Origin of the sequence: Niastella populi, from assembly GCF_002078015.1 — a bacterium.
Classification (GTDB): Bacteria; Bacteroidota; Bacteroidia; order Chitinophagales; family Chitinophagaceae; genus Niastella; species Niastella populi.
In genome coordinates this window covers 57,672-115,342 of sequence record NZ_LWBP01000134.1, presented here as the reverse complement: position 1 = coordinate 115,342, position 57,671 = coordinate 57,672, and the positions used below count along the sequence as shown (strand labels likewise).

51 protein-coding genes and 7 tRNA genes (2 of these 58 cut by a window edge) are annotated in these 57,671 nt (G+C 44.2%); 38 read left to right on the top strand and 20 right to left on the bottom strand.

The annotated features are described in order from the left end of the window. Window positions 1-111 carry the 5' end (the start) of a hypothetical protein gene (locus tag A4R26_RS12790; protein WP_081164159.1) on the bottom strand. The gene continues 120 nt to the left of window position 1, outside the view, so only the first 111 of its 231 coding nucleotides appear in the window; its start codon is at window positions 109-111; its stop codon lies off the left edge, out of view. A gap of 228 nt (window positions 112-339) precedes the next feature. Between A4R26_RS12790 and A4R26_RS12785 the strand changes: the two genes are divergently transcribed. The 3 genes from A4R26_RS12785 to A4R26_RS12775 all read left to right on the top strand — a co-directional run bounded on the left by A4R26_RS12785 (window position 340) and on the right by A4R26_RS12775 (window position 2,533). Beyond that, window positions 340-1,068 carry a carbon-nitrogen hydrolase family protein gene (locus A4R26_RS12785; protein ID WP_081164197.1) on the top strand — a complete coding sequence of 243 codons (729 nt, stop codon included), beginning with the start codon at window positions 340-342 and terminating at the stop codon, window positions 1,066-1,068. A 281-nt stretch (window positions 1,069-1,349) separates the two neighbouring features. After that, window positions 1,350-1,919 carry a peroxiredoxin gene (locus A4R26_RS12780; RefSeq protein ID WP_081164158.1) on the top strand — a complete coding sequence of 190 codons (570 nt, stop codon included), beginning with the start codon at window positions 1,350-1,352 and terminating at the stop codon, window positions 1,917-1,919. A 14-nt stretch (window positions 1,920-1,933) separates the two neighbouring features. Next, entirely contained in the window at window positions 1,934-2,533 is a 600-nt protein-coding gene (locus A4R26_RS12775) for a carboxymuconolactone decarboxylase family protein (RefSeq protein WP_081164157.1), read from the top strand. Between the two features lie 93 nt (window positions 2,534-2,626). Here the strand turns inward: A4R26_RS12775 and A4R26_RS12770 are convergent, their stop codons facing one another. Both A4R26_RS12770 and kdsB read right to left on the bottom strand, forming a co-directional pair. After that, a complete protein-coding gene (locus A4R26_RS12770) occupies window positions 2,627-3,538 on the bottom strand; it encodes an ROK family protein (protein WP_081164196.1) in 912 nt (303 codons plus the stop codon). A gap of 103 nt (window positions 3,539-3,641) precedes the next feature. After that, the gene (gene kdsB, locus A4R26_RS12765; protein WP_081164156.1) at window positions 3,642-4,370 is read right to left on the bottom strand and encodes a 3-deoxy-manno-octulosonate cytidylyltransferase; all 729 of its coding nucleotides are present in this window, start codon (window positions 4,368-4,370) and stop codon (window positions 3,642-3,644) included. 128 nt (window positions 4,371-4,498) lie between these two features. Between kdsB and A4R26_RS12760 the strand changes: the two genes are divergently transcribed. The 3 genes from A4R26_RS12760 (at window position 4,499) to A4R26_RS12750 (ending at window position 8,121) form a co-directional block, all read left to right on the top strand. Next, window positions 4,499-5,947, top strand: coding sequence for a circularly permuted type 2 ATP-grasp protein (locus tag A4R26_RS12760; RefSeq protein ID WP_081164155.1), 1,449 nt, complete (start codon window positions 4,499-4,501; stop codon window positions 5,945-5,947). A gap of 242 nt (window positions 5,948-6,189) precedes the next feature. Continuing rightward, complete coding sequence (locus A4R26_RS12755; RefSeq protein ID WP_081164154.1) at window positions 6,190-7,125, top strand: alpha-E domain-containing protein; 936 nt, start codon at window positions 6,190-6,192, stop codon at window positions 7,123-7,125. A 30-nt stretch (window positions 7,126-7,155) separates the two neighbouring features. After that, complete coding sequence (locus A4R26_RS12750; protein ID WP_081164153.1) at window positions 7,156-8,121, top strand: transglutaminase family protein; 966 nt, start codon at window positions 7,156-7,158, stop codon at window positions 8,119-8,121. 105 nt (window positions 8,122-8,226) lie between these two features. Here A4R26_RS12750 and A4R26_RS12745 read toward each other — a convergent pair whose 3' ends face one another. Both A4R26_RS12745 and dnaN read right to left on the bottom strand, forming a co-directional pair. Further along, window positions 8,227-9,045, bottom strand: coding sequence for a sterol desaturase family protein (locus tag A4R26_RS12745; RefSeq protein WP_081164152.1), 819 nt, complete (start codon window positions 9,043-9,045; stop codon window positions 8,227-8,229). 261 nt (window positions 9,046-9,306) lie between these two features. Next, entirely contained in the window at window positions 9,307-10,422 is a 1,116-nt protein-coding gene (gene dnaN / locus A4R26_RS12740) for a DNA polymerase III subunit beta (RefSeq protein ID WP_081164151.1), read from the bottom strand. Between the two features lie 539 nt (window positions 10,423-10,961). Here dnaN and A4R26_RS12735 point away from each other — a divergent pair. The 3 genes from A4R26_RS12735 to A4R26_RS12725 all read left to right on the top strand — a co-directional run bounded on the left by A4R26_RS12735 (window position 10,962) and on the right by A4R26_RS12725 (window position 14,031). Further along, on the top strand, window positions 10,962-12,275 hold the full coding sequence (locus A4R26_RS12735; RefSeq protein WP_081164150.1) for a type III secretion system chaperone family protein: 1,314 nt from the start codon (window positions 10,962-10,964) through the stop codon (window positions 12,273-12,275). A gap of 92 nt (window positions 12,276-12,367) precedes the next feature. Then, window positions 12,368-13,465 (top strand): trypsin-like peptidase domain-containing protein, encoded by a 1,098-nt coding sequence (locus A4R26_RS12730; RefSeq protein ID WP_081164149.1) that lies wholly within the window; start codon window positions 12,368-12,370, stop codon window positions 13,463-13,465. A 74-nt stretch (window positions 13,466-13,539) separates the two neighbouring features. Then, window positions 13,540-14,031, top strand: a complete 492-nt coding sequence (locus A4R26_RS12725) for a regulatory protein RecX (RefSeq protein WP_081164195.1) — start codon at window positions 13,540-13,542, stop codon at window positions 14,029-14,031. Between the two features lie 3 nt (window positions 14,032-14,034). Here the strand turns inward: A4R26_RS12725 and A4R26_RS12720 are convergent, their stop codons facing one another. Next, window positions 14,035-15,549 carry a sensor histidine kinase gene (locus A4R26_RS12720; RefSeq protein WP_081164148.1) on the bottom strand — a complete coding sequence of 505 codons (1,515 nt, stop codon included), beginning with the start codon at window positions 15,547-15,549 and terminating at the stop codon, window positions 14,035-14,037. Between the two features lie 18 nt (window positions 15,550-15,567). Further along, on the bottom strand, window positions 15,568-15,996 hold the full coding sequence (locus A4R26_RS12715; RefSeq protein ID WP_081164147.1) for a response regulator: 429 nt from the start codon (window positions 15,994-15,996) through the stop codon (window positions 15,568-15,570). 959 nt (window positions 15,997-16,955) lie between these two features. Here A4R26_RS12715 and cmoA point away from each other — a divergent pair. The 4 genes from cmoA to A4R26_RS12695 all read left to right on the top strand — a co-directional run bounded on the left by cmoA (window position 16,956) and on the right by A4R26_RS12695 (window position 20,550). Continuing rightward, the gene (cmoA, locus tag A4R26_RS12710) at window positions 16,956-17,684 is read left to right on the top strand and encodes a carboxy-S-adenosyl-L-methionine synthase CmoA (protein WP_081164146.1); all 729 of its coding nucleotides are present in this window, start codon (window positions 16,956-16,958) and stop codon (window positions 17,682-17,684) included. A gap of 15 nt (window positions 17,685-17,699) precedes the next feature. Continuing rightward, window positions 17,700-18,422, top strand: a complete 723-nt coding sequence (locus A4R26_RS12705; protein WP_081164145.1) for a methyltransferase family protein — start codon at window positions 17,700-17,702, stop codon at window positions 18,420-18,422. A gap of 192 nt (window positions 18,423-18,614) precedes the next feature. Beyond that, a complete protein-coding gene (locus A4R26_RS12700; protein ID WP_081164144.1) occupies window positions 18,615-19,670 on the top strand; it encodes a sensor histidine kinase in 1,056 nt (351 codons plus the stop codon). Between the two features lie 100 nt (window positions 19,671-19,770). Further along, window positions 19,771-20,550 carry a LytR/AlgR family response regulator transcription factor gene (locus tag A4R26_RS12695; protein WP_081164143.1) on the top strand — a complete coding sequence of 260 codons (780 nt, stop codon included), beginning with the start codon at window positions 19,771-19,773 and terminating at the stop codon, window positions 20,548-20,550. Window positions 20,551-20,784: 234 nt separating this feature from the next. On the opposite strand, the gene A4R26_RS12690 is transcribed toward A4R26_RS12695, so the two are convergent. After that, entirely contained in the window at window positions 20,785-23,823 is a 3,039-nt protein-coding gene (locus tag A4R26_RS12690; protein WP_133054652.1) for a ligand-binding sensor domain-containing protein, read from the bottom strand. Window positions 23,824-24,263: 440 nt separating this feature from the next. Then, entirely contained in the window at window positions 24,264-26,486 is a 2,223-nt protein-coding gene (locus A4R26_RS12685; RefSeq protein WP_081164141.1) for an FUSC family protein, read from the bottom strand. A 701-nt stretch (window positions 26,487-27,187) separates the two neighbouring features. On the opposite strand from A4R26_RS12685, the gene A4R26_RS12680 reads away from it, so the two are divergent. Further along, complete coding sequence (locus tag A4R26_RS12680; RefSeq protein ID WP_081164140.1) at window positions 27,188-27,439, top strand: hypothetical protein; 252 nt, start codon at window positions 27,188-27,190, stop codon at window positions 27,437-27,439. A 199-nt stretch (window positions 27,440-27,638) separates the two neighbouring features. Next, window positions 27,639-28,436, top strand: a complete 798-nt coding sequence (locus A4R26_RS12675; protein ID WP_165760252.1) for a copper resistance protein NlpE N-terminal domain-containing protein — start codon at window positions 27,639-27,641, stop codon at window positions 28,434-28,436. Window positions 28,437-28,647: 211 nt separating this feature from the next. Here the strand turns inward: A4R26_RS12675 and A4R26_RS12670 are convergent, their stop codons facing one another. From A4R26_RS12670 to A4R26_RS12650, 5 genes are all read right to left on the bottom strand, one after another. Next, window positions 28,648-28,923 carry a hypothetical protein gene (locus tag A4R26_RS12670; protein ID WP_081164138.1) on the bottom strand — a complete coding sequence of 92 codons (276 nt, stop codon included), beginning with the start codon at window positions 28,921-28,923 and terminating at the stop codon, window positions 28,648-28,650. A 44-nt stretch (window positions 28,924-28,967) separates the two neighbouring features. Next, window positions 28,968-30,911 (bottom strand): M1 family metallopeptidase, encoded by a 1,944-nt coding sequence (locus A4R26_RS12665; protein ID WP_081164137.1) that lies wholly within the window; start codon window positions 30,909-30,911, stop codon window positions 28,968-28,970. Between the two features lie 94 nt (window positions 30,912-31,005). Further along, on the bottom strand, window positions 31,006-33,318 hold the full coding sequence (locus A4R26_RS12660) for a penicillin-binding protein 1A (RefSeq protein WP_081164136.1): 2,313 nt from the start codon (window positions 33,316-33,318) through the stop codon (window positions 31,006-31,008). 363 nt (window positions 33,319-33,681) lie between these two features. Next, window positions 33,682-34,689: an EamA family transporter gene (locus A4R26_RS12655; RefSeq protein ID WP_081164135.1), complete on the bottom strand. Its 1,008-nt coding sequence runs from the start codon at window positions 34,687-34,689 to the stop codon at window positions 33,682-33,684. 4 nt (window positions 34,690-34,693) lie between these two features. After that, window positions 34,694-35,164 (bottom strand): Lrp/AsnC family transcriptional regulator, encoded by a 471-nt coding sequence (locus A4R26_RS12650; RefSeq protein WP_081164134.1) that lies wholly within the window; start codon window positions 35,162-35,164, stop codon window positions 34,694-34,696. A 412-nt stretch (window positions 35,165-35,576) separates the two neighbouring features. Here A4R26_RS12650 and A4R26_RS34945 point away from each other — a divergent pair, with 412 nt between their 5' ends. The 4 genes from A4R26_RS34945 to A4R26_RS12635 all read left to right on the top strand — a co-directional run bounded on the left by A4R26_RS34945 (window position 35,577) and on the right by A4R26_RS12635 (window position 37,426). Then, window positions 35,577-35,729: a hypothetical protein gene (locus A4R26_RS34945; protein WP_165760251.1), complete on the top strand. Its 153-nt coding sequence runs from the start codon at window positions 35,577-35,579 to the stop codon at window positions 35,727-35,729. Between the two features lie 185 nt (window positions 35,730-35,914). After that, complete coding sequence (locus A4R26_RS12645) at window positions 35,915-36,190, top strand: hypothetical protein (protein ID WP_081164133.1); 276 nt, start codon at window positions 35,915-35,917, stop codon at window positions 36,188-36,190. 280 nt (window positions 36,191-36,470) lie between these two features. Further along, on the top strand, window positions 36,471-36,980 hold the full coding sequence (locus A4R26_RS12640; RefSeq protein ID WP_081164132.1) for a hypothetical protein: 510 nt from the start codon (window positions 36,471-36,473) through the stop codon (window positions 36,978-36,980). A gap of 86 nt (window positions 36,981-37,066) precedes the next feature. Beyond that, window positions 37,067-37,426, top strand: a complete 360-nt coding sequence (locus tag A4R26_RS12635; protein WP_081164131.1) for a DUF3127 domain-containing protein — start codon at window positions 37,067-37,069, stop codon at window positions 37,424-37,426. 91 nt (window positions 37,427-37,517) lie between these two features. Here A4R26_RS12635 and A4R26_RS12630 read toward each other — a convergent pair whose 3' ends face one another. Then, the gene (locus A4R26_RS12630) at window positions 37,518-38,705 is read right to left on the bottom strand and encodes a vWA domain-containing protein (protein WP_081164130.1); all 1,188 of its coding nucleotides are present in this window, start codon (window positions 38,703-38,705) and stop codon (window positions 37,518-37,520) included. Window positions 38,706-38,830: 125 nt separating this feature from the next. On the opposite strand from A4R26_RS12630, the gene A4R26_RS12625 reads away from it, so the two are divergent. Both A4R26_RS12625 and A4R26_RS12620 read left to right on the top strand, forming a co-directional pair. Then, complete coding sequence (locus tag A4R26_RS12625) at window positions 38,831-39,298, top strand: hypothetical protein (RefSeq protein WP_165760250.1); 468 nt, start codon at window positions 38,831-38,833, stop codon at window positions 39,296-39,298. 73 nt (window positions 39,299-39,371) lie between these two features. Beyond that, window positions 39,372-39,593, top strand: coding sequence for a CDGSH iron-sulfur domain-containing protein (locus A4R26_RS12620; protein ID WP_081164128.1), 222 nt, complete (start codon window positions 39,372-39,374; stop codon window positions 39,591-39,593). A 17-nt stretch (window positions 39,594-39,610) separates the two neighbouring features. On the opposite strand, the gene A4R26_RS12615 is transcribed toward A4R26_RS12620, so the two are convergent. Next, the gene (locus tag A4R26_RS12615; RefSeq protein WP_107685833.1) at window positions 39,611-40,120 is read right to left on the bottom strand and encodes an asparaginase domain-containing protein; all 510 of its coding nucleotides are present in this window, start codon (window positions 40,118-40,120) and stop codon (window positions 39,611-39,613) included. Window positions 40,121-40,446: 326 nt separating this feature from the next. Here A4R26_RS12615 and A4R26_RS12610 point away from each other — a divergent pair, with 326 nt between their 5' ends. From A4R26_RS12610 to A4R26_RS34930, 12 genes are all read left to right on the top strand, one after another. After that, entirely contained in the window at window positions 40,447-41,205 is a 759-nt protein-coding gene (locus tag A4R26_RS12610) for a hypothetical protein (RefSeq protein ID WP_081164126.1), read from the top strand. Between the two features lie 195 nt (window positions 41,206-41,400). Continuing rightward, window positions 41,401-42,090: a response regulator transcription factor gene (locus A4R26_RS12605; protein ID WP_081164125.1), complete on the top strand. Its 690-nt coding sequence runs from the start codon at window positions 41,401-41,403 to the stop codon at window positions 42,088-42,090. Window positions 42,091-42,098: 8 nt separating this feature from the next. Next, entirely contained in the window at window positions 42,099-43,472 is a 1,374-nt protein-coding gene (locus A4R26_RS12600) for a HAMP domain-containing sensor histidine kinase (RefSeq protein WP_081164124.1), read from the top strand. 131 nt (window positions 43,473-43,603) lie between these two features. Then, window positions 43,604-44,113: an adenine nucleotide alpha hydrolase family protein gene (locus A4R26_RS12595; RefSeq protein WP_081164123.1), complete on the top strand. Its 510-nt coding sequence runs from the start codon at window positions 43,604-43,606 to the stop codon at window positions 44,111-44,113. A 65-nt stretch (window positions 44,114-44,178) separates the two neighbouring features. Beyond that, window positions 44,179-45,090, top strand: coding sequence for a bestrophin family protein (locus A4R26_RS12590; RefSeq protein ID WP_081164122.1), 912 nt, complete (start codon window positions 44,179-44,181; stop codon window positions 45,088-45,090). A gap of 530 nt (window positions 45,091-45,620) precedes the next feature. Next, window positions 45,621-47,648 carry an elongation factor G gene (fusA, locus tag A4R26_RS12580; RefSeq protein WP_439330558.1) on the top strand — a complete coding sequence of 676 codons (2,028 nt, stop codon included), beginning with the start codon at window positions 45,621-45,623 and terminating at the stop codon, window positions 47,646-47,648. A gap of 262 nt (window positions 47,649-47,910) precedes the next feature. After that, a tRNA-Leu gene (locus A4R26_RS12575) sits at window positions 47,911-47,983 on the top strand. A gap of 11 nt (window positions 47,984-47,994) precedes the next feature. After that, window positions 47,995-48,069: transfer RNA gene (locus A4R26_RS12570), tRNA-Leu, on the top strand. Between the two features lie 5 nt (window positions 48,070-48,074). Beyond that, window positions 48,075-48,150 (top strand) — tRNA-Cys (locus tag A4R26_RS34940). A 9-nt stretch (window positions 48,151-48,159) separates the two neighbouring features. Beyond that, window positions 48,160-48,246 (top strand) — tRNA-Ser (locus tag A4R26_RS12565). Between the two features lie 81 nt (window positions 48,247-48,327). Then, a tRNA-Ser gene (locus A4R26_RS34935) sits at window positions 48,328-48,422 on the top strand. Window positions 48,423-48,466: 44 nt separating this feature from the next. Next, window positions 48,467-48,555 (top strand) — tRNA-Tyr (locus A4R26_RS34930). 288 nt (window positions 48,556-48,843) lie between these two features. On the opposite strand, the gene A4R26_RS12555 is transcribed toward A4R26_RS34930, so the two are convergent. From A4R26_RS12555 to recQ, 4 genes are all read right to left on the bottom strand, one after another. Further along, window positions 48,844-49,416 (bottom strand): DUF2306 domain-containing protein, encoded by a 573-nt coding sequence (locus A4R26_RS12555; RefSeq protein WP_207625740.1) that lies wholly within the window; start codon window positions 49,414-49,416, stop codon window positions 48,844-48,846. Window positions 49,417-49,690: 274 nt separating this feature from the next. Beyond that, window positions 49,691-49,763 (bottom strand) — tRNA-Phe (locus tag A4R26_RS12550). 206 nt (window positions 49,764-49,969) lie between these two features. After that, window positions 49,970-50,428 (bottom strand): hypothetical protein, encoded by a 459-nt coding sequence (locus A4R26_RS12545; RefSeq protein ID WP_081164117.1) that lies wholly within the window; start codon window positions 50,426-50,428, stop codon window positions 49,970-49,972. A gap of 216 nt (window positions 50,429-50,644) precedes the next feature. Next, window positions 50,645-52,951, bottom strand: a complete 2,307-nt coding sequence (gene recQ / locus A4R26_RS12540; protein WP_207625739.1) for a DNA helicase RecQ — start codon at window positions 52,949-52,951, stop codon at window positions 50,645-50,647. 503 nt (window positions 52,952-53,454) lie between these two features. On the opposite strand from recQ, the gene A4R26_RS12535 reads away from it, so the two are divergent. The 5 genes from A4R26_RS12535 to A4R26_RS12515 all read left to right on the top strand — a co-directional run. Further along, window positions 53,455-54,432 carry a KpsF/GutQ family sugar-phosphate isomerase gene (locus A4R26_RS12535; protein WP_081164116.1) on the top strand — a complete coding sequence of 326 codons (978 nt, stop codon included), beginning with the start codon at window positions 53,455-53,457 and terminating at the stop codon, window positions 54,430-54,432. 140 nt (window positions 54,433-54,572) lie between these two features. Beyond that, on the top strand, window positions 54,573-55,655 hold the full coding sequence (locus tag A4R26_RS12530; protein WP_081164115.1) for a mannose-1-phosphate guanylyltransferase: 1,083 nt from the start codon (window positions 54,573-54,575) through the stop codon (window positions 55,653-55,655). A 2-nt stretch (window positions 55,656-55,657) separates the two neighbouring features. Then, on the top strand, window positions 55,658-56,371 hold the full coding sequence (locus A4R26_RS12525; protein WP_081164114.1) for a 3'-5' exonuclease: 714 nt from the start codon (window positions 55,658-55,660) through the stop codon (window positions 56,369-56,371). Between the two features lie 83 nt (window positions 56,372-56,454). Next, on the top strand, window positions 56,455-56,814 hold the full coding sequence (locus tag A4R26_RS12520; RefSeq protein ID WP_081164113.1) for an MmcQ/YjbR family DNA-binding protein: 360 nt from the start codon (window positions 56,455-56,457) through the stop codon (window positions 56,812-56,814). Between the two features lie 149 nt (window positions 56,815-56,963). Continuing rightward, on the top strand, window positions 56,964-57,671 hold the 5' portion of the coding sequence (locus tag A4R26_RS12515; protein WP_081164112.1) for a methionine aminotransferase. The gene runs 444 nt beyond the window's last position; the window shows 708 of its 1,152 coding nt (coding positions 1-708); it begins with the start codon at window positions 56,964-56,966; the stop codon falls past the right edge of the window.

Below are 57,671 nucleotides of genomic sequence, written 5' to 3'. Positions count from 1 at the left end.
TCCAGTCAAACGCACTGGAAACCGGTCAAACGGCCCGGGTAATCCATAAATTGCCCATTGTTTATGGCCTGCTGCAAATTGTTTTACTCCCACGCCGTTTTCAAAGGCCATACTTTGGCAGTTGGAATACGGGTAGCGCCATTTTCGGTAGTGTTTGGGCTGTTTAAGGGTGTACTAAATCTAATCATTTTAGATGATATGGCAACTGAACAACTGCCCCTTCGCGGGAATTCGTAACTTGAAAACGATTGGCAGGGCCTCCGCTTTAACAGAATGGTGATAAGCCTGATGAGGGAACCGCAACGCAAAAAATGTAACCTGTATAAATATAACCATCCAATGAAAATAGCAGTAGCGCAAACAAAACCGGTAGCCGGTGATATCGACAGCAATATTAAAAACCATCTTTCGCTTACCACACTGGCTGCGGACCATGGCGCCGATATAATTATTTTTCCCGAATTGTCATTGACCGGTTATGTGCCCTCCCTTGCAAAAAAATTAGCAACCGATATCAACGATAGCCGTTTAGCAGTTTTTCAGCAACTCAGTGATGCAAGGCAGATCAGCATTGGAGTGGGGCTGCCTACAATAACGGCAAAGGGTATTCATATAACCATGGTAATACTTCAGCCGGGTAAACCGCGCCAGGCCAACTCAAAAATGTATTTGCATGCCGATGAAGAGCCCTTTTTTGTGAGTGGCGACAACTTACCCGGGTTGATCATTAAAAACACGCCGGTTGCCCTGGCCATTTGTTATGAAATTTCAGTTCGCGAACATTCGGAAAATGCACATCACAGCGGGGCGCAGTTATATGTGGCCAGTGTGGCAAAGACTGTAAAAGGGGTTGAAAAGGCGTGGACGGGCCTGGGCGAGATCGCAGCCAATTTTGGAATGATGGTATTAATGAGCAATAGCGTTGGTCTGTGTGAAGATGGTTTATGCGGAGGCAAGTCTGCCGCATGGGATGAGGGCGGTACATTGCTTGGCCGGCTGGATGATAGCAGCGAAGGCATTTTGATACTTGATACCGTAACCAGGGTGGTAGAAATTAAAATGATTTAACAGGGAGGAGGGGTGCTGTGGCCCAACAGGGCCTTAAATAAAGAAGCGATTACCTTTATAAGTTCAGATAGATAAAATCTATCATTTTATAGAATAATACTATGAAAATCTATTTTATTTTTTGGCATCTTTGCGCCATCTGACCAACGCCCCTGTGCGGGCATCGATTGTTTCCCAGCCATTTTTACGTCGAACGCTAAAAGCTGAACGCTTAAGGCCAATGTCAAATTGGTTTTTGCGGTAAGCAGTGCGGTTAGCATTTAAAAAATTTAAATCAAAATATGAGTAACAAAGTGTTGTCTATCGGAACTCAGTTCCCGGCATTTAAGAAGAAAGCGGTTGTATCTATTGAGAAAGGCAAAGAATTCATGGAATTAACGAATGAGTACGCTACCTCAAAAGGAAAATGGACAGTAATGTTCTGGTGGCCTAAAGATTTCACTTTCGTGTGCCCTACTGAAATTGCCGAGTTTAACAAAAAACACAGTGAATTTACAGACAGAGATGCCATTTTGATCGGTGCTTCAACCGATTCGGAATTTGTGCATGCAGCGTGGAGAAGAGATCATAACGATCTTAAAGACCTGAAATTCCCGATGCTGGCCGATACTTCAAAATCACTGGCTGAAGAACTGGGGATCCTCGATTCAGAAGAAAAGATCGCTTACCGCGCTACTTTCATCATCGACCCTCAGGGAATTGTACGTTGGGTAAGCGTATACGACCTGAATGTAGGCCGTAACGTACAGGAAGTGGTTCGCGTACTGGATGCTTTGCAAACAGACGAACTGTGCCCCTGTAACTGGCAGAAAGGTCAGGAAACACTGACTACCCAATTAAGCATGAACTAATAAAAGAAATTAACATGAGCCAGGGAATAGCTATACAGAACGAGACTTTTTCAAACCTGTTGAACGATCTGCAGATTCCGGAATATGTTCCTTCTGCCGCTGCGCAGCAATTGCTGGCGGCCGAATCGAAGTATATAAAGGACCTGAAGATCAATGTGAGCAATGTGCTGAACAACACGCAATACCTGAATAAAAAGGAAGCGTTGTTACTGGCCTATGGCGTTGCGGTAAATGAAAAGTTCGATCTGCTGAAAGAAAGTTTCCGTGCGCAGGCGCAGGAAGCAGGTGCAACTGAGGCCGAACTGGCAGAAATAGTTTCGTGCACATCGCTGATGAACGCGAACAATATCTTCTACCGGTTCCGTCACTTTATGAATAAGGATTTTTATACCAATACACCGGCCGGTATAAAAATGAGCATAATGATGAACCCTGTTTTAGGCAAGGAGTTCTTTGAACTGGTGAGCCTGGTTATTTCATCGATCAATGGTTGTGAAATGTGTATTACTTCTCACGAACAATCCATTTTACAACATGGCGGTTCTGAAAGCCGGATCTTTGAAGGCGTAAAACTCGGAGCGATCATAAAATCGTTGATAACGGTTCTCGCCTAAAGGCGAAAACAATGTTGAATAATGAATGTCGAATTACGAATAATGAAGTGAAAATAACTTCAACATTTGATATTCGACATTCATTATTTTTTGTTAGGCCACCAGGGCCGCAGCGCCAAAAACGCCGGCACTGTCGCCGAGGCTGGGTTTTAATATCTGAACGTCGACCCGGTTATTGAAAATGAATTTATGCAGCGATTCAACGCCCGCAGTGTATATACTGTCGATATTGCCAACGCCACCACCCACAACAATTACATCAGGATCGAGCATATTGGTGATCACCGAAACCGCTTTACCAAAAAAATGGTTCAATCGCTCGATGGTTTTTACAGCGGCCTGATCATTCCCCTGCACGGCATGGGCCAGAATATCTTTCAATGAAAGCATGGAACCGGTAATGCTTTTATAGTACCGTTGCAAACCGGGGCCCGACAATACCGTTTCTACACAACCTGAACGGCCGCAATAACAGGGACCGCCCGATTCATCGAGAAAGTTATGCCCCCATTCACCGCCGATACCGTGTTTCCCGTTCCACACATGGCCATTTATTACAATACCACCGCCAACGCCGGTACCCATAATAATGCCGAACACCATTTTGGCATCGGGCGCTTTTTGTTTTACCACGCCCCAGTGCGTTTCGGCAAGGGCAAAACAATTGGCATCGTTGGCCAGTACACAGGGAAGTCCGAGTTTTGTTTCGAGGTCTTTTTTTAGCGGCTGTCCATTCAGGGCAGTGCTGTTACAATTTTTCATTGTCTGAAGAATAGGGTCCAGCACGCCGGGCGTTCCTATTCCAATGGCAGATGGCTGCAGACCTGATTGCTGCTTCATCGTTTGTACCAGCCTGTCTATCTGGTTAACAACGTGTTCATATCCCTTTTGTCCTTCCGTATCGATGCGGGTCCTTAAAATGGGCTGCGGGTTGTCTAATGAAGGAACGATTACCCCTTCTATTTTTGTGCCTCCCAGGTCGATACCCCAAAGTGGTTGCGTCATGATGTTGGTTGAATAAGCGATTAAATTAATACATTTAGCACATTCGAAAGGCCAAATTGCCATAGTTCGTATGCGCTGTAAGGGTTAAGTACGGGAAATTTATCTATTGTAATAGTCTGGCTGCTCTTTCCAGGTCTTCGGGCGTATCAATTTCTACACCCATATAATCGGTAACGACCATTTTTAATGGAACGCCATTTTCGAGATAACGGAGACATTCAATTTTTTCAGCCGCTTCCAATGGGGTCATGGGCCAGGTGGTAAAGCTCATCAGGGCCTCTTTGCGAAAGGCATATACACCAATATGTTCATAATAGGTGATCACCGCTTCGTTGTTACGTGGATAGGGTATGATGCTTCTGCTGAAAAAAAGCGAGTTCATATGTTTGTCAACCGCTACTTTCACATAATTGGGGTCGGCAATGAATTGCGGTTCTTTCAGCACCTGCATCAGGGATGCTACCTGTATTTTTTCACCCGCTTCGCCCTCAAATACCTGAAGCAGTTTTTGAAGGGGTTCTTTTTTTACAAACGGTTCATCGCCCTGCACATTCACTACAATATCCGTTTCTATGTCGGCCACTGCTTCGGCAATACGGTCGCTGCCGCTTTCATGCTGCTGCCGGCTCATACAGGCCCTGCCGCCATTTGAAACAATTTCATTATAAATAATTTCACTATCGGTCACTACCCATACTTCATCGAATAAATCCGTGGCTACGGTATTATCATAGGTGTGACGAATAACAGTTTTATTACCCAGCTGCTGCATCAGTTTGGCAGGAAACCGGGTTGCCGCATAGCGGGCCGGGATCATTGCAATTTTTTTCATCGGGATAAAGATAAGAAAAGCAGTAATGAATGATGGCTAAACGCACTCATTTCATTATATTTGGAAAGAGCTGCTTTTTTCCTCCAGCGATTTGCCTGCCAGTCATTGACATAACCAAACTAATTTGTATGCAAGCCACCGAATTGCTGAAGACTTATTTTGTCGATACCAATACCTGGGACGAAATGTACATGGACGCTTCTGTTCGTGAGCAATACCAGCGGGTGGTGGCATTTATGCAGCAATTGAGCCTCGAAGAACTGAATAAAAAAGAAGAGCTGGCCAAACGGCTGTTTATGAGCCAGGGCATTACGTTCACCGTTTACAGCAGCGGCGAGGGCATCGAAAAAATATTTCCATTCGATATAATTCCACGTATCATTACCTCCGCCGAGTGGGAGCATATCGAAAAAGGCATCAAACAACGGCTAAAGGCCCTGAACCTTTTTCTGAAAGACGTTTATCACAACCAGTTCATATTGAAAGATGGGGTAGTGCCCATTGACATGATATATAGTTGTCCGCATTATTTGCGCGAAATGTATAATCTTTCGGTGCCGTACGATCTGTATGTACATATTGCCGGTATCGATCTCATTCGCAACAACGATGGTTCGTTTTATATACTGGAAGATAACCTGCGAACGCCAAGCGGCGTAAGCTATATGCTGGAGAACCGTGAAATAACCAAACGCATTTTTCCCGACCTGCTGCCCCAGAACAATGTGCGAAGTGTAATAGAATATCCTAATATTTTGCACAGGAACCTGGTTTCTTTTTCTCCGCGGCAAATAGCCAATCCCACCATTGTTTTATTAACACCCGGTATTTATAATTCAGCTTATTTTGAACATACCACGCTGGCCCGGCTTATGGGGGTAGAACTGGTGGAAGGGCGCGACCTGGTTGTGGATAACCACCGGGTTTATATGAAAACCACCTATGGCCTGCAACAGGTAGATGTTATTTACCGCCGTGTAGATGATGAATTCCTCGACCCGCTTGCTTTTAATCCCAACAGCGTATTGGGTGTTTCGGGTATCATGAATGCCTATCGCAAAGGCAATGTGGCCATCGTAAATGCTGTGGGCAATGGAGTGGCCGACGATAAGGCCATTTATTGTTATGTACCCGACATGATAAAATATTACCTGAACGAGGAACCCATATTAAAGAACGTGCCTACCTATCACCTCGATAACCGGGACCAACGGCAATTTGTTTTTGACAATATCACCAACATGGTAGTGAAAAAGACCAATGAAAGCGGTGGTTATGGCATGTTGATGGGCAATAATGCCAGTGAAGAAGAAATTACGAATTATTGCGCGGCCATCAATAAAGACCCGCGTCAGTTTATTGCACAACCCATCATAAGCTTATCATCGGCGCCCTGTTATATGCAGGGAAAACTGCAGCCCCGCCGGGTTGACCTTCGGCCATATGCCTTATGCGGGCCAGACGGGATTGAAATTGTGCCGGGCGGTTTAACGAGGGTAGCGCTGCGCGAAGGATCACTGGTGGTGAATTCATCGCAGGGCGGAGGCAGTAAGGATACGTGGGTGCTGGCGGGGTAATGGAAATGAGAAATTAGAAATAAGGAACTGAGAAATGAAGAAGGTAACACAGAAATGTTGAATATCGAATGTCCAATGTTAAATGTCGAAGTGGAAAACAGGAAATGAGAAATGGCAATTCCATGTTTTGCTTTCAGCTTTAGGCTGTTTGCTTTGCTCGTTGCCTTTGCTTTAATCTTTTATTATATGGTAACCGCAAACTTGTTACCCGAGAATTTGTAACTAAAACAACGTACTGATTAATGCTTAGTAGAGTAGCCGATAGTTTATACTGGATGAGCCGTTACATTGAACGCAGCGATGGTATTTTACGAATGCTGAAGGTGAATTATGCCTATTCGCAGGATAGCATCTCAGAATTTTCGTGGCGGCCGGTACTTCGGCTGTTCACCTACCTCGAAGAAACCGAAGCCAAACAACTGGAAACAAATCCCCGCGGCATTCTGCAATACATTGTTGCCGATAAAGGAAATCCCAATGCCGTGGTGAACATTGTGACCCGCGCCCGGGAAAACGCCCGCAGTGTGCAGGACCACATCACCAAGGAACTATGGCAGTGCCTGAACGACTACTACCATACCACCAAAGAAGAATGGCTGACCCACTGGTTGCAGAAAGACGATCCTATCACCATCCTGGATGTGCTGATAAAACAGGGTTTGCTTTATTACGGAACGGCCGATATTACCATGTCGCGCGGGGAAGGATATTCTTTTATGAATATCGGGAAGTTCCTCGAACGCGCCATTTTATCGGTTGACATTTTGAATGTACGGTTCATCAATAACCAGTATAATTCCGATACCGCGGCCGATGCGCCTTACTGGAAGTATCTGTTGCTTTCCATTGCCGGTTATGAATTGTACCTGAAAACCTATCGCACGGGTTTTGATGCCCGCAACGTAATTGAACAGGTAGTACTTAACGATCATTTTCCCCGCTCCATTATATACTCCATCACCCGGCTGCAACGCTATTTCGACCGGCTGAAAAAAGAAGGCAAAGTGAACAATTACCAGCAGCTCGATTTTATGATCGGCAAACTGCTGAGCAAGGTTCGTTACTCAACGGCGGAAACGATCATTAGTCAAAACCTGCATCAGTATCTGGTTGACATCAAAAATGATCTGTACGCCATTGCCAATGCACTGAATCAATGTTGTTTTGCATATAGTTAAAACAGTAAGGAACCTGTATTTTTGCCAACCATGCCACAATTCAAAATTCATCACGTTACCAGGTATACTTACGAGGTGCCGGTTCGCGATAGCGCCAACCAGATCATTTTGTTCCCTGTAAAGGATGAATACCAGACAGTTTTGAAACAGGACCTCGTTATCACCGGGGAACCTGCCGTAGATGTTTACAAGGATTATTATGGAAATGAAGTAGGGTCGTTCATGTTTACCGGTGCGCACAGCGAACTGAAGATCGACTCAAAAATTGAGGTGGTAACCAAAAGCAGGCCCCTGCCCGATGATACCATTCCCAAAGAAGAGCAATGGGCCGGTTTACAGGCTATTAGATCCCAGGTGCCGTTCATTGATTTTCTTAAGCAGGAAAGCTGTGAAGCAGTTGGTGAAATAAAAAGCGATACGCAGGTAGGGCAATACATGCAGGTTACGCCGCTGGTTGCAGCGCAAAAGCTGAACGAATATGTTTACAAGGAATTTCAATATATACAGGGTGTAACCAGTGTGGAAACCACGCCCGACGAAATCTGGAAACTGAAAGCCGGCGTTTGCCAGGACTTTGCCCACATCTTACTGGTGATGCTGCGTATGATCAGTATTCCCGCCCGCTACGTAAGCGGGTATATTTGTCCCAACCGCAACGGCATGCGCGGCGAAGGCGCTACCCATGCCTGGGTAGAGGCTTATATTCCCAACTATGGCTGGCTGGGCCTCGATCCCACCAATAATTGTTTTGTGAACGACCTGCATGTTCGGCTGGCGGTTGGCCGCAACTTCAGCGACTGTTCGCCCGTAAAAGGAACTTATAAAGGCACTTCCAACCACAGCCTCGAAGTAGGCGTTTCGGTAAGTTACGAAGACGGCCATGTGCAGGACGACCATGCCACTATCTTAATGCCGCATCCAATTACCAACGGCGGTAACAAAAGTGACGATAATTCGTACAGAAGGTATATGGAAATGATACAGCAACAGCAATAATAAAAGTTTATGGTTTGTTGTTTGTGGTTCTGCTATTGCAGCATGCCTGCAATTAATCGGGCCCTCTAAATTTCGGGCAACCACAAACCATAAACCACAAACTGTTTAATAGTCGGTCTTTATATTCTTATTAAAGGGAAGCTTCAATTGATACGAAAGACTCTCATCAGTACTATCTTCCAGCACATCTAACCCATAATGTAATTGTTTGGGATCGGTATAGGCAAAGGTGCCGAAGAGGCGGTCCCACAGGGAGAAAATATTCGCGTAGTTGGTATCGGTATACGGGCGTTTATAATGGTGATGCACCTTGTGCATATTGGGCGAAACGAAGATCCAGCTAATAGGTTTATCGAGCCAGAGCGGAACCCTGATGTTGGCATGATTGAAATGCGTAAAGATGGCCGACATGCTCCGGTACAGAAAATACATGCCGATCGAAAGCCCTATCATGTACACGCCGATGATCGTAAAGCATTCCCTGAAGATCCATTCGCCGGGGTGATGGCGGGTACCGGTAGTAACATCAACCTTGGTATCGCTGTGATGGATCATATGAAACTTCCACATGAACTTCACCTTGTGCATCATGTAGTGCGGTGCATACTGGGCGAAGAAATCCATAAACAACAGGCTCAGAATTATATTGGCCCAAAGAGGAAGATCGAACAGATTTAGTAAACCGAATTCATGGTCGGTGACCCATTTACAGGCAATGATGGTGATGGAGCCTAAAACGATATTCAATACCACGGTGGTGAACAGGAATACGAGGTTTACCCCCGCATGTTTGTACCGTTTCCACGAAAACCGGAAAAGAGGGTAATATCCCTCAATCAGCCAGAATAAGATCATGCCGCCCATCAGAATGGCCATTCGTTGCCAGGGGGCGATATTCTCCCAAAATTGCATAAAAACGTCCATGGCAGTACATCGTTTGTACCAGTAATTTACGCTAAAAAATCCGTCAGGAGATGAGGCGCGGGGGGTTTAAAAGCATGTGGAGCCGCCTAATTCATTAAGTGGGGAGGGTTAATAATTTTCACTATCAAAAAAAATGTAAACTGTACTTCCTTTATGACCTTTTTGATCGGATTTTATTTTCGGCCATTCTGTAAAATAAAAAAATCCCGCCTGAAGCGGGATTGCTGTATTAATAGCGAAGTAAATATATAAAAATAGCGATCAGGTGTTTAACATTAAAGGCATAACCAGCATCAGCAGTTCTTCATTTTCGTCCTGGTCACCGGGGCGAATGATACCGGCCTTGGTTGACGTTGATAATTCAACAGTAATATCATCAGTATCGGTAGCGTTCAACATTTCGATCAGGAATTTGGCGTTGAAGGCGATCTGCAGATCTTCACCATTGTACTGACATTTCATACGTTCGTTACCTTCAAACGAAAAGTCGATATCCTGGGCCGTTAACTGCAACTGGCTGCCGCTGATACTTAATACAACCTGGTTGGTGCTTTTGTTACTGAAAATTCCAACCCGGCGTAACGCGCCTTGAAAATCGGTGCGGTTAACCGTTAATTTATAGGGGTTATCGGTAGGGATAACCACTTTATAATCGGGGAAACGCGCATCGATAAGCCGGCAGCTTAACTGGGTAGTGCCATGGGTAACGAAAAGGTGGTTGCTGTTATAACTGATGGTAAGCTCATCATCGTTCACCGGCATGGCTGCTTTCAACAACGTAAGCGGTTTTTTAGGTACGATGAGCGAATCGGTTTTCGGACAGCTTACATCTGTACGTTTGTAACGAACAAGGCGATGTGCATCGGTAGCAACGAACTGCAAACCTTTTTTATCCATTTCGAAGAACACCCCTGTCATGGCCGGACGAAGATCATCGTTACTTACGGCGAACAGGGTTTTATTGATGGCGGTTACCAGGGCCGCAGAAGAAACGGTGAATGAATTGGTATCATCGGCCACCGGGTCTTTAGGGAAGTTATCGGGGTTTTCACCCATCACTTTATACTTACCATTATCGCTGGTTATTTCAACAGCGTAGTTCTTATCGATATTGAAAGTGAGCGGCTGCTCGGGAATGTTCTTCAGTGAATCCATCAGGATCTTGGCCGGGATACAAACACGGCCGGCATCTTTCGCCTCAACCTCCAGCTGAATTTTCATTACTGTTTCCAGATCAGTGGCAACTACCGATAGTTGATTTTTTTGTACATCGAACAAAAAATCTTCCAGGATAGGCAGCACCGTATTGGCATTGATCACCCCGCTAATCTGTTGTAATTGTTTCAATAAGGCCGAAGATGAAACGATAAACTTCATATAACTGATTAAGATTTGAGCAAATATAGGGTTCTGACTGAATAAATTACCCGGTTTTTTTAAAACACGAAATCCACAAATATGCTATCTTGCCTTTCAACGGTATTGAAAAACCGGCCCCTGAAATGTGTACCGGGTGCCGTTTTCAAAAAACGCCACATTCCAAACCGTAGGAAGCATAAGCAGGTCGTCGGCACCGGTTAACTGCAAAACGGCAAAATTCATTCAAATTACGACCGGGGTGGTTAAGGCGGCTTTCCCATAAAAAAATGCTGGATCCGCCAAAGGCGGAAACGCTCTTAACGCTGAAAGCGGAAGCCTTTCGTAAAGGAATTTTATGCCCTTGCGCATCGCCGCATCGCTAATTGCCTTTGTTGCCGGTTTCTACCAGCCAGAGAACGAATGGCTTAACGTAGCGAGAACAGATATACAATGAAAGTGAAATACGATATTCCGTGGTTTAAGCGTTAAGCATTGAGCGTTAGGCCTTAAGCTTTTTGAAGGAACCTGATTTTGTATCTAAAACAATAAAACCTTATATGTTTGACAAACTGTTCGGACGAGGTAAAAAGAAACCCGACAACCCGGATATCTCTTTTGGCCGCTATTCCGATAATAACAAAACGGTAGAAAAAGTGCGCCGCTGGACCGATGCCGATAACCTGTTCAAACAACAGTCGTATTACGAAAGCATCGATGCCTTTTTTGATTACCTGGCCGATGATAAAGAGCGCAATGTGGTGCTGCAGCGAAATAACGATAGTGGCACATTCCAGATCTTTCAGGGTTCCAAGATCGTTCGCGGTGAATTTGACAAAGAAAGCCTGAAGGCCGAAATTACCCTGGCCCGGATGCCGCAAGCCAGCGTACCGGTTATGCGCCGCCTGCTTGAAATGAATTTCAGCCTCTATTACAGCCGTTATGCCCTCGACAACGAACGGTTGTGCATGCGGTTCGACAGCGATATAAAAGCAGCCAATCCCAATAAATTATACTACGGGTTAAAAGAACTGGCCATTAAAGCCGACAAACTCGACGACCTGCTGGTACAGGAGTTTGCCGCCCTGCAAACCGTAGATACCGAGCATATCATTACCATTCCCGATTCAGAGAAAGAAGTGAAATACAGCTTCATGATGCGCTGGATAAAGGAAGCGCTTGATTATATCGCCACACTGGATGCCGATAAGTTTTCGGGTGGAATTGCCTACCTGTTGCTTTCGCTGGCTTTCCGAATCGATTATTTGATTTGTCCTGACGGCAAATTGCTCAACGAACTGGAAAAGATCGTTGAGATCTATTACCGCAAGGATGAAAAACAAACCATGGAACGCAACCAGGGCATGATAGAAGGGTTCAAAAAGCTGCAGAGCAAAACGAAGGAGGAGGTTTACCCATTCCTGTTCAGGGCTAAACATACTTTCGCAATTGTGGTTCCGCAACACCATCAAACGGTGGTTGACGCCATTAACGCCGCGGCGCAGAATGTGGTCTGGTACCGCGATAACAACTATCCAACGGTTGCCAATAATGTAATGGAATATGCCCTGTCGTTCAGCCAGTACTCTTACAGTTTGCCTAAACCGCTGAGTGATCTTGTATTGTTATTTATGCAGATCAGTTACAGGGAATATTTTGAAGCGCTCGGGTTTACCGTTCCGTATTATGACATCCTGGCCAATCAATTCAACCCCGAGGCTATTCGCCAACGGATAGATGAGATCATTGGCGCCTGGCAAAGTAAATATCCCAAACTGCAATTCAGGATGGATACACTTAAGTTCAACAGCCTGGTTGCATTCAACAGCAGCTTTAGCACGGAGCTCACCGCTTTAAATTTCGATTCTAACTAAAAATTATAATGTGAAGCTTTAAAAATGCTACACTTCATTTGCGCGCACGGAGAAGTGTGACACTTTAGAGCCACAATAAAATATTCAAATCAATGGTTCAGGATATAATAGGGCAGTTTCATCCCGCCATCATTCAAATAGCTACGCAAACCGGTACCGGTACGGGGTTTTATTTAAAGGAGTATGATGTTATTGTAACCAATGATCACGTGGTGCAGGACAATGCAGAAGTAACCATCGCCGGTAAAACGTTTGAAAAAACCTTATCACGTGTTTGGTACACCGATCGCAAGCATGACCTTGCCTTTTTACAGGGCCCGGCCAATGCTGAAATACCTGCTATCCGCTTAGGAAATTACGATGCGTTGAAAGACGGGGATGAAGTGCTGGCCATTGGCCATCCTTTCGGATTTAATTATTCCGCTACGCAGGGGGTTATTTCAAAAGTAGACCGTATTCGCGATGGGTTGAAGTTCATCCAGATCGATGCGGCCATCAACCCCGGGAACAGCGGCGGCCCGCTGGTAAATTCCAGCGGTGAAGTAATTGGGGTGAATTCGTTCAAGGTGCAGGGTGGCGATAACCTTGGTTTTGCCTTACCGGTAAATTACCTGCGCACCGCGTTGCAGTTGTATGCACCGCATAAAGGCACCAGCAGTACCCGCTGCCATAGCTGCGATTACCTGGTATTGCCCGGGAATATCGATTCGGAGAAGTATTGTCCGGCCTGCGGTACCGAGGTAAAGCTGCCTGTAATGCCCGAGCAGGAAGCTGTGCCTACCGGTGTTGCCAAAACAATTGAAGATATACTGAAAGAACTGGGGAAAGACATAAAACTTGCCCGTGAAGGAGTGAATCGCTGGGAAGTGCGTGAAGGCAGTGCGAAGATCAAGATCACTTACAATGCAGAAAATTATTTTGTGGTAGGCGATGCCTATTTGTGTCAGCTTCCGCAGGATGCGCTAAAGATAAAACCGCTGTACCAGTTCCTGCTGCAGGAGAATTACCGCACCAATAGTTTGGTATTGAGCTGTCAGAACCAGAATATCGTATTGTCATGCATCATGTACGACCTCGATATTACCAAAGATGGCGGGGTAAAGGTGTTTGACAACCTGTTCAAAAAAGCAGATTATTATGACGATCTGTTGAAGAATGAATATGGATGTTTGGACCGGATGGAAGAATAGTAAATAAGTATATCAGGTGTGGTACACTTTTCTTTGCACAGTCAGCGAAGTGTGCCACACCTTTTTTGATCAGCATGTTACAACGAAAGCAATTAACCAAAGAGCAGGCGTTGCAGAAACTGCGGCATTACTGCGCGTACCAGGAACGAAGCCATGTAGAGGTGAAAGAAAAACTGTATTCTTTCGGGTTGCGTAAGCAAATGGTGGAAGAATCGATGGCGCAGTTAATAGAAGAAGATTACCTGAACGAAGAACGTTTTGCCATCCAGTTTGCCGGCGGAAAATTCCGTATGAAGCAATGGGGGCGCGTAAAAATAAAACATGAGCTGAAGCAAAAGCAGGTAAGTACGTATTGTATAAACAAAGCCATGAAGGAGATCGATGAAGCAGATTATGAAAAAACGCTAAACAAACTGGCCAAACAAAAATGGGGGCTGGTAAAAGGAGCGGGCGTGAACGGGTTCGTAAAAATGGCCAAAACAACCGATTACTTATTGCAGAAGGGGTATGAGCCCGAGTTGATCAGAAAGGTGGTGGCTGAGTTGAAAGAAGAGAAGAATGAGTGACACTCACGCCCTCCAGGGATCTGTATTCCGTTTCCTGATAGTAAAATAAAAAGTTGAACCTTCGCCGGGTGTTGAATCAACCCATATTTTTCCATTGTGCAGCTCGGCTATTTTTTTACAGTGCGCCAGTCCAATGCCGGTTCCTTCATATTCATTCTTGGTATGCAGCCGTTGGAAGATAATGAAAATGCGCTCCCAGTATTTATCTTCAATCCCAATTCCATTATCGGTTATTTTGAATTTCCAGTATTCCTCTGCCGGCATTGCCGATATGGAGATAACGGCCGGTTGGCCGGGTTTTCTGAATTTAATTGAATTACTGATCAGGTTTTGAAACAGCTGTTTCATTTCAGTGGCATATCCTGCAATTACCGGCAGCCTGTCGATATGTACAACCGCACCGCTTTCCTGTACAGCCATGGTAAGATCGTTCAATACCTGCTGAACAACGTGGTTGCAGTCGATGGGTTCAAGAATGCGTTCGCGGCCCAATCTTGAATAATCGAGCAGATCCTGCACCAGGCGCCGCATTCTGTCTGAAGCATCGGTAATATAGTTAATGTATTTGGTCACATTTTCGTCTGACTGGTCTTTATAATGGCGTTTCAGCAACTCAACAAAACCCGATACGGTGCGTAGCGGTTCCTGCAGATCGTGTGAAGCCACATAAGCAAATTGTTCCAGTTCAATATTTTTCTGCTTGAGGTCTTCGGCATATTCCTTTTGCCTTACCTCAGCTTCCCGTTTTTCGGTAATGTCGCGAATAAATGCGCAAAAGAAATCGGTATCCTTTTGCCGCATTGGTATAATGGTTAGTTCAATAGGAAATTCTTTTCCCTGGCGGTTAAGGGCGGTAATTTCGATCAGTTTGTTTATAACGTTATGCTCGCGGGTGGTTAAATACCGTTTCAGACCCGCCTCATGAAGTGCGCGGTATTGTTCAGGAATGATCGTATCGGAAAGCCGGCTGCCTTTTATTTCGGCCTCAGTCCACCCAAAGATCTTTTCCGCCTGGGGGTTCCATACAGTAATACATCCTTCGGTGTCAATACAAATAATGGCATCGAGGGCTGAGTTCATGATGAGCCGGGTGGTTTCTTCGCTGGCGCGTAAAATGGTTTCGGCTTTTTTTCTTTCACTTACATCGGTAATAAAAGCAACGGCCATGTTCTTCGTGCCTAGTTTATAATAACCCAGGCTGATCTCTACCGGGAATGTGCGGCCATTTTTATCGCGGGCAAACAGGTCTTTGCCCAATCCCATGGGCCGCGCCTTTGGCGCATTGAAATAATGTTGCCGGTGATGGCGATGAATATCTCTTAGCGGTTCGGGAATTAATAACTCTATAGGTTTTCCGGCCAGTTCATCCCGGGTATAGCCAAATAGTTTTTCGGCATTGGGATTAACCAGATTGATATCACCGTTTTCATCTGTCACCAAAATGCTGATAGTGGCATGTTCAAATAAAGATTTGAATGCTTTTTCATTTTCGAGCAGAATTTCATTTTGATCTTTCATAATAACTTTCCAAAGGTGTTAGCATGACTCCGGAAAAAAACGCGATATTATTTTTTGTATCACTTCGGGTTGAAGGGGTTTGTTTTCGAATCCTGAGATCTCGACATTTTCCTGAGCCGCCAGTTCATCATCGGGGTTTAAGGAAGTAGTGAGCATTACCATTACAATATTTGCTTTTTGGTTTGGCGGCAGCTTTTGGTAATGCTGCAGGAACTCCCAGCCATCCATACCCGGCATGTTGATATCGAGAAAAATAAGATCGGGGCGGGGGTGCTGTTTACCATTATCGAATGAACCCGTACCTGTTAAATATTCCAATGCTTCTCTACCGCTGGTAACTACCTGAACATGATGCGCACAACCCATTTCTTCAACAAGTAACTGGTTCAGGAAATTAGTTGGTTCATCATCGTCGATGAATAGAATGCACATAAGTTTTTGTTTCATCAGGAGAAATGCTTTTTAAAACGAAACGTTACAAACCATTGCCTTATGGGCTTAACCAGACTAATTAACCAATTGAAAATGTTGCGCGGGGAATATTTGCGTCACAGGGTTGGGAAATTGATACCATCGAACATTAAATGAACCGGCAGCCTGAAGTGAAAACGATAACAGTTGATTGAGGGTCAAATGCAAGCAACCGTCATGTATAAGTAAAAATAAGCATATTTCATGTAAAGGCAATTGCTTTTTATACCGGTACTGATAAAAAGAAGAACCCCGTTCCGATAGATATCTGGAGCGGGGTAATTACTTCATTAAGGGATCCTTGGTAAACGTGTTGGTTTTAACATCAGGATTGGACAGGTTTCACAAGGGTTGGATTCGGACGGTTTTTTCAACTATTGGATTCAGATAGTTTTCAAGGGAAATGGATCGGGTATTTCAGGAATTGGATATCGTTAACTGTTAACAACACAAAGATGCTACGCCAGTAAAGCATTTCAAACAATTTCGCGGTGAAATTCCACGCACTTTATATTTAACTTATTATAATTTACTTACAAACCCCTAGATCACGCAGGGCGACAAACGCCGATTTCTACCTGCGGCCTTTAGAAGCGCCAACACTTCCACATACCCGCCGGTCAACCCTGGTTATGATCATATTGGTAACTTTTTAACTTAAAACGCCCAACCTTAAAACGATGTAACCCGTAAAAATCTAAATTGGAATACACAGGCGTCTTATCTACACAAATTGCCATTTTGTCTAAATGTAGCCGGTTTTACTGTGCAACATGATAGGTTTTATGGTGGTTTTTGCATAAATTGATACCTCCAGCCCTGAAAGACAATTAAAATGCCCGCTGTAGCGGTATTCTGGTACAATTATTTATGACAAAATAGCAATTCCCGACAATGATTGTCGTCTCATTATAAACCAACGAAAACCAGATTCAATGCTAAAGGACGAAGTTTTTAAGGAACAGACACTCAAACCGGCTGATTTTAAATTCAGTAAAAAAGTTGCAGACGTTTTCGACGACATGGTGAACCGGTCGGTGCCATTTTATGCCGAAATGCAACGAATGGTTGCGGAATTAGCTGCAAATCATGCACTTGACGGTACGAATGTGTATGACCTCGGCTGTTCAACCGGAACTTCATTTTTGCTGATGGATAAAACGATCTCGAAGGATGTACGGTTTGTTGGCATCGATGATTCGGCGGATATGCTTCAAAAATGCAAGAGCAAGCTGGATGATGCGGGCATTAGCCGGCCCTATGATCTTTGCGTTGGGGATCTGAATAACGGAGTGGAGATCAAAAATGCATCCGTTGTGATCCTCTGTTTAACGCTCCAGTTCGTACGGCCGCTGTACCGCGAAAAGCTGCTCAAAAAAATTATTGACGGGTTGGTCGATAACGGTGTATTGATCATCGTTGAAAAAATTCTGGCCGAAGAAAGTCAGTTCAACCGCGATTTCATCGACTATTACTACAATTATAAAAGGCGGCAACATTATAGCGAAATGGAGATCTCACAAAAACGCGAAGCGCTTGAAAATGTGCTGATCCCCTATAAATTAAGTGAGAATATACTGATCCTGCGTGAAGCCGGTTTTTCGCATTGTGAAATATTTTTCAAATGGTATAACTTCTCAGGCCTGATTGCCGTAAAAAATTAAAAGCACCAAATAAGAATGATCTCGATCGGTAATTTCTTTTTCCGGTACAGGAATTTTTTGTTCCTGTTCCTGTACCTGGCTTTATTTATTCCCTCGCCTCCATTATTTTCTCCGGAAAATTTTGGTACCAACTACTTTTTATGGCCGGTGATTTTCGGCCTGCTCATTACCGTAAGCGGCCAGCTCATAAGGGGAGCAACCATAGGACTGGCCTACATCATTCGTGGCGGTAAAGAAGGAAAAGTGTATGCAGAAGAACTGGTTACCAGCGGCATTTTCAATCACTGCCGTAACCCATTGTATGTAGGAAACATTTTAATGTTATGCGGCGTAGGCGTGTTGTCGAATTCCCTGTTGTATGTTTCGGTGTTTATTCCTTTTTTTCTTTTTGTATATCAGGCTATCGTGCTTGCCGAAGAAAAATTCCTGCGCAACAAGTTCGGCGAACAATACGACCGCTATACAAAGACCGTAAACCGCTGGCTGCCTGATTTAAATGGCATTTCATCTACTTTTAACAGTATGCAATTCAGGTGGCGCCGCTGGATCCTGAAAGAATACAATACCCAATACATCTGGCTCACCGGCATTACCCTTATTTTATTGTTCAAATACCCTGAAATTACCAATGAGGATCCCAGGCTGCGCAACATACTGCTGGCCATCATTCTTCCCCTGCTTGGTTTCGCGTATCTGTTTGTAAGGTATTTGAAGAAATCGGGAAAAATGAAGGAGTAGCCCGGGCTCCTGATGGGGCGTAAATCACGCATCAATGCTGAAGTTTCTTAACCGTTTCACGATTAAATTTGCATCGGGAAGCACCCAGTTAACATGGCCAATGGATCAATTCATCGGCAAATGTGTCAATTGGTGCCACCCTTTTAGGAACGAGGGGCAAAACAATTGTAATTTAAATCGTAAACAGATGGAATGGAGGTATTTGCCGGCGATATAAAACCTTTAACGTACTCGCGAAAAGAAAGGGTGATTGCTATCATCCTGCTGCCACCCCTTGCGGTTCTACTGAACTTCATAATTTTCGGAACCCAGTATTTCTCTTCGTTGGGATACTTTATTATCTCTACAGGTATAACCCTGGGCGTTATAGCCCTGGTATATGTTTGTTGTGGCATGGTAGGGGTGAGCCTGCGCAATCGCTTTCCCAAATATGGTCAAACTTTCAGGCGAATAACCATTGGTCTCGGCATTTACATTGCGCTCACGATAGCCGCTCTTAGCATTTTATTCTGGGGGTACGACTATACCGGCTTTATGGGTTACCAGATAAGCCTTACTACATACGGGTTGACGCTGATCGCAGGCGCCTTCGGTAATCTTTTGGCAACCAGCCTTAACGAAGGCGCTGCCTTTTTTGAGCGCTGGCGCGAAGTGGTCGATGAAGCGGAACAACTGAAAAAAGAAAACCTGCAAAGCCAGCTCGAAGGCCTCAAAGGCCAGGTAAACCCGCACTTTTTGTTCAACAGCCTAAACTCCCTTTCCTCCCTCATAAGCGATGATCCCGAAAAAGCCGAAAAGTTTCTCGATGAAATGAGCAAGGTATATCGTTACCTGTTGCGCACCAATGAAGATGGGTTAACCACCCTGCAGGCCGAAATGGATTTTATATATTCCTATTTTCATTTGCTTAAGACCCGCTATGGCGACGGGCTTGAAATGAAAGCCACCATTGAAGACCGCTTCCTCTGCTATATGATACCGCCGCTCACCCTCCAAATGCTGGTTGAAAATGCAGTAAAACACAATATGATCCTGAAAGACAACCCCTTACAGATCCTGCTGCTTACTACCAACAGCGGAAAGCTCATTGTAAGCAACAACCTGCAACGGAAAGACAGGATGGTATCATCGAACAAAGTGGGACTGAGCAATATTGTGAAGAAATACCGGCTCATGAAGCAGGAAGAGATCAGTGTTCGCGACGATGGGAAGGAATTTGCCGTTGTTGTGCCGCTTATTCACCCTTAAAAAACCACAACTCATCCACCGATCTGGCAATTCATGCCCGCCTGGTAAGCGATACAGCGCATGATTTGTAATTTGCATCTTCCACAAAACCACGGACATCATGAAAGTACTTATTATTGAAGACGAAGAACTGGCGGTAAAAAAGCTGCAAAAAACGTTGGCCAGTGTTGACGCCACTGCTGAGGTAGTTGGGGTGGCAGACAGTATCCGCAGCTCGGTAAGCTGGTTGCAGCAGAATCCATCTCCCGACCTGATATTGATGGATATAGAGCTGGCAGATGGCCAGAGCTTCGAGATCTTCGATAAAGTAGAAGTGAAAAGCACGGTTATTTTTACCACCTCATACGATGAGTACGCCCTGAAAGCATTCAAGGTGAACAGCATCGATTATTTATTAAAGCCCATACAAAAGGAAGACCTGCATGCGGCGCTGGAAAAACTCAAAGGGCTGAAAACGCTCTATGCCAATAACACAGCCGCCCCTTCGCTCAATGTTGATAACCTGGTAAAAGAGTTGCAACAAAAACTGCAACCAAAAGAATACCGCAAACGCTTTTTGGTAAAACATGCCCAAAAACTGGTAAGTGTCGATGTTGAAGAGATCGCCTATTTCTACAGCGATGGCCGGCTGAACTTTTTCAAAACAACTGATAACCGCAAATTCGTTGTTGATTATACCATGGATGACCTGGAAGATATGCTCGATCCCGATCAGTTCTTCCGTATCAGCCGCGCATTTTACGTTGCGGTAAACAGTATCGACCAGATCCACGATTATTTCGGCAATCGCTTATTACTGAATTTAAAACCCATTGTTGATAAAGAAGCCATCGTTAGCCGCGAGAAGGTTACCGATTTTAAGAAGTGGATGGGGAAGTAGCTAATTTGCTAATGTGATAATTCGATAATGGAATACAGGAAGGGTTGATAAAGAGAATAAGTATATCGAATATTGAATGTTCAATGTCGAAGTGAAACGCATAATGGGTTTGGCCTGTGGGCCTTGTGCCTTCAGCTTCTGTTTTGCATTTGATCTTCACGAAAAAAGCGCTCGGTTCGAAATATAGAAGCCGTTTCACGACAATCAACAGCAACTTTCAGGGTAAAATGATATTTATTGATTCATAGATAAACGTACGGTGGTTCCGGTATTGATCTCCGACTTCAATGTGAATTTGGCATCGACGTTTCCGGCGCGGCGGCGCATTTCGCTCAGGCCTCTCGACAATTCAACCAACTCCACGTTAAATCCTTTACCATCGTCGCGAATGCATAACGTTAGTGCAGGGTTTTTATATTGCAGGTTCACCTCGATGTATTTTGCCTGCGCATGCCGGGCGGCATTATTCACCGCTTCTTTGAAAATGCTCAGCATTTCATACCGCGTTTCCATTCGTAACCGCAGGTCCTTCGCCTGTTCATCTACCTGAAATATGATCGACGGCGTATACATGCTTTCCATTTCAGCCGCATAATCTTTCATTCTGTCGATGGTATGCCGCAGTGTATCACTTTCAGGATTGATGCTCCAAACCATATCGTACATGGCCTGTACCATACGATTGCTGCTGTCGCTGATCTGGTTAATATATTCCCTGGTTCGTTCCGTATCGGTATCGATCTTTGTTTTGGCCAGCTCACTGGTGATGTTGATACTGCTTAACGAATTACCCATGTCTTCGGTTAAACTCGTTGCAATGCGGTTGCGAACGCTTTCTGTGGCTTTTATTTTCTGCAACCTTAACCGGTCGATCCACAGGAACACGCCCAGGCAAACAAAAACGATCAACCCGAAGAACCACCAGGTTTGCCACCAAACGGGTCTTACTTTAATGATAAGTGTTGTAATATTTTTCGCGGGTCTGCCTTCAGCATCTTCTGTAAGCGCTTTGAAAGTATAAGTGCCCGGCGGTAAATACGGATACACCGCCTGATTGGTAATATCGGCATGTACCCAGCCTTTATCGATACCTTCAAGTTTGTATTTAAGCAGGGAGTTACGCTGAAATAAGAGATAAGAAAGTTCGATGGTAATGGCGTTCTGGTTCGGCCCCAGCTCAATGCGCTTCAGGCTGAGCAACGAATCAACCGGCAGCGACTGGTTTTGCACTTTGAAACCGGCAATGGCCACATCGGGCAATGAGTCGACCATTACAAAATCTCCGGGATTAAAAACAATGAACTGATTGGTGCTGCCAAACACCATTCGCCCATCGGGCAAAGTAGCTGACGACCCGGTAACGAACCGGTCGTTGGCAATGCCATCGATGCGATCGAAAACCATAAACACCCGCAAATTTTCGGGTTTGAGCCTGAACATGCCGGTGGTTAACGTTACCCACAGGTATCCATCCTTATCTTTTTGAATGGCAGACACATCAAAGGGCATGCTCGACGGTGTTATTATTTTTCGAATGGTTTGCTTAACAGGATTGTACACGTTAAACCCGCCGCCGCCAATCATAACCGCAGTATCGTTGTAAATACAAAACGAAGTAACCACCATGGTTTGCAGCCGTTGTTGCGGTGGCCCGTCGGTAGTAAAATGATGAATAACGCGGTTGTTCCTGGTATCGACGACATAAGCGCCGTTTGCGCTGGTTCCTACCAATAAATTACCGCTTTTATCAATAGTGAGGGCGTTAATGGTGCGTGCATCAACTTCCGTAATTTTTTCAACGTTCGTGGTGAAATTATATTCCGTTTCTGTTCTGGTGTATTTGAACAAACCGCGTGTATGGGTTCCTATCCACAGATTGCCGTATTTATCTTCGGCAATTTGCCTTACCGTCGATTGCTCAAGCGCGGGCACATCGAAATAAGCCGCACTTTTTGTTTGCCGGTTGTATTTATATAACCCGCCCGGCTGTGTGCCCATCCATACTATATCAGCATCATTGCTTTGCTGCATGCACCAAACCACGATGTTATTATTTTCAGGAATGCCTTTGATGTTCAGCGGTATGTTTTTGAAAGAGGAGTCGTAGCGGTAAATTCCATTACCCCAGGCGCCCATTAAAGTGGTGTTGTTATTGTCGGTTAAAAAACAAAGGGCTGAACCTTCACCGGGTATGTTCTTTGTGCGGTTCATGTGATGCACATTCTGAAAAAATTCATGGCCGGGGTTGAACCGGAACAACCCATTATTATTGGTGGCTACCCAAAGGTTTTCTTCCCTGTCTTCCCTGAGGTCATGCACCGTTTCAAAAGAAATACTCTGGCCATTGATGTAACCGTTGTGTACGAGTTGAAATTTGTTTTCTTTTTCGAGGTAGCTGGCAAAAATATTACCGCCCTTAATCCAGATGGTTCCGTTCTTTTGTTCTATCATAGCGCTGGGCTCGTGATATTCCTTTATCAGCGGTAAAAAGCTGTAGTTTTTTAGAACGGTGGAATTGTTTTGCAGATCGTAACAATAAAAAACCGGACAGCCTACAGTTGGCGGCCAACTGAGGAACCAAAACCGGTGTTTTGAATCGAGCAGCATAGGCGCCACATTGGGAATATGCCCATATTGTTCAACCAACAGTTCTTTTTCAACATTGTGACCTGAATAACTCAGGTTGTTGGTACGGGTGTTGAAAACTACCAGTCCGGAATCGGTGCCAATATAAAATTTGCCCGCCTGCGCATCTTCGCAAAAAGAAAGAACGGGCCATTTGGGCGGAAGAGGGATCAAATGACTGGCCGGCACAAATTGTTTTACTTTTTCATCATACACAAGCAATTCTGTTCTGAAACATAGCAGGTAGATATTGCCGCGGCTATCGGTAAAAAACTTTTTATCGGCCTGTACGGAATTCTTTTTTGTGTACGCGATATTCACGGGGTTGAACCGGAAGCGCCGGGTGTCGAAGGTGCCCACATGACCTGCGGCTGTCAATAGCCAGAGATTGTCCTTTTTATCGCGGAAAAGATGATTGATGTTGTTTTCGGGAATGCTGCCCGGGTCTGACTTCCGGTGACGGAAAGTAACAAAACGGGTGCCATCAAAACGTTGTAAACCTGTTACCGTACCTACCCATATATAACCGGCTTTATCCTGAATAACGGCTTTTACTTCATGCCCCGCCAGTCCTTTATCAGTTGAATAATGTGCAAATGTGTATTGCCTTTCATCCTGCGACAGACAAACCAGGCTGCATACACACAAAAACAAAATGATTAGGGATAAACGCTGCACAAAAAAATAATGAATTGACAAATATAACTTTTGAAAAGATAAAATGTGAATTTGTAACGATGAATTGTTGATAATGGTGTTGAACCGGCAAAAATGGATAATGAATTGAGCCGGAAAATTTCTGATGGCGGCAGTTCATACAAATTCAATGACAACTCATGCAAATTTTGCTTCCTCCACGGCATCTTTGAGATCTACTTTTTCCAGGTTTATTTAATACAACCAGGCACCTGGCCGGTGGCATAGACCGGGCAGGGCCCTGTTTGCATGACACCATTTTGAATCGTATTATATAGTAAACCGGTCATCAGGTAAGAATGATTTTACCAACATGGCTATAAAAACAAGCGCTGCAGGTGAAAAATTATGCCTGTGGTTTTTTTATGAACCGGAAATTGTCGATATTAATTTTAGGCCTTATGCGCCAGTTGTATGCTTGCTTTCCTGATATCGGAAGTGACATCATGAATTATTCTGAATTCATCGGTAACTGATTTTACCGCCCGCAGTAATTTACGGGTGTCTGTATCAGTTAATCCCTGTTGCAGTTCTTTTTGCCGGTTGATCATCAGATTGCTCAACCGTTTGTCAATCTGTTGCCATTGCGGTTCACGCATGGGCTCTGCAGGCGCTTCTTCTCCATCGATGATCGCTTTTGAAACACACAGTTCCGATTCGATATAATTGGTTACGGGAACAAAATCCTTTGTTGCATTGATGGCGGCGAATTGCTGGCCGAAATGCGACAGGGTGGCAATATGTGAAGTGAGCAGGTGGTTATACACAACAAACTGGTGAACGGTGTTGACATTTTTTTGCTGCCATTTGGGTTCTGCCAGCATTCGGGTAAACGCATCTGATAAATTCCCCAGGGCAACAAATGCTTCTTTACGGCTTACGCGGTATTCGGTAGGGAGAACCGGTTTACCCATAAATTCGGTAACCACGGTTTTAAACCAGGCGGTGTTTTTTTCAATGGCCGTGGCTATATAACCCGAGATCTGCTCATGCTCCCAAAGCGGTACCAGTAACAGGTTCGCAATAAAGGCGATGGCCGAGCCAATGGTAGTATCGAGCAGTCTGTCTGTAAGCACGTTTTTGACAGGGGAAGCGTATAATAGCTGAAATATCAACAGTACATAAGGCGTCATAAAAATAACACTCCACATATAGTTGGTGCGTAACAAACTATATGTACCAAGCATCAACACCAGCATTATAAAGAACAACGCGGTTCTGTCATGTACAAAATATAAGATCCCCAACCCCACGATGGCCCCGGCCACTGTGCCAAACAACCGTTCGAAGTTTCGCTTTTTGGTCAGGCTGTAATTGGGTTTTAGGATTACGATAATGGTAAGAAGTATCCAGTAGTTGTGACCAACCTGCAGGAACATGGAAATGATATAACCGGCCAGTGTGGCCAGGCTTACCCGTAGTGAATGCCTGAAAAAGTTCGATTGCATGCTCAGGTTATCGGTAAGCACTTTCAGGCTGAAGTTCTGCCGGTGAACGAATTTGTCATAATCGGCCGGCTCGGAAGGAGTGACCTTTTGCTGATAACTGGTGTATAAGTGCAGGTTGTGAATACGATTGGCAATGTCTTCAATGTTGCTCAGGATGTTCCGCATGGTAATGAAATACCCGAGCGTGTCGGGCGTTCTGTTTTTATTCCTCAGTTCTATATAAAATATGCGGGTTTCTTTTATGGCATCGGCAAGGACTGTTGTTTCGCGTGAGCGGCGGCCGCTTTTTACGGCAATACTGATGTCATCGAGCTCCGCCGCCAGTTGTAAAATAAGTTGACGATAGCGCTCCATTATTTCGGTTCCCTCAGATGTGGCGTGCAGTTCCTTATAATCGTCGTGATAGGTGGTCATGATCTTTTCAAAAAGATCAACCAGGCTTCTGAACAACATCAACAGGGTTCGGCCCGTATTGGTTGATTCTTTAACGATGTAACGGCTTTTAAACAATAGTTCCCGTACCAGTTCCTGCTCCTGGTGAACGGTCACCTGTTGCTCTATCATTTGGCGATACGCTTTGTCATAATCCGTTGTTTCATCATAGAACAATGCCCTGATGCGGATGTAATTGGCGGTGGCGGCGATACATTCTCCTAACGCCTGTTGTGCTAGTTTATAAGGGGCAAACTTGTGTAATAACAAACTTAACCCGGTATACCAAAGTCCGCCCAATAAAATATAAGCGGCCTGAATGATCACCTCTTTACCCTGGCTGGGATGCCCGATCTGCAAAACCATGATCAATAGCGCTGACACCCCTATTGAAATGGCGCGGCTGCCGTAAACGCCGATCATGGAAAAAACAAAACAGCAAATAGTTATAAGCGTACCCAGCATAAAAGGATAGGCTGCGGTTAAACTGGTTAAAGTTGCTACCACAACAAGGAACAACAGGCAGATTAGCATACCATTACGCCGGTGGTGAATAGGGCCGGGGTTATCGGTGCCACTGACGCACATGGCGCCCAGCGAGATGGCTACCCCTTGCGACAACATATCGAAATAGCTGAAAATGAGCGCAGGCAGCACCACGCCTGCTGTAATACGTACTCCGGAACTGAGATAATAACTGTACAAAAAGCTCTTATACTTCTTCAGATAATCCATGGGTAATTAAAGTACGTATTTTAACGAGTGTTTGGTACAAAAAGTTGAAAATAAACGATTGCGACGAGCCCTTAGTATAAAAAGGCGGGATAAACATAAAAGGGTCGTTTGACATTTGATAAAATGTTGCCCGATCGTGCAAACTGATGACAGGAGTTGATCTTTTTAATTTGTAAAGTTGTAACTTTAAAGAACTGTATAACTATCGCCACAATCCCGTACAACGCACTCCTAAGACTTATTGATTGAAAATACCTGCTATAATTTTTGAAGCGAAGGATATGCCGTACTCTTCCCATTATCGTTGCATCGCACGGACAACCTGTGTCTGCACATTAAAATATACACACCTTGTTCGTAAATCCTTCCCCTGATTTGTATAACATATGCCACGCTTTTGTATATGTGCGAAAAAAATTATGCAATTTTTTAAACGCAAAATGCTTTAGCGGGAGTGGCATTATAATTTCAACATTTTTAAACAACGCTTTAACATTAAGTACATGATTCGTGCGTATTAACCATCGCACTGTAAAGCATCGGCCAACTCAAAGGCTCAACAATCAAAATAGCAAACTCTTCCCCCTGATCGCATAGAATTTATTCGTTTAAGGTTAACATATATATAACGGCAATGAAAGCAGGCCCACCCCAACTATGAAAATTCAATAATTCATTTGCTCATGTAAAAAATCAAAATTATGGAGCTGGAAGAACCTGTTTTAAAAATTTTACGTAAGAAGTACCAACCGTCTTCTTTTATTGAAACGCATTGTAACCGCTACGACATGGCATTTAAAACCGATAAGGAGGGGGATGCCATTGTATTGGTTCTTGGCCGTAAGGATGATACTGGTCATATAAAAGGCGAGCGCTTTACGCGCCGGCTTCGCCAAATGGCCAACGGCCGCATTGTGAAAGAATATTGGGAACATAAAGGCAAAGCAAGCTAGCAGGGATGGGTCCTGACCACAAAAGGGCAAATTACCAGCATCCGTACCCTACTTTTTCTTTCTATTAATAACAAACGGCCCACTCTTTGCTCATATAGTATCCCTCAAACGCTGTCCGGTAAACTTCCATAATACCTGCTTTTGCATAAACAGGCAAAGGAGGAACTATATTATAGAAGTCTTTGAAAAAATGAAAACAATGAAATGCTGTTTTGGCCTGCTAATGTTAGTTGCCGTAGCATGCAACAGTCGCACACCCATACACGTACCTCAAACGACAGATACCACATCAACTACCGATTCGGTATTTAATGCTGGTCAGTTTATTCCGGATGAATCGGGTTCACCCACTTCTTTTGTTCCCGGTTATTATACCGGCACAATACCATGTAACGATTGCCGCAGCATTACGCGGAAAATTCTTTTTTTAACCGATCACCAGTTTCATTTGAAAGATGAGTTCAATGGAATTCAGTCGCCGCCGCTTGAAACGGAAGGCCGCTGGCAAACAACCAACGATCAATTGCAGTTGCTGGTAAACGAAGAAGTGTTCAAACGCTTTGCGGTTACGAATAAAGGCCTGAGTGAATTGAGTATGACCGGTGCGCCTGTTCCATTGTATCCCAATGATTATTTAAGCCATATACAAATTGGCGCCGATAATATTGCCTGGATGGAGAAGAAGAAAGCCGGGATTGATTTTTTTGCGCTTGGCAACGAGCCGTTCTGGCTGATGGAAATTGATGTGGATAAACAGATCAGATTTCTACGGGTTGATAGCAGTGAACCCACCGTATTTCCCTATGCGCCGGCGATAATTCAAAACCGCCGGTATATTTACACGACGGGCAAAAATTCAGATTCTATGCAAGTAATTATAACGCCTCAATTTTGCAGCGATGGTATGAGCGATAACTGGTATGAATATAAGGTAGAGGCAAAGTATAATGGAACGATGTATATGGGATGCGGCGTGAAGCTGAATGGTGAATGGTAAATACAGCTGCTAGCTACACGCGAATACAAATACAGGCGAAAGCCTAAAGCTCAAAGCCGAAAGCAAAATACAGGAGCAAGCCGAACGGGCTGCAGGCGCTGTTCTTCAACTATTTAACTCCGCCTCATCAACCAGTTAACTCGTCAACTATCTACTTGAAGTTCGCAATTCAATATTCTGTATTCCCCATATCACCTTTATCAACCCCGCCTCAACTACCTACTTCACCCCCTTCCTTCTCCGGCAAATGAGCCACATCTTTCCATATCGCTTTTTCATCGGTAAGGGTAAGCTCACCGCCTCTTAGCGCCCGGTAATACGCTTCCCCGGCAGCAATTGCTTCGTCCCTGTCTTCTCCCTGTAAGGCAGCATCGTATTTATCTTTCAGCATTTTTAATTTATCGCTTTTATTCAAAAAGCCAACGGAAATAAAAATAATGAGAAGAAATCCAAACGCTACGAATAATAATTTTTCTGTCAGGGTCATTCGTTCCCGGTTTATTGTAAAGATACCAACTGTTCCTTGCCTGATTATTTAATCTTCCACACATTGTTTTGCCGGTTGGCATCGGGTAACACCTGGTCGGGATCGATGGTAACAGTGGTTACAGCGCCCGTTACCGGAACGGAGAACGTATAACTCGAATGTTGAAACCAGGTTTCTACAGGCAATTGCATCCGCTGTGTGCCGCCATTGTTGAACGTCAATTGCACAACAACCGGCATAACCAGTTTGTCGAGGTTGGTAATAGTGATATTAGCCTTGTTATCGGCTACGGTCACCTGTTGTACCGCCTGGTCGAGCGACCAGTTATGCTGAAACCAGCCGCGCCAGAACCAGCTAAGGTCCTCTCCGCTTTCATTATCCATTGTGCGAAAGAAATCTTCAGGCGAAGGATGTTTATAAGCCCATTGCTGAATATATCTTTTGAATGCATAATCAAAACGATCCTGTCCCAGCACATATTCACGCAATAGGTACAACCCAAATGCCGGTTTGAAATAAGAGACCGGATGGCGATAGGTTTCGGGAATTGCGTCAGCAGCCATCATCATTGACGGTGCTTTGGGATCGCTTAGCCAGGGAAGGATTTCATCGGCCGGGTTGCCACCGCCCGGTGCATACTCACTATCTCGTTTAGGCGCATACTCGCCTTTATTGAAAGCATCCGATGCATAAATACCAATGAAGGTATTGAAGCCTTCATCCATCCATGCGCTGCGGCGTTCATTGGAACCAACGATCATGGGAAACCAGTTATGGCCAATTTCATGCGCCGTTACCCAATACAGTTCCTTGTTCTTATCATTCATTCCATCGAACAGGATTCCCGGGTATTCCATTCCGGCGGCAATGCCTGCTTCATTGATGGCAACAGGGTAGGGATATACAAACCATTTTTGAGAAAAATGTTCAATAGAAGCCTTCAGGTATTCGGTTGAACGGCTCCAGCCATCATAGCCATCGCTTTCAACCGGGTAAACCGACATAGCAAGACATTTTTTTCCATTGGGTAAATTAACCCGCGCGGCATCCCACATAAATGCGGCGGAAGCGCCAAAAGCTACATCGCGCGTATTATTCATTTTAAACCGCCAGGTAAGCATGCCTTTCCCGACCGGCCTGCTTTTAGGGTCGGTTACTTCCGCTGCAGAACGAACCATTACCGTTTTATCGCTGGCGCGGGCTGCATTAAGGCGTTGCATCTGTAGTTGAGTAAGTACTTCATTGGGGTTTTGTAATTCCCCGGCGCCGGCCACTATCATGTTCCAGGGCAGCGTTACACTGTAATCAAAATTGCCGTATTCGCAATAAAATTCACCGCTGCCAAGAAATGGGTGGGTGTTCCAACCCTGCAGATCATCGTATACGCACATCCGCGGATACCATTGTGCAATTTCATAAATGGTACCGTTCTTAGTTCTTACATAATCTGTTCGGCCGCCAAAAGCGCCCGGAATGGTATAATGATATTTTATATGAATGCTTACGACGCCGTTTTTTGCCGGCAGCGCCCTTTCCAAACGGATCTGCATACGCGTATCGGTCACAATGTACTTCACCGGGGTTGTAGCAGCACCCTGGCCGATCTTCACTTCGTCAATTTCAAAACCAGGGGTGAATTCCTGTGGTTGCTGATCGAACAGGAAATTGCTGCGCGCGCCTTTCTTATAGATGTTCTGTTCAAGCAATAACCATAATGATCTTAATGTATCGGGACTGTTATTCGTATACTTTATGATCGTATACCCGGTCAGCTGTTGTTTGGCTGTGTCGATGATTGCCTGCAAATTATAGTCTGCCCGGTTTTGCCAGTAGGCTGGTCCGGGTGCGCCACTTGCCGACCTAATGGTATTGCCATTATTTTTATAAAAACCCGGTGCAAAGGCTTCTGCCGGATTGAATTTCGATTGGGTAAAACCAGGAAATGAAAAAAGTAAAACGGCTGTGACTGATAATAATAACTTGTACATGCAGGTGTATAATTAACGTTCAGCAATATAAATAAAAAAGGTATGGCACACTTTCAAAGTGTGCCATACCTGTAATTGAATATTCTAATTAAAATTAATAATCGCTCGGTTTTGGCGCGCCGGTTTTTGGAACACTGTCTTTTTTGGCCGGTGGGGCTGGTTGTGCGGGCGTACCGCCGTAATCATCAGCCGATGTGCCGCTTCCATTCATTTCGCCTTCTATAAAATCCCCTTTGGGTTCGGTCCAGTCGCGCAGTGTGTCAACTACCATACCCTCCGGTTTAACAAACGCTACTTTACTGTCGAGCCCGGTGGTTTTATCTTTTAAACAGTTTGCATAGAAGTAAGCCCAAACCGGTAACGCCACGGAAGAACCCTGACCAACGGCTGTGCTGCTGAAGCGAATGAAACGATCATCGCAACCCGTCCACACACCGCATAACAATTGTGGTGAATACCCCATGAACCAGGCATCACTGTTGTCGTTGGTTGTACCGGTTTTGCCTGAAAAATTGGCTACGTTGATGCCATAGCTGGCGGCGCGTTTACCGGTGCCATGTTTCATAACACCATTCATCATGGTCATAATGTTGTAAGCTGTAGCCGCGCTGATCACTTCTTTACGCTCGGAAGTAAATGACTGCAGCACATTACCATTTTTGTCTTCGATGCGGGTAATGTACATAGGTTTTACCGAAAAACCGCCTGCAGGGAACATGCTGTAGGCGTGCATCATTTCGTATAATGAAGTTTCACCACTACCCAGGCATATGGCCGGTACAGGTTCAATTTTGGTTTCCACACCCACATTTTTCAAAAATTCAACAAAACGCACGGCGGCATCATTGCCCTTGTTGCCGAGCTGTTTCATTATAAAGGCGGTTGCGCAGTTACGTGATTGGGCAAGCGCTTCGGCCATGGGCATGGTTTGGTTGCTGCAGGAAGCAGTGGTAGCAGGTACAACTCCGTAGCCTTCAAAGTTCTGTTGTACGTCCTCCACCGGTGTGGTAGGAGTAAAGCCGCCGTTTTCTATGGCAAGGCCATATAACAGCGGTTTAATGGTACTGCCAACCTGCCGTTTTGTACCAGTATTTGCGTGGTCGAATTTGTAAGTTTTGAAATCGATACCGCCCACCCAGGCCTTTATGGCGCCGGTTTGCGGATCCATGGCCAAAAAGCCTGCCTGTAACATGGCACGGCTATATTTGATGCTATCATATGGCGTCATTACCGTATCTATCTGGCGTTTTTCATTCCAGGCGAAAACGTTCATTGGCGTTTTTACAAAGAACGATTTACGGATCTCATCGTCACTTGAACCGCTCTTTTTCATGCTTTTCCAGCGATCACTATGTTTCATGGCCGCCTCCAGCACATTTTCATGGTTTTTCCATACGGAACCGTTCTTTATATTTTTTTGCGCACTCAATATTTTCTGCATTTTGGCAATGTGCTTTGAAACCGCTTCTTCGGCATATTGCTGCATGCGTGGGTTAATGGTTGTATAGATCTTCAAACCGTCTTTATAGATGTTATACGGTTTTCCGGTCGCCGGGTTCTCATGTTCCTTACACCATTTTTTTAATTCTTCGCCCAGTACGCTGCGGAAATAAGGAGCGAGGCCGGTATTTTCATTCAGCTTTTTATAATTCAGTTTTATTGGCTCTTTGCCCAGTGCGTTGGCTTCTGCTTCGGTAATGAAATTACTTCTCACCATTTGGTGTAAGACTGTATTCCGTCTTGGTTTAGCACGATCCGGGAAGCGGCGGGGATTATAGATCTCTCCTTTAAGCATACCTACGAGTACTGCAGCTTCAGAAGTTGTTAAATCGTTGGGTTCTTTTTGAAAGAAGGTTTTGGCGGCATTTCTGATACCATAAACATTATCCCCAAACGCAACGGTGTTCAGGTAAAGCGTAATGATCTCTTCTTTCGAAAAATTGCGTTCCAGCTTTACCGCTATAATGGCTTCCTTTAATTTCTGGATCATGCGCAGAACGATATTACGGGTGCCCCAACCTTCGGTGAACAGGTTTTTGGCGGTTTGCATGGTAATGGTACTGGCGCCGCCACTGGTACCAAAAGAAGATAATGAACGGGCGAGCGAACGGCCGTCGATACCATTGTGCGAAAAAAAACGCTCGTCTTCAGTGGCAACGAGGGCATTGATCACCTGCTGGCTGATCTCTTTAAATTCTACATCGATGCGGTCTTCAATTAAGTATTTGCCCATAAGGCTGCCGTCTTCGGCATATACCTGGCTGGCAACAAGTGCGGTGGGATTCGACAACTCTTTAATGGAAGGCATTTTGCCCAGCAAACCAATATTGGCAGCTACGATAAGCAGAATTCCAAATAACAATCCGCTAAAAAAGACCCACCAGAAGATTTTTATTCCCTTTTTCATAGATCAGAGATTATAGGTACAGTACGCTTTGAATTTTAAAAAAGCTAATATAATGACAGGCGCTAAAAATAGTAATAAGCCCTATTATTTTCAACGGTAGGGAAGAAAAGTTCCAAGTTTTTAGTTTAAAGTAAAGTTCAGGTTCAAAGTTCGCTGCTTCAGCTGGGAACTTTGAACTTACGAGGTGGCACAATATACAATTAAACCGCCATCGGTATAGGCGGCCTGCCGGAATTAACATTTACCAAATGCAAAGCCGGCCGGTGATGCTAAAAAGCACAGCCGGCCGGCATTTGAATATATTGCGATATGCGGTAAGCCCATCCCGCACCGATGCTCCCGGGCGGCGTTCTTCGTTCCGCCTTAAGCGTTTGCAGTTTTTTGTCTTGACGGAATGACGATATTATTTTTTACACCGGTTGATGCTGCATTCGCCGCTGATCTTTGATCTTTGCGATACCTGGCCAGGTTTATCAGCAATACGCTCAGCAGGATTACCGCCAACCCTATAATTTGTAAAGTAGTCATGTGCTCACCGGCGAAAAGAACGCCCAGTAAAACCGCAACAACCGGGTTTACATAGGCATAGGTGCTAACCTGGGTGGCCGACCTTACCTGCAATAGCCAAACGTAGGCACTAAAACCAGCCAGAGAACCCATTGTTATCAGGTAGATCAGCGAAAGCCACGAACTGGTTGTTACGGCCTGTACATTGAATGAGCTCCATTCATTATTGATGAAACTGGCCGGAACGAAGGCAATACCAGCGGCCATCATTTGCCAGGCGATATTCACCGTAGCAGAGGTTGATGTTGATTTGTATTTACTGTATAAAGAACCGCCGGCCCAGCTCATGGCGCCAATGATAAGCACAATGAGCCCGATCACCTGGTGGCCATTACCTGCGCCCAGCGCCTTGGTAGTTTGTTCACTGAATAACAATATAACGCCAATAAAGCCTACGATCAATCCAATGATGGTATTACGGCTGGTAAGATTTTCGTGCCATTTAGGTTTGTCGAGCACAACAAACCAAATGGGCGCCGATGAAACCAATACGGCTACCAGCGAACTTGCCAACGATTGTTCGGCCCAGATCACAGCGCCGTTACCAATGAAAAGCATCAGCAAACCGCTCATCAGCGCCGGTTTTATATGTGACCAGTTAAATAACTTTTCCCCCTTTATAATACCCCAGCCGAGTAACAGGCCGCCCGCAATAAGAAAACGGATTGCGCCTAAAATAAATGGCGGAATTGTTTCGATGGCGCGTTGGATAAAGAAATACGTGGAACCCCATACCAGGTAAACGGTTGCAAAGGCAATAACAACCATTACAGGACTAGCGCTTCTTTTTGTACCAGTGGACATAGATTTAATTTTTAGGAATCACCAATTGTTGTTGCTCTTTCACGGTTTCCAAAACGATGGTTGTTTTAGTGGATGCTATGTTAGGGATCTTTTGCAGTTGCGTTCGCATCAGTTGCATCAGTGATGAAGAATCTGCGGTACGCACCTTTATAAGATAACAATCTTCACCGGCAATATGATGCACTTCCTGCACCTCAGGTATAGCCGCCAGCGACTGCGCTGTATTACTGCTGCAGGTAAACCCTTCTGAAGAACGAATAAAAATAAAGGCCAGTAATTTCTGTTGAATAGTGGCGGGGTTTATTTGAGTAGTGTACCCCTGGATCACTTTTTTCTGCTCAAGTTTTTTAACTCTTTCAAGTACTGCAGAAGGCGCCATATTTAATTCGCGGGCCAGGTCGGCATTGGAAATACGCGCGTTGGCTTGCATAAGCTCGAGGATCTGGAGATCTGTATTATCTAAAACAACATCCATTCCGATGAATTTTCTGTAAAAGTAGGGTATTTCTGAATAATATTCTGTGACAGGGAGTGTTTTAAGAAAATTATTGTAAATTTGCAGGGTGTTACCGAATAATTATCAACTTGTAGCTGTTAGTGTTTGAATTACAGGCGATTATAGAACAACGAGTGTTAGTATGTCGTAAGGCAGGATCAGTAGAGGTTGAATATTCCGGGTTAGTAAGTTTCAGTAGAAAGTTTAGCCATGAAAAAAGTAAAGTCATCTGTTGCAGGATGGCTTTTTTTTGTAAAAGATTCCCAAATTGTGATGATAAAACATTGGGTTATACGTTTGTAAGCGGTAATTCGTTAAATTGAACACTTCCTGATCAGTTATTCGATGTTGAAATGGCTTTTGTAACTTTACATGTTTAAAATTGTTAATTATGTCACTGTTTAACACAAATAAGAATAAAGACAAAAAGAAAGGCAGTCCAACTACAGGCAACAAAGCGCCCATTCCAACCAAAGGAAAAAGCAACACGAAAGGAGCTGCCAAATCAACACGTGTGGCCGGTCGTGCTCAAAGAGGGTCATAGTACCATCGTTTCCACATAACGTTGTTAAAAGTACCCACTTACCGGTAGGGTGTTTTATAACTTGTTGATCAGAGGATCTTCAATTAAAAATGTTTTAATGTAAAACTACCAGCTGCCTGCCTGGCTATTCCGGCATAGTTGTTGGGAAATTACCGTTTTAATTACATTTAAAAAGGAGGGTTCTTATGAACACAAGAAAGAACGCAACAAGAACGAGAACTGAGGAGTTTGAATTGATGGTTGACAACATTCCGTTTATTGTAAAAGCCACCTCTTTTCAAACCTACACCATGGAAACGCAATACCGGGTAAGTGTAAATGGAAGTCCCGTGTATATTTTTGGATGGCATCCGGAATTGAAGAAAGTAACGGCCATCGACAGAGGTACTGCCGCGAATAATATTCCGCCGAAGGTTGCTGACGCAATAGGCGATCAGTTGTATAACCGGATGGCAGCGTGAGAATACCTTTTGTAAAATTTTAAATGAAGCCCCGAGCTAATCGGGGCTTTTTTTTATTGTAATATTTAATTAACTTTCCATTTAATATATAAAACCAGAATATAACGGTATGGGCTATAGTACAATCCTTTTCCGCCGTTATATTTCATAGCGCAGCCAGCGCTGCATTCGAAGAATTAAACCCTTAATGAAACGGTTGTTTTTTCAATTTAATTGGTTTTGATCGCTTTTGAACTAATTATAAAATACGATTATGCTTGCATAATAGAAGTTTTGTTGTATGCAGTCCTATATTAACCACCTGCTTTCTGATATTGCCGAAGCCTGCCGGGAAGAACGACCTGAAACGTATTCATCAGCATCCGCCGAAAATGATGTGGAAGCCGTTGAGCGATATTTCGAGGAAGTGGAGCGTTGGCTCGAAAATGAACCGGAACATGATTTCAGCTACTATAGCGGTTTGCAGAAAGAACAGTTTCCGCCGGCGGAAAAACTTACCGATGAGCAAATGGAATCGGTGAGCCTTGCGTTTGAAAAGCTGTTATTTACCTGGAATATCGGGGTAGAAATGCCCGAGAAATTACCGGCACCCCAAAAATATAATCTGCTCGTAAGCGTACTTGAAAGAAAAGTAGCCATTGTGGAAAACGGATTTGAAACCATTGAGTTTTGTTCGTACGACCCGCCTTCCTGTCCGTTCAATGAATGGTGCACCTGTAAAGAGCTGGGCCTCAAAGATCATTATGATGATGATGGGGAGGATGTTGATCCGGATAGTATTCCTTTTTAAAGCTGTTAAAAAATTGTGCGGTTTCTTTTTCTGAAAATGGAAATCGTAAACATACCTTTGGCCGGTATAAAGGAAAAATATTACTTATGGACATCAGCGGCAAAATTATTCAGTTCTTACCGGTTCAATCGGGCCAGGGAAAAAACGGTACCTGGAAAAAACAGGAATTTATTCTTGAAACCGGCGATCAGTATCCTAAAAAGGTATGTATCGCTGTTTGGGGCGATAAAATTGATATGGGTAGCTTTAAAACCGGCGATCTGGTTGATGTTTCTTTTGATGTGGAAAGCCGGGAATACAATGGTCGTTGGTACACCGACGTAAAGGCATGGAAAATGGGTAAAAAAGGCGGCGCCTCAGGCCCCGACACCAGCGCCAGCTATAATGATGTACAGGGAACATCTTTCACTGCATCATCGGGCGGTGACGACGATCTGCCATTCTAAGCAGCCTTATTAAAAAATGAGCGGAGATAGTTACTCGCATTATATGCATTAACTACCTCCGCTTTTTATATTGCGAGAACCGTCCTTGCCGTTATTGAATTTTCAGATTGTATTTCTGTGCCTGCTGCCTGATTATTTTTTCAATTTCACTCTCCAGTGTTCGTTCATTCGTTTTTGTTGACCGGCGTGCTTTTTCTGCAGCAATAAATGCATCTCTCTTTACCGATACAGCGGAGATCTCTTTTTGAATGTTTGTACGTTCCCTGCTTTTGGTGGCGACGATCTGTTTTATCTCGTTCCGGCTTTTATTCTTTAGCTCGTCGGGCAGTGTGTTCAACGCTACTTTATCCAAAACAGTGGCATCGTCATTGCTGGCATCAACCAGGTCCCAGCTTGAATTATTGTACAATTGCTTCTTGCCTTTAACAGCAACCCGCTGTGCGGCTGCAGCTTTGTTATTTTTGTAATTCAATTGATCTACTTCAGCCTGTTTTGATGCATTGGCCCTGCCTGCTTGTCCATAACCGATATACGTGGCGTTCAACTGAATATTCAATTGAAATAAAACAGTGTCGTATGGTGTGGCAATATCAATCACTTCAGCATTCTGATTGATATTGGTAAAGCTGCCGGTACCGCATTCGCTGCCCAGGTTCCAGTGTTCTTTTATGCCCTGCATTCTGTCGCCGCAATAGATGGTATTGATGATAACACCTTTTTTCTTTGCTTCTGAGCACGCCCTGGTAAAAGGAATATCACCCTGTAGAAAATCTTCGTTGCCGGCTATGAAAATAACTTTATAGTTATCGGGACTGGCATCCCATTCAAGGCTGGTTAATGAAGTGTACATAACATGCCCGCAGTATTCATCGCCGCCATTGGTAGTCAGTTTGAAAAGGTTACGCGATACTTCATCGAGGTCGCGGGTAAAATAATTGATCTGTTTTACATAACCTGAACGGGAATCATTGGTAGGGCGGCCATATTCATATAAGGCAATTTCAACGGTTGGAGCAACGTCATTGCAGGTAGCTTTACCCAGTACGCTAACCATATTCCATAATTGGGCTTTGGCCTGTTCTATCAATCCATCCATACTGTTGCTTACATCGAGCAGCACGGCAACCTGTACTTTTCTGGCGGCAGGCGGAGCTGGATGTTGAGGCAATGGGTTTTCGGGTGAGGTTGGTTGCGCAGCCAGAGGCTTTTTATAATACATGAACGCGGTAGCTCCCATGATCAAAAGACTACCGGCAAACAGCTTATTCAGGGTGTTCATAATTTTCTGGTTTTCTTTTCAGATGCATTCATTTTGGCTTTACATAAACGAATAAAAAATATCAGGTTGCTTTTAGATTATTTTAACATTTATGCGATTGGGTTCTTTCGCTTATTTTAGTGGTTGTGACGGAATTAGAAAAAATAGCATTCAAGAACAGGTTAAAGCTGGCCGGCGAGCACATCATTGAACAGCGCATCGCTGCCGCGAAAACGCTTATCGATAATGCGCAGGAGGCTGCCAATAATGAAGAAAAAAGTTCTGCCGGCGATAAATATGAAACGGCGCGGGCTATGAACCAGTTGGAAAAGGAAATGCATTCGAAACAGCTGGCCGCGCAGGTAAAGGAACTGGCCTTGTTACATGAAGTAAAAACCGATGTAATTTATACGAAGGTTTCCCCGGGCGCCTGTATTGAAGGGGCCGGAATGATCTTTTTTATTGCGGCGGGTTTGGGTAAACAAACAATGGAAGAAAAACTGGTACTGTACCTTTCGCCACTGGCCCCACTGGCAAAAACCCTGCATAGCAAAAAAGCCGGTGATCTGTTTGTATTCGGTGGAAAGGAAGTTAGGATCGATGCGGTTTATTGATATGGACTGCCAGGAGTTTTCTGCCTTCTTTTACTGTATCTTGCGCCCTTATAAAAACATCATACTAAGTACAATGGCATCAACAAAAATTACAGTTAACAGCAATGGTTCTTTACGGGTAGAAGGTGATTTTGAGATTGTAGATAAAAACGGAAATGTATATGACCTGGGTGGCCGTGAAGTTGTTTCCATATGCCGTTGTGGTATGTCACAGAACAAACCGTTTTGCGATGGCTCACACAAAGGGCATTTTGAACATGAAGCGGTTGCTTTCAACCTGCCGCCCAAAAAATAAAACTGCTCCCGGCAGTTTTATTCTGCACTGGTGCTAACGGATTTCAGTTCTTCAAAAATCCCCGTCTGTCTGTTTTTACGAACATTATCCCAGTTAAAATAGCGGCCGTTCATTGCCACGTATACGCCTGGCGGCAGGGATTGTACAAAAGCAAGAGCGCTGCCGAGGTTGAACAGGCCATCGGAACTACCGAACTTAATGGGAATCATGGCGCCGGTTAAAACAATTGTTTTACCGGAAACCTGGTTTGCCAGCACCCGCGCTGTTTCTGCCATGGTATCGGTTCCATGTGTTATTACGATCTTCTCTTCTTCACATTGCTCGCATTCATCTGCAATATAATTACGGTGGTCGGCGGTCATTTCAAGGCTGTCGATCATCATCAGCGTTTTGATATTTACCGGTAACCGGCTTCGCCCTAATGAAAGCAGCTCCTGCATGTGGGTATCTTTAAAATACAACTCACCGTTCAGTTCATTGTATTCCTTATCAAAAGTTCCTCCCGTAATAAAAATGCGGATCGCCATAGTGCAATATTTGATGATGCAAAGATACCCTCTTTATCAGGCATTTATAGAGAAATTGAATATGTGAATGAACGCAGAAGAATCGTTAAAAAACATTCATTGTACATGTAAAAGCGGTTGATATTATTTAACGATACGCTGAATTTGATGTTGACACAATTGTTGATTTTTACAGTTCATGTACCATAATATGCATTTCAAACTACTCATGTAAACAACAGCCCCGTTCGCTTGCTAATATTGCATCGTGCTTCACCGCCAGCAAAGTATAGCCAATACCGCAGAGGTGAAGATGAACAAATTACAAACAACACATAATTACAAGTATGAAAAAAGTTTTCCTGTTGGCCGGTGCAATGGCCATGCTGGTTTTAAGTTCCTGTAAGAAAGACAAAGATTCAAATGATGACAATAACGGGGGCCACACGAAACTGTTAAAGAAAGTTACAAAAACAGAGAATGGTAACACCAATGTATTCAACCTTACCTACAATGGCAGCAAACTGAGATCATTCAGCAGCGCCGATGGACTTGAGTCAACCGTGTTGACGCTCGACGGTTCAGGAAATATATCAAAAATTGAGTACAGGGACCATAACGACTATACCACCTATACTTATTCGTACCACGACGGTATTCCGGTTTCAGGCACTGTAAAAACAATTCAAAAAGTTGCCGGTGAACCCGATGATATCATCCAGGATGATGTGCTTACCTATACGGTAGTAAATAACCAGGTTACAAAGATCGTGAAGGAAATGAAACTGGCCGATGAAACGGAAACAGCCAATATTACTTATGGCAGCGATGGCAACGTGGCGAAAGTAACGCTCGAAGGCGATATGCAGGGAACTGTTGTTTTTACCTGGGGCATAAAGCGACCCGGTTTTCCAACTGTTTCAAAATGGCTGCTCGATGTTGGGTACACGCTTCAGTTTTTTGCCCGGAATGAAATGTTGACCGCCGGTTATGATTTCGAAGGCACCTTATTCGATTACACACTCACAACACAGTATACATATGATAAGGACGGATATCCTTTAACCTCCAACGACGGAGAAATTCAGTTGAAGTTTGAGTATTAAGCACTCAGTATAAGCCGAAAAGCAAAAGACATCCCCTGCCATTTTTGGTAGGGGATTTGTTTTTCTTCCCGTGCTGTTGCGCCGGATTAGTCAATTTGCCGCCAATTCGTTCAAAATGTTATAAAAAAGCAGGGAAAGGCCTTAATGCTGCTATTTCGCCGATGGTGATTATTTTTGCAAACTAATACGATCAGGATGAAGATACTTTTAGTTGAAGACGAGGCTGCATTGGCTGGGATGCTAAGTAAGGGTTTGAAGGAAGCGGGATATGAAGTGTCTGTAGCGCCCGACGGCCTAATTGGTCATGACATGGCATTCAAGAACCAGTTTGATGTATTGATTCTTGATATTATGTTGCCGGGGATGAACGGCATGCAGTTATGTAAAGAATTGCGCCGGCAACAGGTTGATACACCCATCCTGATGCTGACCGCCCTCGGCACCACTGAAAATATTGTGGCCGGTCTTGACAGCGGTGCAGATGATTACCTGGTGAAACCTTTCCAGTTTGCCGAGCTGGAGGCACGGCTAAGAACGCTGGCCCGCCGCAAATCACTGGGAAATAACAACGGGCAAACCGATATATTGCAGATCGGAAACCTTTCGCTGAATACCAGCACCCGTTCGGCCACCCTGAATAGTGAACCGGTGAACCTGACTGCAACGGAATACCGGCTGCTTGAATTCATGTTACAGAACCGGGGCCGGGTGTTGAGCCGCATGGAGCTTTTGGAAAATGTGTGGGGCATCGATTTCAACATGAGTACCAATGTGGTGGATGTATATGTGAATTACCTCCGTAAAAAAATTGATACCAATCCCGCCCAGAAACTGATCCATACCATGATAGGGATGGGATATATTCTTAAAGAAGACAAAAAATAGCCTGCCACTTGAAAATTCAAACACAAACCGCCTTACTCTTTACCGTACTTACGGCCCTGTTGATCCTGTTCATCAGCTTTACAACTTATTATTTTGTAAGCCGGTTTGCATCAAACGATTTTCTGAAACGGCTTGAATTACGGGTAAGAGTAGCTGCCAAGTTACGGTTCGAACAAAATAAAGTTTCGACCGTAACCTACCATGAACTGCGGCGGCAATACCTCGAAGTACTGCCAAAGGAGCAGGAATACCTGCTTACCTGGGATAGTGTCAGCAATACTATTGAACCTAAGGTACCTAACCTGCCCCAGTCATTTTACTGGAATGTAATAGAAGCGGGTGGTAATACGGTATATATAGAAAAAGGAAAAGTGCATTATGCAGGCATTTTATATCATGATGACGGGAAGAAGTACCTGGTTATAAAGTCGGCGGTGAACGATTACGCCAACCGCCTGTTGGGCACCTTACTGCGGGCAAAGATCGCAACATTTATTGTAGGTGTGTTGCTGGTATTTACAGTGGGCATATTCTTTAGCCGCAAAACTTTCCAGCCGGTGCGGCAACTGATCAGTAAAGTGCAGGACATCAGTGCGCATAATCTTCACCTGCGGTTGGAGCTTAAGAAAGGTAAAGATGAAATGACCGAGCTGGCGCATACATTCAATACCATGCTCGACCGCCTGCAAACGGCATTTGAAACTCAGAATAATTTCGTGAGCAACGCTTCGCATGAACTGCGTACACCTTTAACCACTATTATGGGCGAAGCAGATATTGCATTAAAGAAGGCCCGCACCAATGAAGAATACCGCCAGAGTTTACAGGTGATCTTAAATGAGGCCGGCAAACTGGATCATTTGACCAGCAGCCTGCTTGCACTGGCGCAAAGCGGATTCGATGGTAAAAAACAACGCCGCACGCTTGTAAGGGCCGACGAACTGGTTTGTGAAGTAAAACAGGCTATCGATGAATTACATCCCGATAACCGGGTACAATTGCATTTTGGTGAGCTTCCGCCAAACGAACAACAGTTGTTAGTTGAAGGAAATTATCATTTATTGAAACTGGCTGTAACCAATATAGTGGTGAACGCCTGCAAATACAGTAACGACCGGCCCGTGCAGCTTACACTCTATGTAGTGAAAGACAAAATAAAGATCGGCATCGTCGATGAAGGCATAGGAATACCAGCTTCTGAGCTTAAATATGTTTTTGAACCGTTTTACCGGGCTTCCAATACCGACAGGTTTGAAGGTCATGGAGTAGGGCTGCCATTGGCTCGTAATATTATCCGGTTACACAACGGAGAATTACTAATAAGTTCGCAGGAAGGAAAGGGAACCAATGTAGAGATCGTTCTGCGTTCACAGCCTTCTTAATGTTTCTTAATGATTCTAATCCTATTCTTATTTCCTTTTTAATGTATTCTTAAGTATGTCTTAAGGGCCTCTAATTCCATTATACCAGCTTTGCAACTGTAAACGTCATTGTTTAATTTAATGATTACAGTATGCGCAATGTATTGGTACCCACCGATTTTACTCCTGCAACTTTTGATCTGGTAGAGAATACCATTCAAACTATGGGCGAACAGGTATTGAACATCATGTTGTTCCACGCTTTTCAAATGCCATTTTTTGCCGGCGACCTTATAAGAAATCAACGGAAGCCATATCATGATCTGTTAACGGATGCTTTTAGAAATAACTGCAAACAAATAAAACAACAGTATCCTAAAAAGGTAAATACAATTACATTCCGTCACCTGTATGGCAATACGCCTGCGGTGTTCCGCAATTTTGTTGATGCCAATGAGATCGATCTTATTATTTACCCCGAAGATCATGAGTTCATCAAGGTGCACGCCGATAGCGTAGATCCTGAACAGATGTTCAAAAAAAGCGGCCTTCCTTTACTGCGCCAGTTTAAATCAAAACGCCGGGTAATTACCATGCCCGAGATCCAGGCTGTGGAAGAAGAAGCTGTTGCCCTGCTGAGACTGTTGAACGCACAACGTTAATGAGTTACGTGTTTTCGGTTGATGAACTGTATGAATCTTGATTCATTAAGCTAAACTTTACGTGGATGTTACTAAAAAAAAATATACCGATAGGTTATGTGTTTGGAAAAGTAAAGGTTGAATTGGTCATAATACTGTTGTATAGTTTAGCCATTGCAGTAATACATGAATGGTTCCTCGAGGTGCCGATAAGTATTCCATTAGCGGTGCCGGCCGTATTGGGCACCGTAATATCATTGCTGCTTGGTTTCAGAAGCAATCAGGCATATGATCGCTGGTGGGAAGCACGGCAGGTATGGGGAGCCATCGTGAACGATTCACGTACGCTGGCACGACAGGTGCTGAACTTTACCGGTAGTCAGTACGAAGAAGATGATGTGCATATCTGGCGTCAACGGATGATCCGCCGGCAAATTGCCTGGTGTTATGCACTGGGGCAAAGCCTGCGCCGCCTGAACCCTACCATCGGGTTGGAGAAATATTTAAGCAGAAAGGAAATGGAATACCTTACCCGCTTCAATAACGTTCCCATGGCCATGCTCGATCAGCATGGAAAAGACCTTCGTCGTGCCCTCGAAGAAGGTTATATAAACAGATATCAGCAAATGGAAATTGACAAAACGCTTACCCGCCTCTGCGATGCCATGGGCAAATGTGAACGCATAAAGAATACCGTATTTCCAAGTACCTATAGTTTATATATCCATTTCTCTTTGTTGTTATTTATAGCCATGCTGCCTTTCGGCGTGATCGATTATTTCGGTTTTCTTGAAGTGCCGTTGGTGGTAGCCATCAGTGCCTCTTTTTTACTGATTGAAAAAATGGCCATTCATTTACAGGACCCGTTTGAGAACAAACCAACCGATACGCCTATGACCGCAATAGCCGGCACTATAGAAAAAGATCTGAAACAATTGATGCATGATCAGGACCTGCCTGAAGACAAGCGCCAGGAAAAATATTATTATATCATGTAGAGATAGCTTCGTGTGTCAGGTGAAAACAGATCTCCTCCCTTTTTGGACCGGGGATTTGTTGTTTTGAAATATTTATATAGTTTTGCATCGAAATTATTTCGCGCATTAAGTATCATGATTACATCCACCACATACAACACAGGTATAAACGCCAATGCAGTCATCAGGGCTGTAATTGCCAGTACTTGTATTGTCTTTATAGGAAATGGGGAGACAAACCCGTTACCGGATAAAAGGGGGTAATCGTATACTATCAATATACTATGGCCTTCCCGGCATCCGGGAGGGCTTTTTTGTTTGTCTCCCCGCAACAATTCTCCAGGCCTTTAGATATTAATTATTAATCAGCAATATGAAATTCATACTCAAAACAATAATCAGCGTATTCACTGAACATGTTCGGTGACGTTAGGTATGTTTTGCATGTTGCAGAAGCCTCCCGTCACGCCGCGTGACGGGAGGCTTTTTTTATTCATTCTTTATAGAAATACTTTATGAAACGGTTACAGCAATTCAGAAATATAGGAATTATGGCTCATGTGGATGCAGGTAAAACAACAATTACGGAACGCATTCTTTATTATACCGGCTTTATTCATCGGTTAGGAAATGTCGACGATGGCAATACGGTGATGGATAGCGATCCGCAGGAAGAGAAAAGAGGGATCACAATTTCTTCGGCTGCCATAACCACTTATTGGGATCATTCAGGAGAAAGATACCAGGTGAACATTATCGATACCCCTGGTCACGTTGATTTTACTGCCGAGGTAGAAAGATCGTTGCGTGTACTGGATGGAGCCGTTGCGGTGTTTTGTGCAAAATCGGGCGTACAACCGCAATCGGAAACGGTATGGCGCCAGGCCGACCGGTATAACATACCACGTATTGTAATGATCAATAAAATGGACAGGCAGGGCGCACATTTTATGCATGTGGTACATGAAATAAAGACGCAGTTACATGCAAATGCAGTTCCGATACAGTTGCCCATTGGCGCAGAAGATGATTTTTGCGGTATTATCGATCTGATAACCATGAAGGCATTGCTTTGGAACAGCGACGATGGAAAGCGTTTTGAAGTGGGCGGCATCCCGGATCATTTATTACCCTATGCGGAGGAACAACGAAATCATTTGCTGGAAGAATTATCGCTTACAAATGAAACGTTGTTTGAGCAGTTTACCAGCAATGCATCGGCCATACCAGCTGAAAGTATTTATAGCGCCTTGCGCGAAGCAACTATAAATATGCAGGTGGTGCCGGTGGTATGCGGTGCCGCGTATAAGAACAAAGGCATTCAGCCGTTGCTCGATGCGGTTGTGCAATACCTGCCTTCACCGGCTGATATTGCTGATGTTACAGGAACGGATCCATTGACCGGCAAACTGAAAACCGTAAGTACAGACGTTGCTGCGCCATTCGCCGGACTGGCTTTCAAGATCATCACGAATGATTATACAGGCAAGCTGGCGTTGGTTAGAGTATATTCCGGTGTATTGCGGCAGGGAGATACTGTATGGAACAGCCGCACAGGAAAGAAAATAAGGGTGAGCCGTTTAATGCGCATCATGAGTGATAAGTATGAAACGGTTGAGCAGATTGGCGCAGGCGATATCGTCGCAATGGTAGGAATGAAAGAAGTAAGGACCGGCGATACGCTGGCAGATCCTGGCAGGCCGGTGTTGCTGGAAAGCATTGTTTTTCCCGAGCCTATGATAGGGTATGCAATCGAAGCAAGATCATCGAAGGAAACCGGTAAGTTAAGCGAAGCATTAGCGCGGTTGCTCGACGAAGATCCTACCCTTTTGGTAGAAACAGATAGGGAAACGGGTCAAACCCTTCTGAAAGGAATGGGAGAGTTGCACCTGGAAGTTGTGCTGGAAAGGTTAGCCACTGAATATGAAGTGGAGGTGAATAAGGGGCAGCCGCAGATCGCGTATAAGGAAATATTCACCCAGGCCATTATTCACAGGGAGGTGTTTAAAAAACAGAATGGGGGCTCTGGCAATTTTGCAGAGATCCATTTTGAACTTTCTCCACGTGAACATAATTCGCCGGGGCTGGAATTTGTTGATGAGGTCAAAGGCGGCGCCATACCCAGGGAGTTCATTGCTTCCGTTCAAAAAGGATTTGCGGCGGCCATGCAATGCGGTATGCTGGCAGGTTATCCTGTACAATCTATGCGTATACGATTGTTCGATGGCGATATTCATCAAAAGGATTCTCATGCACAGGATTTTGAACAGGTGGCCGGCATGGGCTTTAAGGCAGCTGCGTTGAAAGCCGCGCCAAAGTTATTGGAGCCTGTTATGCAGGTTGATATAACTACACCCGGCGAATATACAGGCGCTGTTACCGGTGACTTAAATCGCCGGCGCGGCATCATCAGGGGAATTGAGATGAAAGCTAATGTGCAGTGTATTAAGGCAGAAGTTCCTTTGTCGTGTTTATTCGGGTATATCAATACGTTAAGAAGCATTTCGTCCGGAAGGGCGGCAGTTTCTTTAACGTTCCATGATTATCAGCTGGCTCCTGATAATGTGGTAGTTGTTTAATCATGATACGATGTGTACAAGGCTTCCTAATGGGAAGCCTTGTTTTATTTTATAAAAAAAACGTATCCATTCTTTTTTGATTTGAATATTCTTACTAGCTTTGCTGTATGATTCGCAACAATTCATATTTACTGTCTTTATCACTCAGTTGTTACAGCAACGATCTGAAGGACGGTTATATTCATGCGAATAAGAGTTAAAGTAAATACATAACTTAAATAAGCATAAGCCCTTCAGGTAAAAACTTGAAGGGTTTTTTTTTAGCCCTTTAGCCCAACGGGAGAGGCTGCTGTCTTAGAAACAGTATAGTGTGAGTTCGAATCTCACAGGGGCTACGTGTATGCCCGGCCGTATAGTCCAACAGGGAGGAGACAACAGACTTAAAATCTGTACAGTCCAGGTTCAAATCCCGGTGCGGCTACATTTGAGCAGGTACTCAATGCTGACATGGAGATTGGTCTGCAAAACCAATTTAACGTGGGTTTAATTCCCATCCTGCTCTCAACTTATTGGAAGGTTAGCATAACCGGTAATGAAGCAGTCTTGAAAACTGCCGTACGTATAACAGCGTTTGCAGGTTCGAGTCCTGTACCTTCCGCATTGTCCGTTGAAGCATTAGCGACAGCAGACATCACCCGCCGAAGCTCTGGCGAAGGCGGGCATTAACACATGAGTTCACGGAGAGTAGGCCAGATATTGGTTTGCTGCGGCATCCTGCTAAGATGTTTCTCGTTTAACCACGGGATGAAGGTTCGATTCCTTTGCTCTCCGCCATTGTAAGTCAAAGCTGTCAGATAGCGGCAAAGGCGGATATTTTCAGGGCGTCGGTAACCATGGAGGCGTTACGCCAGACTGTAAATCTGGTACACACGAAACACAGAAGATTCGAATTCTTCACGCCCTACCAGGTTTTCATCTAAGTATGGAGTTGAGTTGACAATTAGAATTTACTTAACTTTTAGTTTTCAAAACAAAAGAGTAATATTATGGTATAACCGTTATGTTATGCTCTTCCCGTTGTTAATTCTGGCCGTTTTGCTGATACCTGTATTAGGTGCTCACCATATTTCCCTTGCTGTATATAAAACGCTGGCCAAAGCCGAGAAACCGAATGCGAAAGTGATTCGCATTATAACAATGATTGGGAGTTATATAGTTATCCTGGCCGCAATACTTGCGCTGATACTTTTCAATATCAGCTTTGAGCGATAGCCTGTTTTTTATTTGTTCTCCAGATAAACCATTCAGCCAGCAACAGGTTGGGAACAAATCCCATCCAGGCATCTATCATATATAGGGTAAGCGGGTCGGGGTGAAATACGCCCGCAAGAATTATTTTCCATGAACGCAAAGTGATGGCCGAGAAGGTCAACGCAAAACTGCGGATCATGAATCGTTTATGCTTATTGATCTCTTTGTTGCGCGCGGCTATAACAGCTTTTAAGGTGAACCAGAACCAAAGACAGTCAAGAAGTATAAAAGCGATTTTCGAAGGAAGCAGCCCGTTTGCATAATATGCCATAATCATGGCTGCGGGAAAATTAATGATAAGAATATCCACTGCGTAGATCCACCCTACAATACGGTGTAAGCGCCGGTATTTTTTTAAGATGACATCTGAAAACTGCGTGAGGCCGGCGGCAAGCGCCAGCACGCTGCTGAACACGTGGGTATAGAAGGCCGCTTTCCATAGTGGAATGTTAATGTAATCCTGTTTGTACCTGAGAAAATGGATATCTGTTTCAAAGGAAGAATATTCAATAGCCATATGTAGCATAAGGTATGTTCCAATGCAGAGTGCTACATATGCAATGAAGGAACCCAGTATGGAGGCAGCTGTCTTCACGCGGAGGAGTTCGTTGATTGATTAAAAATAAAAAAGCGATCATAACTTTCATAATGATCACTTTCAATCTATAAAGTTTGGGAGGATATTAACGGCCGTTGGCGGCTTCAGGCCGGAAGGCAGGGATTTCCTTAGAAACCCCGGCCAAAGAAAAAGGCAGCTATGAAATTGCTTCATAACTGCCTGCTTTTCTTCGTGGTGTGGGGCGGGATCGAACCGCCGACACAAGGATTTTCAGTCCTTTGCTCTACCGACTGAGCTACCGCACCTTTTCCCGATTGAAACCCATTGGTTAAATCGGGCAGCAAAAATAGGAGATATTCCTAACAAAACGGCAAAAAAATTAAAAAGAATTCCTGCTTTCTGGCATTAATTTTAAAAAAAAGCATCCCGGTTCGGTGGGATGCTGTCGGCTTATTCATTATTCATGCCCTTATTGCAGTCTCTTTATTTTATTTCGTACAAAAATTCAGTTTTAAATCACTTCCACCGGCACCTTTTTCTTCTCGGCCAATGTATCAGGATTCAATTCCAAAATCAACTGCTTTACTTCAGGTGTGAGTTGATTCGTGATCTCTTTCTTGTCCTGCTCCGGCGCTGCCCTTTTTATTGTTTCGGGATTGGTTTTTGGGCCGGCATCTGCCACTTCCCCTTCAGAATCTATGATCAATTCAGACCCTGCCGCTTTCTCAAAAAGCGGATCATCGATCCAATGACTGTCATCTAATGTTTTGGAGGCAGACTTTTTATTTTCTGTACCATTGAAAGCCGGAGCGGCTTTGTCGGGGTTATCAGAACCAAATGAGGGAACCGTATTGTTATTGTAGTCCTTGTTGAAGGACAAAAGATTGCTGACCTCGCTCTTCTTGATCATTACTCCATACACACCAGCCAGCATAAGGCATGAAATGCCCATGAGTACAATGGTTTTCATCAGGATTTAATTTTAGCGTTCAGGAGTTAAACCAGATTGCTTACTCTTAAACGCCATTAGGTAATGTAAAGTATTAACAGGTAGCTAAATGCGCCCCTTATTTCGATTAAATGTCCCTATTGTTCGATGAATGATATCGAATACAGGCCGGGGCATAAATAAAAAATGTATGCCAGGGGGCATACATTTTAATATTGATAACATTAAGTGAGGTCTTTACATTCCGTACTGTGCCAGGAACTTGATCCGCATGATCTTCAGCTGTTCCCAGGTAAAATTCTGATCTGAAAGCTCATCCAGTGCAACCTGCAGCGATGAAGTTTCACAACCCTTGAAATACTCGATGATGTCTTCCTGCTCGTTTTCATCGAGCATTTCGGCAATGGCATAATCAAGGTTCAGTTTGGTTCCGCTGGCGGCAATGGTTTCCATTTCTTCCAGCATTTCATCCATACGCCAGCCTTTGTTCTTGGCAATAACTTCGAGCGGGATCTTTTTATCGGTCTGCTGAATAATGTATACTTTATTACCGCTTTTGTTCACCACGCTTTTCATTACGAAATCGTCGGGGCGTACAATGTTATTTTCCTCAACATAGCGGGCTACCAGCTCAATAAACGGTTTACCATACCGAATGGCCTTACCCTTGCTTACACCTGAACATTTCTCCAGTTCTTCGAGTTTGGTAGGGTACAGGGTGGCCATATCCTGCAGTGAAGTTTCAAGGAAGATCACAAACGGGGGCAGTGATTTTTTCTTGGCTTCCTTTTGACGAAGCTCTTTCAGCATTTCAAACAGCTTTTCATCGGCTGCTGCGCCGGTAGCTGCTTCAGAACCTTCATCATCGTCGGCATTGGCCTCTTCGTATAAATTGTTCAATACAATCTTGAACGATTTGGGCTTTTTGCTGAAGGCTTCTCCATTTTTAGTGATCTTCAATACACCGTAATCTTCAATATCCTTGCTCAGCAATCCTTCCAGCAGCATTTGCCTTATCAGTGAATTCCAGTAATGGTCGGGCTGATCGTTTCCAATACCGAATTCGGCCAGGCCTTCATGGCGGTACATGGCAATATTGGGCGTTAACCGGCCAATTATAATATTTACCGTGTAGTCGGAAGCAAACCGTTCATCAAGCGATTTGATCACTTTCAACACCTTCACCACATTGTCTTTTGCTTCAACCTGCTCTTTCGGGTGCAAACAGTTATCGCACTGTCCGCAATTTTTATCTGTATACTCTTCGCCAAAGTAGCTCATCAGTATTTTACGGCGGCATACACCACTTTCTGAGTAGGCAACCGTTTCACTGATAAGCTGTGCGCCCACTTCGCGTTCGCTGAGTGGTTTGTCGCGCATCAGGTGCTCGAGTTTTGAAACGTCTTTATGCGAATAGTAGAGGATACACTTACCTTCCAGTCCGTCACGGCCGGCACGACCGGTTTCCTGGTAATAGTTCTCAATACTTTTCGGAATATTGAAGTGAATGACAAAACGGATATCCGGTTTATCGATACCCATTCCGAATGCGATGGTGGCCACTATCACCTGAACGTCTTCATTCAGGAACAGATCCTGGCGTTCAGCGCGCAGTTTGCTGTCGAGCCCGGCGTGATAGGCAACAGCCTTTATGCCATTGGCCATCAGCATGTCGGCCAGCTCTTCGGTGGTCTTACGGTTTAAAGTATAAATGATACCGCTCTTACCCTTCATTTGTACGATGAAGCGTACAATGTTCTTGATGGTTTGATCTTTCTTGATCTTTGGCTGTATTTCGTAATACAGGTTGGGGCGGTTAAAAGAAGATATAAAGATCTCGGGTTCTTTCAGTCCGAGGTTTTTGATAATGTCGCTTTGAACTTTAGGCGTTGCGGTCGCTGTTAATGCAATAACCGGAATGTCGGGATTGATTTGTGTCATCATTTCACGCAGCCTTCTGTACTCGGGGCGGAAATCGTGTCCCCACTCTGAAATACAGTGTGCCTCGTCAACCGCAAAAAACGAAAGTTTCAGATCGGAGAAAAACTCGAGGTTTTCCTGCTTAGTCAAGGTTTCTGGCGCTACGTATAACATTTTTGTGCGTCCGCTCACCAGGTCGTCATGCACTTCGCGAATTTCCTTTTTTGTTAAGGTGGAGTTAAGAAAATGCGCTACATCATCTTTGCTGCTATAACTGCGTACCAGGTCAACCTGGTTTTTCATTAATGCAATAAGCGGACTGATAATAATAGCCACTCCCTCGCTGATGATGGCCGGCAGCTGATAACATAAGCTTTTTCCGCCGCCGGTAGGTTTTATTACAAACGTATCTTTTCCCGCCAATAAACTTTTGATGATGGCTTCCTGGTTGCCTTTAAAATGATCGAATCCAAATTGCTCCTGGAGAGCCTGATGCAAAGATGCGCTTGTAATGGGAGAGGTAGTAGAAGAAGAATCTGCAGTTTTTTTCTTTGCTACTGTATTGTCTTTGTCTTTCTGAACTTTTGCCGTTTTTGACGGTATTTTTTTTGATGTGGTTGACATTGCTCAAAGTGTTTCCTTCGCACAGATTGTTTCAGAAAATATTAATTACCAAGCCTGATTGACGTTTTCTTTAACGTCAATAAATGGTACTTGTTGCCCTTTAGCAAATCGTCAGTGTATGGGTTTAAATCAGGCCTTTTAGGATAAGAATGTTATAGGCAAAACATGTAAAGGGATGCGAATTTAATTCATTTTTGTTGTTATGCCAATCTTTTAATTGTCAAATCCTCATATTTAAAAAGCTGCTTAAGTGATAATCAGCCTGTATTTTAGCTTCTTCATAAGATACGCTGCCGGCTTTATTATAAACTGCTTAACTTAACAAAAGCTGCTGCATATTGTTTGTATAAGCGTTTGATAAATAACGCATCGCAAATGTGTGGATAACATTAGCCAGAAACACACAGGAATCCTTTCCTGTGGTTCGAAGACTAAAGGTTAACAGTTACAATGTGCATAAAGCTTTGTGCAATTAACAATTTCAAGTAGGTTTGCGCCATAATATGTCTACTTTGTCTGCCATTGATATTAAGTCTGTTGCGCTTCGGACCATCGGGTTGGAAGCAGAGGCCATTGCGTCGTTGCAAAACATGGTGAACGATGATTTTGAACATGCCGTAAAGGCCATCTACGAAATGAAGGGGCGGCTGGTTATTAGTGGTATTGGCAAAAGCGCTTTAATAGCCCAGAAACTGGTTGCAACATTAAACTCAACAGGAACACCTGCGGTGTTTTTGCATGCTGCCGATGCCATTCACGGCGACCTTGGCATGGTTCAACAGGACGATGTGGTAATGATCATTAGTAAAAGCGGCGAAAGCCCTGAAATAAAAGTATTGGTTCCCCTGGTAAGGAATTTTGGCAATACATTGATAGGTATGGTGGGAAATACTGCTTCGTTCCTGGCCCGCCAGTCGGGCATTGTTTTAAACACTACCGTATCTCAGGAAGCCTGTCCCAATAACCTGGCGCCAACTTCCAGCACAACGGCCCAACTGGTAATGGGCGATGCCATTGCCGTAACACTGATGGAGCTCAGGGGTTTTACTTCGGAAGATTTTGCCCGGTTCCATCCCGGCGGTACTCTTGGAAAGAAATTATACCTGCGCGTATCCGACCTGTATGTAAATAATGAAAAGCCTCAGGTTTCTCCTGCCGCTTCCCTTAAAGAAGTGATCGTTGAAATATCGAAAAAGCGATTGGGAACAACAGCCGTTACCGATGAGAACAAACGTTTGCTTGGGATCATAACAGACGGCGACCTGCGGCGAATGCTGGAGAAGAATATTCCCTTGAACAGCGTGACTGCAAAAGAGATCATGACGGTGAACCCGAAAACTATTACAGCCGATGCACTGGCTGTAGAAGCACTTGATCGTTTGCGAAAGTTTGATATCAGCCAGCTGGTGGTTGTGTCGGCAGAAATGGAATATCATGGCTTTGTTCACCTGCACGACCTGATCAGGGAAGGGCTCATTTAAGTTATTTAGTAAAATCAGCAAGATTGTAACTTTATCAACTAATAAAGTTGACAGTTTGTCGTTTTGTGGTGTCAATGGCATCATCAAATAGTAACCTGTCAGTATTCCGGGCTTAGCCGAAAAGGACAACTTAACAAAAAATGAACAAACATCATTACGTAGCAATAATGGCAGGGGGAATAGGAAGCCGTTTCTGGCCCATGAGCCGTACTAATTACCCCAAGCAGTTCCTCGACATTCTGAATACCGGAAAAACACTCATACAAGCCACGTATGAACGATTTGCTGCTTTTATACCGGCCGAAAATATTTATGTAGTTACCTCAAACGAATACATAAATATTGTAAAGAAACAATTGCCGCAACTGCCGCTGCAGAATATTCTGGGCGAACCGTCCCGGAAAAATACAGCTCCCTGTATTGCCTACATTAGCTACAAACTGAACCAGCTCGATCCGCAGGCTTCGCTGATAGTTGCTCCTTCAGACCACCTGATACTCGATCCGCTTGCTTTTAATAAAGTTTGTTTCGAAGCGCTCAGTTTTGTTGGCAAACACAGCGCATTGGTAACGCTGGGTATTCAACCTGCCTATCCGCATACCGGCTACGGTTATATACAATACGAGCAACAGGCAGTTAGCGACAATGTGTATAAGGTAAAAACGTTTACCGAAAAGCCTGAACTTTCAACCGCCAAAATATTTCTTGCCAGCGGCGACTTCTTATGGAACGCCGGTATATTCGTTTGGCAGGTGAAAAATATAATCGCTGCATTCGAAAAATACCTGCCTGAGACCTATGATGTATTCGAAGCGGAAAAAGCGTATTTGAATACTACGGAAGAAGGTCCGGCTTTACAGCGCATCTATCCGCTTTGTACCAATATCTCCATCGATTTCGGCATAATGGAAAAGGCCGATAATGTGTATGTGATTCCCTCCTCATTCGGCTGGAGCGACCTCGGAAGCTGGAACAGCGCCTGGGAAAATCTTGATAAAGATTATATGGAGAATGCCGCCGGTGGTGGCAATGTCATTGTGTTTGACACACATCGTTGTATGATCCAAACGCCCGAGAACAAACTCGTTGTGCTGCAGGGCATGGAAGATTTCATTGTAGTTGATACCAACGACGTGCTCCTTATCTGCAAAAGAGAAAAAGAACAGGATATCAAAGAATATGTTGCCGAGGTTAAAAGGAACAAGGGAGATAAGTATCTTTAAGAATGGTTACGCTCAACAATATACTTTTTCTCGACATTGAAACGGTTCCGCAATACGATTGCTACGACAAGATGCCGGCCGAATGGAAATCCCTCTGGGATCTAAAGGCCGCCTACCTGATTCGTAATAAGGAAGAAGAAACGGTAGAAACCATTTATAACCGCGCCGGAATATATTCCGAGTTTGGTAAAATTGTTTGTATCAGCTGCGGGAACATCCAGGGTTATAATCCCACCAAAAAACTCGTCATCAAATCGTTTTATGGCGATGATGAACGCGAAGTGCTGTTGCAGTTCACCGAAATGCTGAAACGCTGGACCACAGATGCCAATAAATGCTTCTGCGCCCACAATGGTAAAGAATTCGATTTTCCTTTCCTGTGCCGGCGAATGATCATCAATAATATTCCCATACCACCCATTCTCAATACCAGGGGAAAAAAGCCCTGGGAAATAAACCATCTCGATACTATGGACCTGTGGCGGTTTGGCGATTACAAAACATTTACTTCATTGAATCTGCTTGCCTGTACGCTGGGCATTCCCACCCCGAAAGACGATATCGATGGCAGCAAGGTGTGGGAAGTATACTGGAAGGATAAGAACCTGGAACGCATTGCCACTTATTGCCAGAAAGACGTAATAACCACCGTGCAGGTGTACCTGCGCATGACGGGCGAAGAACAGATAGATGCAGAAAGCATTGAAATAAAATAATAACAATATTTCATTTTACAAGTACATTCCATTTTAAACAAACCGCTGACATTTGTAAATTGCAAATAGTAAAGTTGAGTTGTATGGATGTAGAATCTCTTCGCGATTATTGTTTATCAAAACCGGCCGTGGAAGAAACCTTTCCCTTTGGGCCCGATACCCTTGTTTATAAAGTGGGCGGAAAGATCTTCCTGATCTGTTCGCTGGACCATGAAACATTTCAATTCAATGTAAAGTGCGACCCCGAAAAAGCCATTGAGCTTCGGGAGCGGTACGATTGCGTTCAACCCGGTTATCACATGAATAAAAAACACTGGAATACCATCGTAGTAGATGGAACCGTAAGCAATACGATGTTGAAGGAATGGATCACCGATTCCTATGATCTCATTGTAGAAAGCCTGCCGGTAAAAGCGCGGGAACAGGTTAAGGGAAAGAAGTAGCGCCAGATGACTGGTTCCCCGGTTAACAGGTTGATAAGGTTTGAATTCATGCCGCCCTCGCTAAGTTTCTCCGGAGCGGCAGCCGCAGGCAGACAGAGAAAAGAATCACGGGGCAAATTCATTTAGATCACTCTTTACAAATAAAGACATTGACGTCAATACAGATCCAATCTAAACTACCCCAGGTAGGCACTACCATTTTTACCGTAATGAGCGCCCTGGCTACCGAACACAAAGCCGTTAACCTTGGCCAGGGGTTTCCTGATTTTCCTATGAGCGCCGGACTAACCGCGCTGGTAACGGAAGCCATGAACAAAGGGTTCAACCAATATTCGCCCATGCCGGGCTGGATGCCCCTGCGGGAAGCCATTGCAGAAAAGATTGCGTTTTTGTATCACACAACTGTTAACCCCGATACAGATATTACTATTACGCCCGGGGGCACCTATGCCATTTACACTGCGCTTACCACGGTATTACAACCGGGTGACGAGGTAATTGTTTTTGAACCGGGGTACGATAGTTACATTCCCAATATAGTGGTGAATGGCGCCACACCTGTTCGCATCGATCTGCAGTTTCCTGAATACAGGATCGACTGGGCGGAAGTACGCCGTAAAATAACTTCCAAAACAAGGGTTATTATGCTCAATTCGCCGCACAACCCAACCGGTGCAGTGCTACGGGAAGAAGATATGCAGCAGTTGCGCGATCTGGTGCAGAACACCAATATCATCATAGTTTCAGATGAAGTATATGAGCATATAATTTTCGATAATATAAAACACCAGTCTATCCTGCGTTACCCCGACCTGGTGGGGAGAAGTTTTGTTTGTTTTTCATTTGGTAAAGTATAC

What these genes read in the sequence shown, in the direction of transcription:
- A4R26_RS12700 (WP_081164144.1), top strand. Translation starts at nt 18,615, where the DNA reads ATGGAGGTATTTGCCGGCGATATAAAACCTTTAACGTACTCGCGAAAA.
- A4R26_RS12695 (WP_081164143.1), top strand. Translation starts at nt 19,771, where the DNA reads ATGAAAGTACTTATTATTGAAGACGAAGAACTGGCGGTAAAAAAGCTG.
- A4R26_RS12735 (WP_081164150.1), top strand. Translation starts at nt 10,962, where the DNA reads ATGTTTGACAAACTGTTCGGACGAGGTAAAAAGAAACCCGACAACCCG.
- A4R26_RS12770 (WP_081164196.1), bottom strand. Translation starts at nt 3,538, where the DNA reads ATGACGCAACCACTTTGGGGTATCGACCTGGGAGGCACAAAAATAGAA.
- kdsB (WP_081164156.1), bottom strand. Translation starts at nt 4,370, where the DNA reads ATGAAAAAAATTGCAATGATCCCGGCCCGCTATGCGGCAACCCGGTTT.
- A4R26_RS12520 (WP_081164113.1), top strand. Translation starts at nt 56,455, where the DNA reads ATGGATGTAGAATCTCTTCGCGATTATTGTTTATCAAAACCGGCCGTG.
- A4R26_RS12640 (WP_081164132.1), top strand. Translation starts at nt 36,471, where the DNA reads ATGCAGTCCTATATTAACCACCTGCTTTCTGATATTGCCGAAGCCTGC.
- A4R26_RS12655 (WP_081164135.1), bottom strand. Translation starts at nt 34,689, where the DNA reads ATGTCCACTGGTACAAAAAGAAGCGCTAGTCCTGTAATGGTTGTTATT.
- A4R26_RS12680 (WP_081164140.1), top strand. Translation starts at nt 27,188, where the DNA reads ATGGAGCTGGAAGAACCTGTTTTAAAAATTTTACGTAAGAAGTACCAA.
- A4R26_RS34945 (WP_165760251.1), top strand. Translation starts at nt 35,577, where the DNA reads ATGTCACTGTTTAACACAAATAAGAATAAAGACAAAAAGAAAGGCAGT.
- A4R26_RS12605 (WP_081164125.1), top strand. Translation starts at nt 41,401, where the DNA reads ATGAAGATACTTTTAGTTGAAGACGAGGCTGCATTGGCTGGGATGCTA.
- A4R26_RS12755 (WP_081164154.1), top strand. Translation starts at nt 6,190, where the DNA reads ATGCTTAGTAGAGTAGCCGATAGTTTATACTGGATGAGCCGTTACATT.
- A4R26_RS12590 (WP_081164122.1), top strand. Translation starts at nt 44,179, where the DNA reads ATGTTACTAAAAAAAAATATACCGATAGGTTATGTGTTTGGAAAAGTA.
- A4R26_RS12715 (WP_081164147.1), bottom strand. Translation starts at nt 15,996, where the DNA reads ATGAAACAAAAACTTATGTGCATTCTATTCATCGACGATGATGAACCA.
- A4R26_RS12745 (WP_081164152.1), bottom strand. Translation starts at nt 9,045, where the DNA reads ATGGACGTTTTTATGCAATTTTGGGAGAATATCGCCCCCTGGCAACGA.
- A4R26_RS12630 (WP_081164130.1), bottom strand. Translation starts at nt 38,705, where the DNA reads ATGAACACCCTGAATAAGCTGTTTGCCGGTAGTCTTTTGATCATGGGA.
- A4R26_RS12775 (WP_081164157.1), top strand. Translation starts at nt 1,934, where the DNA reads ATGAGCCAGGGAATAGCTATACAGAACGAGACTTTTTCAAACCTGTTG.
- A4R26_RS12525 (WP_081164114.1), top strand. Translation starts at nt 55,658, where the DNA reads ATGGTTACGCTCAACAATATACTTTTTCTCGACATTGAAACGGTTCCG.
- A4R26_RS12725 (WP_081164195.1), top strand. Translation starts at nt 13,540, where the DNA reads ATGTTACAACGAAAGCAATTAACCAAAGAGCAGGCGTTGCAGAAACTG.
- A4R26_RS12595 (WP_081164123.1), top strand. Translation starts at nt 43,604, where the DNA reads ATGCGCAATGTATTGGTACCCACCGATTTTACTCCTGCAACTTTTGAT.
- A4R26_RS12685 (WP_081164141.1), bottom strand. Translation starts at nt 26,486, where the DNA reads ATGGATTATCTGAAGAAGTATAAGAGCTTTTTGTACAGTTATTATCTC.
- A4R26_RS12730 (WP_081164149.1), top strand. Translation starts at nt 12,368, where the DNA reads ATGGTTCAGGATATAATAGGGCAGTTTCATCCCGCCATCATTCAAATA.
- A4R26_RS12785 (WP_081164197.1), top strand. Translation starts at nt 340, where the DNA reads ATGAAAATAGCAGTAGCGCAAACAAAACCGGTAGCCGGTGATATCGAC.
- A4R26_RS12705 (WP_081164145.1), top strand. Translation starts at nt 17,700, where the DNA reads ATGATCTCGATCGGTAATTTCTTTTTCCGGTACAGGAATTTTTTGTTC.
- recQ (WP_207625739.1), bottom strand. Translation starts at nt 52,951, where the DNA reads ATGTCAACCACATCAAAAAAAATACCGTCAAAAACGGCAAAAGTTCAG.
- A4R26_RS12780 (WP_081164158.1), top strand. Translation starts at nt 1,350, where the DNA reads ATGAGTAACAAAGTGTTGTCTATCGGAACTCAGTTCCCGGCATTTAAG.
- A4R26_RS12535 (WP_081164116.1), top strand. Translation starts at nt 53,455, where the DNA reads ATGTCTACTTTGTCTGCCATTGATATTAAGTCTGTTGCGCTTCGGACC.
- A4R26_RS12720 (WP_081164148.1), bottom strand. Translation starts at nt 15,549, where the DNA reads ATGAAAGATCAAAATGAAATTCTGCTCGAAAATGAAAAAGCATTCAAA.
- A4R26_RS12670 (WP_081164138.1), bottom strand. Translation starts at nt 28,923, where the DNA reads ATGACCCTGACAGAAAAATTATTATTCGTAGCGTTTGGATTTCTTCTC.
- dnaN (WP_081164151.1), bottom strand. Translation starts at nt 10,422, where the DNA reads ATGAAGTTTATCGTTTCATCTTCGGCCTTATTGAAACAATTACAACAG.
- A4R26_RS12750 (WP_081164153.1), top strand. Translation starts at nt 7,156, where the DNA reads ATGCCACAATTCAAAATTCATCACGTTACCAGGTATACTTACGAGGTG.
- A4R26_RS12615 (WP_107685833.1), bottom strand. Translation starts at nt 40,120, where the DNA reads ATGGCGATCCGCATTTTTATTACGGGAGGAACTTTTGATAAGGAATAC.
- A4R26_RS12650 (WP_081164134.1), bottom strand. Translation starts at nt 35,164, where the DNA reads ATGGATGTTGTTTTAGATAATACAGATCTCCAGATCCTCGAGCTTATG.
- fusA (WP_439330558.1), top strand. Translation starts at nt 45,621, where the DNA reads ATGGCTCATGTGGATGCAGGTAAAACAACAATTACGGAACGCATTCTT.
- A4R26_RS12675 (WP_165760252.1), top strand. Translation starts at nt 27,639, where the DNA reads ATGAAATGCTGTTTTGGCCTGCTAATGTTAGTTGCCGTAGCATGCAAC.
- cmoA (WP_081164146.1), top strand. Translation starts at nt 16,956, where the DNA reads ATGCTAAAGGACGAAGTTTTTAAGGAACAGACACTCAAACCGGCTGAT.
- A4R26_RS12545 (WP_081164117.1), bottom strand. Translation starts at nt 50,428, where the DNA reads ATGAAAACCATTGTACTCATGGGCATTTCATGCCTTATGCTGGCTGGT.
- A4R26_RS12620 (WP_081164128.1), top strand. Translation starts at nt 39,372, where the DNA reads ATGGCATCAACAAAAATTACAGTTAACAGCAATGGTTCTTTACGGGTA.
- A4R26_RS12610 (WP_081164126.1), top strand. Translation starts at nt 40,447, where the DNA reads ATGAAAAAAGTTTTCCTGTTGGCCGGTGCAATGGCCATGCTGGTTTTA.
- A4R26_RS12530 (WP_081164115.1), top strand. Translation starts at nt 54,573, where the DNA reads ATGAACAAACATCATTACGTAGCAATAATGGCAGGGGGAATAGGAAGC.
- A4R26_RS12635 (WP_081164131.1), top strand. Translation starts at nt 37,067, where the DNA reads ATGGACATCAGCGGCAAAATTATTCAGTTCTTACCGGTTCAATCGGGC.
- A4R26_RS12645 (WP_081164133.1), top strand. Translation starts at nt 35,915, where the DNA reads ATGAACACAAGAAAGAACGCAACAAGAACGAGAACTGAGGAGTTTGAA.
- A4R26_RS12665 (WP_081164137.1), bottom strand. Translation starts at nt 30,911, where the DNA reads ATGTACAAGTTATTATTATCAGTCACAGCCGTTTTACTTTTTTCATTT.
- A4R26_RS12760 (WP_081164155.1), top strand. Translation starts at nt 4,499, where the DNA reads ATGCAAGCCACCGAATTGCTGAAGACTTATTTTGTCGATACCAATACC.
- A4R26_RS12555 (WP_207625740.1), bottom strand. Translation starts at nt 49,416, where the DNA reads ATGGCTATTGAATATTCTTCCTTTGAAACAGATATCCATTTTCTCAGG.
- A4R26_RS12660 (WP_081164136.1), bottom strand. Translation starts at nt 33,318, where the DNA reads ATGAAAAAGGGAATAAAAATCTTCTGGTGGGTCTTTTTTAGCGGATTG.